Origin of the sequence: Myxococcus sp. CA033 (assembly GCF_013336625.1) — a bacterium.
GTDB lineage: Bacteria > Myxococcota > Myxococcia > Myxococcales > Myxococcaceae > Myxococcus > Myxococcus llanfairpwllgwyngyllgogerychwyrndrobwllllantysiliogogogochensis.
The window spans coordinates 571,529-629,199 of the sequence record NZ_JABUMU010000003.1 but is presented as its reverse complement, the minus strand read 5'-3'; the positions used below and the strand labels follow the sequence as shown (position 1 = coordinate 629,199).

Annotated in this window: 35 protein-coding genes (2 of these 35 running past the window's edge); 23 read left to right on the top strand and 12 right to left on the bottom strand. The window is 69.1% G+C overall.

Annotated elements, in window-relative coordinates:
• Positions 1–2,585, bottom strand: partial view of an RHS repeat-associated core domain-containing protein gene (locus tag HUA78_RS12785; protein ID WP_217442445.1) — the beginning only. The gene continues 3,049 nt to the left of window position 1, outside the view; 2,585 of the gene's 5,634 nt are visible here — the first part of the coding sequence; the start codon lies at positions 2,583–2,585; its stop codon lies beyond the left edge, outside the window.
• A 1,342-nt stretch (positions 2,586–3,927) separates the two neighbouring features.
• Between HUA78_RS12785 and HUA78_RS12780 the strand changes: the two genes are divergently transcribed.
• The 7 genes from HUA78_RS12780 to HUA78_RS12750 all read left to right on the top strand — a co-directional run bounded on the left by HUA78_RS12780 (position 3,928) and on the right by HUA78_RS12750 (position 16,595).
• Positions 3,928–4,074 (top strand): hypothetical protein, encoded by a 147-nt coding sequence (locus tag HUA78_RS12780; RefSeq protein WP_174476376.1) that lies wholly within the window; start codon positions 3,928–3,930, stop codon positions 4,072–4,074.
• Between the two features lie 163 nt (positions 4,075–4,237).
• Entirely contained in the window at positions 4,238–4,708 is a 471-nt protein-coding gene (locus HUA78_RS12775; protein WP_141646727.1) for a response regulator, read from the top strand.
• Positions 4,709–4,827: 119 nt separating this feature from the next.
• Positions 4,828–8,637: an SUMF1/EgtB/PvdO family nonheme iron enzyme gene (locus tag HUA78_RS12770; RefSeq protein ID WP_371745564.1), complete on the top strand. Its 3,810-nt coding sequence runs from the start codon at positions 4,828–4,830 to the stop codon at positions 8,635–8,637.
• 192 nt (positions 8,638–8,829) lie between these two features.
• Complete coding sequence (locus tag HUA78_RS12765) at positions 8,830–9,843, top strand: ADYC domain-containing protein (protein WP_174476374.1); 1,014 nt, start codon at positions 8,830–8,832, stop codon at positions 9,841–9,843.
• Between the two features lie 159 nt (positions 9,844–10,002).
• Positions 10,003–11,277 (top strand): efflux RND transporter periplasmic adaptor subunit, encoded by a 1,275-nt coding sequence (locus tag HUA78_RS12760; RefSeq protein WP_371745562.1) that lies wholly within the window; start codon positions 10,003–10,005, stop codon positions 11,275–11,277.
• A gap of 39 nt (positions 11,278–11,316) precedes the next feature.
• A complete protein-coding gene (locus tag HUA78_RS12755; protein WP_174476372.1) occupies positions 11,317–14,505 on the top strand; it encodes an efflux RND transporter permease subunit in 3,189 nt (1,062 codons plus the stop codon).
• Between the two features lie 125 nt (positions 14,506–14,630).
• Entirely contained in the window at positions 14,631–16,595 is a 1,965-nt protein-coding gene (locus HUA78_RS12750; RefSeq protein ID WP_174476371.1) for a 4-alpha-glucanotransferase, read from the top strand.
• Between the two features lie 329 nt (positions 16,596–16,924).
• Here the strand turns inward: HUA78_RS12750 and HUA78_RS12745 are convergent, their stop codons facing one another.
• Together HUA78_RS12745 and HUA78_RS12740 are read right to left on the bottom strand one after the other, a co-directional pair.
• Positions 16,925–17,728, bottom strand: a complete 804-nt coding sequence (locus tag HUA78_RS12745; RefSeq protein ID WP_174476370.1) for a hypothetical protein — start codon at positions 17,726–17,728, stop codon at positions 16,925–16,927.
• A gap of 155 nt (positions 17,729–17,883) precedes the next feature.
• Positions 17,884–18,891 (bottom strand): DUF1028 domain-containing protein, encoded by a 1,008-nt coding sequence (locus tag HUA78_RS12740; protein WP_174476369.1) that lies wholly within the window; start codon positions 18,889–18,891, stop codon positions 17,884–17,886.
• Positions 18,892–19,300: 409 nt separating this feature from the next.
• Here HUA78_RS12740 and HUA78_RS12735 point away from each other — a divergent pair, with 409 nt between their 5' ends.
• The 3 genes from HUA78_RS12735 (at position 19,301) to HUA78_RS12725 (ending at position 23,269) form a co-directional block, all read left to right on the top strand.
• Positions 19,301–20,599, top strand: coding sequence for a pyridoxal phosphate-dependent aminotransferase (locus tag HUA78_RS12735; RefSeq protein WP_141649003.1), 1,299 nt, complete (start codon positions 19,301–19,303; stop codon positions 20,597–20,599).
• Between the two features lie 96 nt (positions 20,600–20,695).
• Positions 20,696–21,991 (top strand): NTP/NDP exchange transporter, encoded by a 1,296-nt coding sequence (locus HUA78_RS12730; RefSeq protein WP_141649002.1) that lies wholly within the window; start codon positions 20,696–20,698, stop codon positions 21,989–21,991.
• Positions 21,992–22,081: 90 nt separating this feature from the next.
• Entirely contained in the window at positions 22,082–23,269 is a 1,188-nt protein-coding gene (locus tag HUA78_RS12725) for an NAD-dependent epimerase/dehydratase family protein (RefSeq protein WP_141649001.1), read from the top strand.
• Positions 23,270–23,275: 6 nt separating this feature from the next.
• Here HUA78_RS12725 and HUA78_RS12720 read toward each other — a convergent pair whose 3' ends face one another.
• On the bottom strand, positions 23,276–24,826 hold the full coding sequence (locus tag HUA78_RS12720; protein WP_174460045.1) for an ATP-binding protein: 1,551 nt from the start codon (positions 24,824–24,826) through the stop codon (positions 23,276–23,278).
• A gap of 57 nt (positions 24,827–24,883) precedes the next feature.
• Between HUA78_RS12720 and HUA78_RS12715 the strand changes: the two genes are divergently transcribed.
• Entirely contained in the window at positions 24,884–26,350 is a 1,467-nt protein-coding gene (locus HUA78_RS12715; protein WP_174476368.1) for a hypothetical protein, read from the top strand.
• Between the two features lie 292 nt (positions 26,351–26,642).
• Here HUA78_RS12715 and HUA78_RS12710 read toward each other — a convergent pair whose 3' ends face one another.
• The gene (locus tag HUA78_RS12710) at positions 26,643–27,008 is read right to left on the bottom strand and encodes a hypothetical protein (RefSeq protein WP_174456936.1); all 366 of its coding nucleotides are present in this window, start codon (positions 27,006–27,008) and stop codon (positions 26,643–26,645) included.
• A 401-nt stretch (positions 27,009–27,409) separates the two neighbouring features.
• On the opposite strand from HUA78_RS12710, the gene HUA78_RS12705 reads away from it, so the two are divergent.
• Positions 27,410–32,386: a DNA topoisomerase 3 gene (locus tag HUA78_RS12705; RefSeq protein WP_254623679.1), complete on the top strand. Its 4,977-nt coding sequence runs from the start codon at positions 27,410–27,412 to the stop codon at positions 32,384–32,386.
• A gap of 435 nt (positions 32,387–32,821) precedes the next feature.
• Positions 32,822–34,216: an MBL fold metallo-hydrolase gene (locus HUA78_RS12700; RefSeq protein WP_174456935.1), complete on the top strand. Its 1,395-nt coding sequence runs from the start codon at positions 32,822–32,824 to the stop codon at positions 34,214–34,216.
• 13 nt (positions 34,217–34,229) lie between these two features.
• Here HUA78_RS12700 and cls read toward each other — a convergent pair whose 3' ends face one another.
• A complete protein-coding gene (cls, locus tag HUA78_RS12695) occupies positions 34,230–35,684 on the bottom strand; it encodes a cardiolipin synthase (RefSeq protein WP_174476395.1) in 1,455 nt (484 codons plus the stop codon).
• 491 nt (positions 35,685–36,175) lie between these two features.
• Between cls and HUA78_RS12690 the strand changes: the two genes are divergently transcribed.
• Entirely contained in the window at positions 36,176–36,997 is an 822-nt protein-coding gene (locus tag HUA78_RS12690; RefSeq protein WP_174460042.1) for a matrixin family metalloprotease, read from the top strand.
• A gap of 137 nt (positions 36,998–37,134) precedes the next feature.
• Here HUA78_RS12690 and HUA78_RS12685 read toward each other — a convergent pair whose 3' ends face one another.
• Both HUA78_RS12685 and HUA78_RS12680 read right to left on the bottom strand, forming a co-directional pair.
• Positions 37,135–37,518 carry a DUF5335 family protein gene (locus HUA78_RS12685; protein WP_141648847.1) on the bottom strand — a complete coding sequence of 128 codons (384 nt, stop codon included), beginning with the start codon at positions 37,516–37,518 and terminating at the stop codon, positions 37,135–37,137.
• 134 nt (positions 37,519–37,652) lie between these two features.
• Positions 37,653–38,798 (bottom strand): AAA family ATPase, encoded by a 1,146-nt coding sequence (locus tag HUA78_RS12680; protein WP_174476367.1) that lies wholly within the window; start codon positions 38,796–38,798, stop codon positions 37,653–37,655.
• 214 nt (positions 38,799–39,012) lie between these two features.
• Here HUA78_RS12680 and HUA78_RS12675 point away from each other — a divergent pair, with 214 nt between their 5' ends.
• The 7 genes from HUA78_RS12675 (at position 39,013) to HUA78_RS12645 (ending at position 48,633) form a co-directional block, all read left to right on the top strand.
• The gene (locus HUA78_RS12675; RefSeq protein ID WP_174456933.1) at positions 39,013–39,510 is read left to right on the top strand and encodes a hypothetical protein; all 498 of its coding nucleotides are present in this window, start codon (positions 39,013–39,015) and stop codon (positions 39,508–39,510) included.
• Between the two features lie 130 nt (positions 39,511–39,640).
• Positions 39,641–41,503, top strand: a complete 1,863-nt coding sequence (gene treZ, locus HUA78_RS12670) for a malto-oligosyltrehalose trehalohydrolase (RefSeq protein WP_174476366.1) — start codon at positions 39,641–39,643, stop codon at positions 41,501–41,503.
• Positions 41,504–41,815: 312 nt separating this feature from the next.
• Positions 41,816–43,051, top strand: coding sequence for a discoidin domain-containing protein (locus HUA78_RS12665; protein ID WP_174456931.1), 1,236 nt, complete (start codon positions 41,816–41,818; stop codon positions 43,049–43,051).
• A 208-nt stretch (positions 43,052–43,259) separates the two neighbouring features.
• A complete protein-coding gene (locus HUA78_RS12660) occupies positions 43,260–44,690 on the top strand; it encodes a M20 family metallopeptidase (RefSeq protein ID WP_141648488.1) in 1,431 nt (476 codons plus the stop codon).
• 103 nt (positions 44,691–44,793) lie between these two features.
• Positions 44,794–46,128 (top strand): AHH domain-containing protein, encoded by a 1,335-nt coding sequence (locus HUA78_RS12655; RefSeq protein ID WP_174476365.1) that lies wholly within the window; start codon positions 44,794–44,796, stop codon positions 46,126–46,128.
• Positions 46,129–46,147: 19 nt separating this feature from the next.
• Positions 46,148–46,723 carry an imm11 family protein gene (locus HUA78_RS12650; RefSeq protein ID WP_174476364.1) on the top strand — a complete coding sequence of 192 codons (576 nt, stop codon included), beginning with the start codon at positions 46,148–46,150 and terminating at the stop codon, positions 46,721–46,723.
• Positions 46,724–47,049: 326 nt separating this feature from the next.
• Positions 47,050–48,633: a carboxylesterase/lipase family protein gene (locus tag HUA78_RS12645; protein ID WP_174476363.1), complete on the top strand. Its 1,584-nt coding sequence runs from the start codon at positions 47,050–47,052 to the stop codon at positions 48,631–48,633.
• 27 nt (positions 48,634–48,660) lie between these two features.
• Here the strand turns inward: HUA78_RS12645 and HUA78_RS12640 are convergent, their stop codons facing one another.
• The 3 genes from HUA78_RS12640 to HUA78_RS12630 all read right to left on the bottom strand — a co-directional run bounded on the left by HUA78_RS12640 (position 48,661) and on the right by HUA78_RS12630 (position 52,200).
• Entirely contained in the window at positions 48,661–50,310 is a 1,650-nt protein-coding gene (locus HUA78_RS12640) for a serine/threonine-protein kinase (protein ID WP_174456927.1), read from the bottom strand.
• 99 nt (positions 50,311–50,409) lie between these two features.
• Positions 50,410–51,171 (bottom strand): ABC transporter permease, encoded by a 762-nt coding sequence (locus HUA78_RS12635; protein ID WP_141648493.1) that lies wholly within the window; start codon positions 51,169–51,171, stop codon positions 50,410–50,412.
• Positions 51,172–51,258: 87 nt separating this feature from the next.
• Positions 51,259–52,200: an ABC transporter ATP-binding protein gene (locus HUA78_RS12630; protein ID WP_141649503.1), complete on the bottom strand. Its 942-nt coding sequence runs from the start codon at positions 52,198–52,200 to the stop codon at positions 51,259–51,261.
• A gap of 304 nt (positions 52,201–52,504) precedes the next feature.
• On the opposite strand from HUA78_RS12630, the gene HUA78_RS12625 reads away from it, so the two are divergent.
• Entirely contained in the window at positions 52,505–55,501 is a 2,997-nt protein-coding gene (locus tag HUA78_RS12625; RefSeq protein WP_217442444.1) for a carboxypeptidase-like regulatory domain-containing protein, read from the top strand.
• Between the two features lie 73 nt (positions 55,502–55,574).
• Here HUA78_RS12625 and HUA78_RS12620 read toward each other — a convergent pair whose 3' ends face one another.
• On the bottom strand, positions 55,575–56,006 hold the full coding sequence (locus tag HUA78_RS12620) for a hypothetical protein (protein WP_141648595.1): 432 nt from the start codon (positions 56,004–56,006) through the stop codon (positions 55,575–55,577).
• 246 nt (positions 56,007–56,252) lie between these two features.
• Between HUA78_RS12620 and ettA the strand changes: the two genes are divergently transcribed.
• Positions 56,253–57,671 carry the 5' portion of an energy-dependent translational throttle protein EttA gene (ettA, locus tag HUA78_RS12615; protein WP_141648596.1) on the top strand. The gene runs 261 nt beyond the window's last position, so 1,419 of the gene's 1,680 nt are visible here — the first part of the coding sequence; the start codon lies at positions 56,253–56,255; the stop codon falls past the right edge of the window.

The following is a 57,671-nucleotide window of genomic DNA, read 5'->3' as shown; positions in this document are numbered from 1 at the left end:
CAGGTGGGACGACGGTGAGCGTCCGTGCCATGGGAGCGCTGTTTGCGGATGCCCGTCGCGTCCTGGTAGCGCTCCTCGTTCACTGTGCCATCCTGCCAGTAGGTATACGTCACCCACTCGGACGGAGCGGCCCCACTCTGGCTGGCGGACTTCGCCTTCCACTGCAGCTTGTCCGTCAGAAAACCCGTGCTGCAGCCCAGGGACATGTTCGCAACCAGCCGGTAGCAGAAGACCTCGTAGTTGCCCTCGGGCTTCTGCGTCCAGGCAAGGTGGCCCGCCTCGTCATACCCGAAGCGCGTCACCACGTCTGGCTGGCCCGTCACCCGCACGGTCTCCGTCAGCCGCTGGTTGTCGCGCCAGGTGCTGAGCGTGGTGACACCGTTGGCATCCACACTCTCCAGTACGTGCCCGGCGGCGTCATACGTGTTGGAGTGCGTCTCCAGGGGTGTGCCAGAGAAGCCTGTCGGGTAGACGGCCACCTTCTGCAGCCGGTTGCGGCGTGGTGACGTCTCCGTCTCGGGCCAGTAGTAGCTGCGGGTAGTGGGGAAGGCGGTACCCGTGGCGCAGTCTGTGGCCGCCTCGCTGGCCACCCAGCAGGGGCCGTGCGTCTCCAGCGTGCGCCCCAGCGCGTCCGGCGTGCTCTCGCCGCTGCGCGTGGTGAAGTAAAAGGTGCCATTCCAGCGCTGCTGCGTGCTCCAGGTGCCAGTGGCCGCGTCGAATACGCGCGTCCAGCCCGAGCGGAGGGTGGCTGTCAGCCGGCCGGTGGCATCATAACGGTTGTAGGTGCGGGCCTTCTGCCCGGCGGCTCCCAGTACACTGGGCTTCTCGGAGGCGGCCAGCAGTTGCTCCCCATTGGGGCCATAGGTATAGGAGAAGGTCTCCTCCTCTAGTGCGCCGGTGCCAGTCATGTCCTGGGCGCCCCTCTTCACTGACGTCTTCTCCAGCACAGAAGGAGGCTGGCCGGTGCTGGGATCGGGCGAGGCATAGGCATACACTTCCCAGGCGTCGCGCTTGTTCTTGCGTGCCTTCTCGTATGCAGGCGTGGTGCTGGTGGCACACTCCCACTCGAAGCGCTCGGTGCCCGGGCTGCACGCGCCCGACAGGCTGCACGTGTCCGTCACCTGGTAGAGCCGTCCGGCCACAGTCTGGCTGGCGTCACGCAGCGTCTCGTAGGTGCGCGTCAGAGTTGTTCCGCCCTGGCCATCTCCCCGCTGGGCATAGGTGTCCTTCACCTCGCGCTTGACTACCACTCCGCCGCAGCAGTTGCTGCCCGACTGGCACGTGGAGGCCTGGATGGAGCCCACTGAGAGCAGCTCTCCGTCACCGACCACCGAGGCAACACGGCCTCCCGCGTAGTCATGCCTCACCACTGGCACGCTGCCCACGGAGGTCTGGAGCGTGCTGGCCGAATAGCTGTAGTCCCGAATGCCGCTGTCAACCGAGGCCCGGGCCAGCAGGCCGGGACGCTCCACATTGCCGGAGTCCCGCGCGTAGGCGTAGACGATGGCGGAGATGGACTCACCTCGCCTGAGCACATCGCGCACGACGCACTCCGTGCCGCCGGCGGGCGAGGTCAGCGCGACGTACCGGAAGTCCAGCGCGCCGGTGGGGCCACTCACCGAGGCAAGGTAGGGCACGCCCGCGCCAGTGCCTGTGTTGCCCTGGGGACAGGACAGGCCCGGGGGAATCGCGTACGCCAGCTGCGCCTCGGTGACTCCCCGGGCAGACACTATCTGGCTGAGGAAGTAGCGTTCCTGGGGGCTACCGGCCTCCACGTGTCGGGCTTCGAAGCGAAGCTTGCGTCCGCCGGCCTCCATCAACGTGAAGCCGCTGGCGGTGCGCTGCAGCCGCTCGCGCTTGCTGGCCGAGCCACCGACGGGTACGGCCGAGCACGGCGTGCCCGTGCAGGGGGTGAAGTGGGTGAGGGCCCCGCTGCCACGAACCACCGTCCAGCGCTGTTCGGTAGGAAAGACAAAGCTGTAGTGATTGTGAGACCAGTGGAGGGAGCCCGCCTCGGCGGGGGCACCGCCAAAGGGCTTGGGGACGTTGCGCACCACACCAGTGAGGAGCCAGGTATTCACGTCCGAGGTGTAGTGGCGCTTGAGCTCGATTGGTGCGGGGACGCCGGCCAGCATCAGGTCGGGCTCCACCAGGATGCTCTCGCCGGTGATGGCATTTACCGGGTCGCCAAATACCGGCAGCGGCTCCCCGTTGGGGCCACAGGAGCACTCGCCATCCTCGCACGGTTGTGGCGTCTTCGCGCAGTCCTCGGTGCACTCGGGAGGCGGAACCGACTCTGGCGTGCAGGGTTCATCGGAATAGCAGCAGGTGTCGCGCCAATCGTTGCTCTCGTAGACGGGGTCAATAAAGTTGCAGTAGGGGGCGTACTTCCCGTTGCAGCCCCCCCCATTCGAACAAATGAAGCTCCCGTCACAGGAGCACGCCGCCATCACTGGTGTTCCCCCACCCGGTGGGGTGAAGCAGAAGTAGCGCAGGCCATCGCATGTCCCCTGGGCTTCCCCGCGCAGGGGCAACAGCAGCCCCAGGAGTGCAACAAAAACAAGCGTTTGATATGAACGAGACATGGCGGTCCCCTCCGCTCCCGGCGCCGCCTGCGTGGAGGCCCAAGCGAAAGACATGAATTAGGTGAATATCCTGGAAAGTGATTGAAGTGCCGTGTCGGAACAGGTGCCTAGGGCTTGCCGGGCATACCCTGCGGACTCACCGCTGAGGCAGTCCAGCCCGCGGGCGGCACGCACAGCTGTTCCTCCGTGCCGGGCAGAACCTGCTGGCACCGCCAGTCCACGGGGCAGTCTGCGGAAGCCTGGCAGGTACGGCTACAGAAGTAGTCCCTACCGGGGGGGGAGGCCCCGTGGGAGGAGGCGTGGAGGCAGAGGCCCGACGCACAGTCCGAGTGAGAGCCCCGCGTGCAGTCCTCGCCCAGCTGCCGGTTCCCGGCGCCTGCTTCCACCGCCCGATGCTCGGTGATGGGCCTCGGGGCATTGGCTCGCCCGCTCCTGCTCGAGTCACAGCCAAGAACAGCCAGCCAGATACAAAGACTCCAAGAAGCCCTTCCCCCTGCAGCCATTCCTGCCTCCCCTGATTTCGCGAATTATAGCACAGCCTTTTGACTGTTTTCAATCAATCACACCAGGGTGACATCAGAATCCAGGATGTGTTGAGGAAAATTCAGACGGCAGCAGACAATACACCTCTGCCCTATGAGTTCGATGCCCTACCAGCCCGGTTCCGCCTGAATCCCCGTCTGTCGTAGGCCCGTATCAACGTGCCGGATGTCCAGCAGGTATCCGAGGGGGCCGACGTGGGAAGCGAGGACGCGGGGGCCCCTGGTTCGGGGAACATCTCGACCACGGATGCTTCGGATCCTGACTCGGGTGAACCCACGATGGATGTGCGGCTGGTGACTGACGTCGGCGAGCCTTACGAACGGAGAGCTTGATGTCCGCGTCGAGTTGACCGGTTCCTCGCCCGAGTTCGTCGAGTTGCTCGCGGACGGCGAGGCTGTCACGACACGGCTTTCGCCCTATCAGAGGCGCTGGGACACCCAGTCGCTTGACGAGGGGCCGCACGCTCTCCGGTGAGGGCAACGCTCGGCTCTTGGATTTTCTTGAGCGCGCCGGTGCAGCTCACCGTGGATAGGTCTCCTCCGGAATGGAGCTCACGGGTTCCCGTGGCCGGTACTCGGCTTGTTCCCTTGGGGCAGGTGGCCCAAGCCGGGTTCTCAGAACCGTTGACTCTGGCCACCGTCAATGAACGCTCCGTCAAGATTTTCGCTGGAGCCGAGGCCATTCCCGCGGAGGTTTCATTGTCACCCGACGGGTCGTCGCTCACTGCGAATCCGAGAGTTCGGCCACCCTTCTCTATGCGCGACGCCTCCATGCGGGAACGAGGAAGTGCCTGGGCGGCATGCTTTCGCTCCAGCCCGGTTCACTTCCGACGAGGTCCACGGTGGTCGCGATGGGGCCCACCGACAGGCTCTACCTGGCTTGGACGGAATTGCCCGAGAGCCTGCCGCTGGTACGACCTGTTCAGGTCTACATCTCCAACGAGTGAGTAGATCGGTGTGCCTGTACGGCGGTGACGCGTGCGGCTCGTCCCCACCGTTCTCCATTGAACGGTGGGCAGGGGGTGTTCGAGTCGTAGTGGGGTGGGCGCGATGGTGGATGCGTGCATAGATTGTCCACCGCTGTTTCCCCACACGTGAGGCGCCTGTTCCATGAAGCACACGGCCACCCCCACTTCTGAAGACAGGGTCTCCACCGCGACGTCGGATGCGTCAGGCGGGGGACGCAAGCGGGTCCTGGTCGTCGACGACTTCGACGACGCCCGGGAGATGTATGCGGAGTACCTGGAGTTCGTCGGCTTCGAGGTGGATACCGCCCGGGATGGCATGGAGGCGGTGGAGAAGGCCCAGTCGAGCGAGCCGGACATCATCCTCATGGACCTGTCCCTGCCCGTCATGGACGGCTGGGAGGCCACCCGGCGCATCAAACAGGACCTGCGCACGCGCGACATCCCGGTGATGGCCCTGACGGGCCACGTCCTCGCCGGCAACGCGGAACACGCACGCGAAGCGGGTGCCGACGAGTTCGTCGCCAAGCCGTGCCTGCCTCAGGACCTGGAAAACAAGATCCGAAACATGCTCAAGCCGAGCAAGGCTCGTAAGCGGGAAGGGCAGGAGGGCTGAGTCCTTCGCGAAGGGTGAGTGCCCACCACCCGACACTTCCCTGAGCCCCCCACCGTGCCGGCGTCGCAACGAGCCGGGCCAGGGTTGCCGTTCCAACCTGGGATGCATACGCCCTCATGGTGGGAATCCCTGCCGCCTCGCCGCAGCCGGACGCGTGGGCTCCGCCCCAGGAGTTCGACGAGTACCGAATCGTGCGGCCCATCGGTCGTGGGCGGACAGGCCGTGTGTATCTCGCCCAGGACACGCTCCTCGAACGCCCGGTGGCGGTGAAGTTCATCCCCGCGCTCGGCTCCAATGCCCTGGCCCGCTTCCTTGTCGAGGCCCGCGCCGCCGCGCGCATCCAGCACCCCAACGTCGTCACCCTCTACCGGGTGGGACAGCTCGACGAGCAGCCCTACCTCATCTCGGAGTTCATCCGGGGCGTGAGCCTGGACCGGCTCGTGAAACCCCTGCGCTGGGAGCGCGTACTCACCATCGGCCGCGATTTGGCCCGGGGCTTGAGCGCCGCCCACCGTCGGGGTGTCCTCCACCGCGATATCAAACCCGGCAACGCCGTGCTCACCGAGAGCGGCGCCGTGAAGCTGCTCGACTTCGGGCTCGCCAAGCTCCTGGACAGCGCCGCCGGAGCCGATGACGCCCCGCCCCCGCGAAATCCCGCCCCCCCGGAGCTGCCGGCGGACCTGGACCCGGAGGCCAACCCGCACTTCTCCGCGCGCTCCCTGGACGGTGTCTTCCTGCCCTCGCTCCCCCAGGGCGCGCTGGTCGGCACGCCCTACTACATGTCTCCCGAGGCCTGGGCGGGCGAGGACCTGACGGCCCGCAGTGACGTGTACTCGCTGGGCGTCGTCCTCTACGAACTCTGCGTGGGCCGTGGCCCCTTCCGGGACGTCGTCTGGCGCGAACTCCCGCATGTGGTCCGCACCCAGGACGCGCTCCCCCTGGTGGATGTCGCCCCCCACGTCGACGTCGCCTTCGCCGGGGTCATCGACCGCTGCCTGCGCCGCGAGCCCTCCGAACGCTTCGCCTCCGCCGCGCTGCTCCTGGAGGCTCTCGAGGCCCTGTCGCGCGAGGACGCCCCCACCCACGTGCCCGAGGGCAATCCCTACCGGGGCCTGCGCGCCTTCGAGGCCGAGCACCGCGCCCTCTTCTTCGGCCGCCGCCGCGAGTGCCGCGCCGTGCTGGAGCGGCTGCGCGCCGAGTCCTTCCTGCTCATCACCGGCGACTCCGGCGTGGGCAAGTCCTCCCTGTGTCTGGCCGGCATCCTCCCCTCCGTGGCCGAGGGCGGACTCGAGGATGGACGGCGCTGGCACTCCGTCCGACTGGTGCCGGGCCGCAAGCCCGTCGCCGCGTTGGCCGCGGCGCTCGCGCCCCTCCTGGCCGTGGACGAGGAGCCCCTGGCCGAGGCACTCCGCTCCGAGCCCTCGTGTCTGGTGCGCAGGCTCCGGGCTCGCCTGGGCGCCCGCGAGGGACTGCTCGTCTACGTGGACCAGCTCGAGGAACTGGCGACCCTGGCCGAGCCCCTGGAGGCGGCGCTGGCGGGACAGGCCCTGGGCGGGCTCGCGGAGGGCGCCAGTGGCGTGCGCCTGCTGGCCTCCAGTCGCAGCGACTTCCTCACCCGGCTCACGTCCGTGCCGGGCCTGGGCGCGGAAGTCCCTCGCGCGCTGTACCTGCTGCGCGCCCTCACGTCCGAGGAGACACGGGAGGCTGTCACCGGCCCCGCGCGCGTGAAGGGCGTGCGCTTCGAGTCGGAGGCGCTGGTGGACTCGCTCGTCACGGCCGCGGCCGAGGGTGGGCTCCCGCTGCTCCAGTTCGCGCTCGCGGAGCTGTGGGAGGCCCGCGACGCGAAGGCCCAGGTGATTGCCCAGGCCGCGCTGGACTCGCTGGGCGGCGTCGCGGGCGCGCTGGCGAAGCACGCGGACGCGGCGGTGGAACGATTGCTGCCGGACCAGCGCGTGGCGGCGCGGGGTGTGTTGCTGCGCCTGGTCACCGCCGATGGCACGCGGGCGCGCAAGACGGACCGGGAGCTCGCGGGAGAAGACGTGCGCTACCGCGCGGCGCTGGAGGCGCTCGTCCGGGCCCGACTGCTGGTGGCCCGCGAGGCACCGGAGGGGACTTCCTACGAACTGGCCCACGAGGCCCTGCTCTCCGGTTGGAACTCGCTGGCCCGCTGGCTCGCGGAGGCCGCCGAGCGCCGCGAGGTCCAGGCCCTGCTGGAGACCGCCGCGGCGCACTGGGAGAAACACAACCACTCGCGCGAGCTGCTGTGGGGGCCTCGCCAGCTCGCCGAGGCTGCGGTGCTCGACTCGGGTGAGCTGACGCGCCGCGAGCAGGACTTCCTGCGCGCCTCGCGCCGCACCCTTGTGCGCAGCCGCGGCGTCCGCCATGCCCTGGCCGCGGGCTTCATCCTGTCACTCGGCCTGGTGTACGGCGGGCTGAAGCTGCGCGAGCGCTGGAGCCTGGAGCGTCAGGTGCGCGCGGAGCTGGACGAGGCCCGGCACTCCCTGGAGACGGTGGTGGAGACGAAGGACCTGCTCCACTCCGAGCGCGCCGAGGCCTTCCGTCTCTACGGCAGTGGCCAGAAGCTCGACGCGGACCGGCTGTGGAGCAAGAGCGTCGCCCGCGCCGCGCAGTTGCGGCATCGCTTCGATGGTGTCTCGGGACGGCTGGAGCGGGCCCTGGCCCTGGCGCCGGAGCGGCCGGACGTGCGCGACGCGCTCGCGGACTTCCTGTTCGAGCGCGCGCTGTGGGCCGAGCAGGATGGTGAGTCCGCGGCGCTGCCCACGCTCCTGCAACGCCTGCGGCTCTATGACACCCAGGGCGAGCGCTGGAAGCGGTGGACCGCGCCCGCGCGCCTCACCCTGGATGTCGCCGCGCGCGACGTGGAGGTGGAGCTGCGTCCCGTGACGCGGGATGCGCTCGGCAACGAGCAGCCAGGGCCTGCGCTGCCGTTGGAGTCGGAGCCCTGGATGGACGTCTCCGTCCCACCCGGGCCGTACCAGCTCACGCTGCGCGCGTCACACCACGAGCCGGTGACGCAGCCCTTGTTGTTGCGACGCGGAGAGGCTCGGCGGCTGGAGCTGCGGCTGCCGCGCGCGGGCTCGATTCCCGCGGGCTACGTCTTCGTGCCACCGGGTGAGGTGCGCTTTGGCAGCGCCGCCGATGCCAGCGTCCGTGAGTTCTTCAACGCGGTGCCACAGCACGCGGTGCAGGTGCCGGGCTTCCTCATCGCCCGCCACGAGGTGACGTACGCCGACTGGCTCGCCTTCCTGGAGTCGATGTCACCCGAGCTGCGCGCCTCGCGCCTGCCTCACGTGGGCACGGGCGGGTATGCGGGGCACCTCTCGCTCGACCGGGTGGACGACGTCTGGCGACTGCGCTTCCAGCCGGGCAATGTGCCGTACGAAGCGCGTGCGGGAGAGCCGGTGCGCTACGCGAATCGCGCGCGGCGGGGCGAGCAGGACTGGCTGCGCTTCCCGGTGAGCGGCATCTCCTTCGCGGACGCGGAGACGTACGTGTCCTGGCTGTCGTTCAGTGCCCGCGTTCCTGGCGCGCGGCTGTGCTCGGAGCTGGAGTGGGAGCGCGCCGCGCGGGGCGTGGATGGACGCGAGTTCCCGCACGGCGACAGGCTGGGCCCAGACGACGCCAACATCGACGCCACATACGGCAAGCAGCCCGGAGGCTTCGGCCCGGACGAGGTGGGAAGTCATCCCGCGTCGCGCAGTCCCTTCGGCGTGGACGACATGGCTGGCAATGTCTGGGAGTGGACGCGCTCGTGGCTGGAGCCGGGGCGCGCGGTGGCTCGGGGTGGGAGCTTCGCCTTCGCGGCCACCTCCGCGCGCGCGACGAACCGGGAGCTGCCGGAGCCATCGCTGCGCGACGTGACGATGGGCCTGCGCGTGTGCGCGGACCTGCCCCCATCATCGCCTTGAAGGACGCTCGGTCGGTCGCTGGGGGAGCACCCTGGCTACCGGACGATGGAACCGCCTGTCAGTCCTGCCCCTGACTGCTTGCTGCCTCTGTTCGGACGATGCGTGTGTCCTGGAGTCATCAGTCCGGCTTGCAAGCGGACAGGCTCCTGCGAACCTTGTGTCCAGTCGAGCTGGGCCGGGGAGGTTCGGGGCATGGTGGCGAGGCGGATGGTGGGGGCGATGGTCATCGCCTGTGGGTTGGCGGGGTGTGGGAGCGCCGTGGACGACCGGGAGCCCGAGACGCTGGGAACCCAGGTGGCCGAGCTGTCCGCGCCCAACGGGCGCAACCTGAATGGCCGCAATCTCAACGGGCGCAACCTCAATGGCTCCGAGCTGGGGCAGATGCTGGTGGGGGTGCGTTTCATGGGGGCCGCGCGCGCGGACCTGGGCGCGCTGACGCGGACGTGGCTGGACGGCAGCGTGCTCCGCGGCGAGTCCCATGACGGCACGGTGATGTCCGGGATGGACTTCCTCGGCACGCACTTCGTCGGAGAACTCGGGAGCGGCGACACCGTCGCCCTGCGCGTGGACGACATCCAGCCGGGCACGGGCGCGAGCGAGGACGTCTGGGTCTATCGCGTCTCGTACTACTCCCTGGCGGAGAACACGTGGAAGCCCGCGTGTCAGGCCGAGGATGGCTCCGCGCTCGGGGCCATCCCCGTGGAAGGGCGCTGGGACTATCGCCAGGGTGTCGCTGGCGGCGGCGCGAAAATCGAGGACACGCAGGCCTTCACCTTCGCGTGTGAGGGCGCGGCCATCGCCAAGTGCGTCCGCTTTGGCTACCGCCCCTGGGCCTCCACCGTGATGGGGCGAAGCCTGGCTCCCTTGCACCAGGCCTGCACGCGCATGGTTCGCGCGGACTTCTGCGGCGACGGCACTTCGTACACGGTGGATGGGAGCTGGGTGAACCTGTACGACGCCTCGGGCGTGCAGCAGGACTCCGAGGGTTGGAGCGTGGAGGCGGAGTGGGACGCCTCGGGCGCGCGCTGTCGCACGCCGACGACGCGGGCCCGCGAGCGCCAGGTGACGTGCTCCACGGGGACGATTCTGCCGACGTGTGGCCTGCCGACGAACTTCCTGCTCGGCACGCTGCTGATGAGCGAAATCCCGGCCGCGGCGACGCAGGGACCCGTCCTCCTGGCGACTCCGGAGCCGAGCGCCTGGTGAGCCCGGCTGCTGGCCATGTGCATGAGCGGGCGTCCTGCCTGCCTCTGTCTCCTGGGGCGAGGAGCGGAGGCGGGCGACTTCCGGCGGCAAGGGGCCGACACCACGTTTAGCCGGCCCGCCGGGGGCAGGGGAGGGACCGGCGGAGGACGGAGACGCGCGGTGAGACGAGCCCAACGGACGAGACGGATGGCGGCTGGCGGGACGTGGTGCCTGCTGCTGGCGGCGGCTTGTGTGGTGGCCGGCTGCAAGAAGAGCTCGGGCGAGCCAGCGCAGCCCGAGGAGCCCACGGTGACATTGGGCCAGGAGAACGTGGCGCTCGCGCAGCCGAGCGAGCTGCGCTCCGGCCCTGGAATCTCGGGCACGCTCCAGGCCCGCACCGCGGCGGCGGTCCGCGCGCAGGTGGCGGGCACGGTCCTCGATATCGAGGCCCAACAGGGGCAGGTGGTGAAGAAGGGCCAGGCGCTCGCGCGCATCGACGATGCGACGTTGAGGGACCAGGTCATCGCCACGCGCACGGCGGTGTCGACGGCGCGCAATGCCTTGCAGGTGGCCGAGGCCGAGGTGGAGCGCAGCGCGAAGCTGGCCAAGGCCGGAGTCATCACCCAGCGCGACTTCGAGCGGGCGCAGTTGTCGGTGGCGCAGGCGAAGGGACAGCTCGCGGAGGCGCGCTCCCGTCAAGCGCTGGCGCAGGAGCAACTGGGGCGCACGCGGGTGGTGGCGCCCTTCGTGGGCGTGGTGAGCGAGCGGCAGGTGAGCGTGGGTGACGTCGTGCAGCTGGGCTCGCCGCTGTTCACCGTGGTGGACCCGCGCACGTTGCGCCTGGAGGCGTCGGTGCCTGCCGCGAATCTGGACCAGGTGAAGGTGCGCACGCCGGTGGAGTTCAAGGTCACCGGGTACGCGGACCGCTCGTTCACGGGACAGGTGGAGCGCATCAACCCGGTGGTGGACCCGAACACGGGGCAGGTGCGCATCTACGTGGCGATTCCCAATACGGACCTCCAGCTCCTCGCGGGGCTGTTCGCCGAAGGGCGCGTGGCCGCGCGGGCCGCGCGAGCGCTGTCGGTGCCGCTGGGCGCGGTGGATGACTCCGAGGGAAAGCCCACGGTGCTGCGCGTGCGAGACACGCGTGTGGAGCGCGTGCCCATCACGCTGGGGCTGCGCGATGAAGTCGAGAAGCGGGTGGAGGTGCGCCAGGGGTTGCAGGAGGGAGACGTGGTGCTGCTCGGCTCCGCGCGCGACGAGGTGAGCGAGGGCGCGCGCGTGAAGGTGGACGCGCCACGTCCGGGAGAGCCGGTAGCAGGAGACGAAGGCCCTGGTGTCGGTGGTGGCGGCGCCGAGTCCGACACTCGCCAGGGCGGAAATGAAACCGCGCCCGCACGTCCTTCCCCGTCACCGAGCGAGTCCTCGGAGGGCGCGACGCCACGCGCGCCCTGAGTTCGCTGCGTCCCTTCGACTCCTTCCGGGAGAAACCCCGTGTTCATCTCCGACTTCGCCATCAAGCGTCCCATCGTGACCATCACCGCGATGGTGACGCTGGTCATCTTCGGCATCGTCGCCTTGTGGCAACTGGAGACGGATGAGTTCCCGGACGTCCAGGCGCCGGTCATCGCCGTCAGCATCGTCTACCCAGGTGCCGCACCCGACACGGTGGAGCGCGAAATCGTCGAGCCCATCGAGGACGCCATCTTCGCCATCAGTGGCGTGGACCCGAAGGAGACGACCGCCACCGCCACGGACGGCCTGGCCACCTTCACGGTGTTCTTCGAGTTCGAGAAGGACATCCAGGAGGCCTCGCAAGACATCCGCGATGCCATCTCCAGCAAACGCGCCGACCTGCCTCGGGAGATGGAGGAGCCCGTCCTTACGCGGTTCGACCCGGCGGACGCGCCCATCGTCTCGCTGACCCTCACGTCGGAGCGACTCGATGTCGCCGGGCTGTCCCGCGTGGCGGACCCGCTGGTGGTGGGCGAGCTGCGCTCGGTGCCCGGCGTGGCGCAGGCCGACGTCGTCGGCGGCGTGGAGCGGGAGATGACCGTGCAGCTCAAGCCCGAGGCGCTCCAGGCCGCGCGCATCTCCCTGGCGGAAGTCGTGACCGCGCTCCAGGCGCAGAATCTGGCCGCGCCGGTGGGCCGCATCAACTCGAAGCTCGAAGAGGAGTCCATCCGTCTCAAGGGACGCCTGGAGAGCCCCGAGGCCTTTCGCGACATGGTGGTCACCACGCGCAACGGTCAGGTCATCCGACTGGGGCAGTTGGCGGACGTCTTCGTGGGCTCGGAGGAGCCTCGCACGCTGGCGCTCTATGACGGCGCGCAAGCGGTGGGCATCGAAGTGCTGAAGACGAAGGGCTACAGCACCACCGAGGTGGCGGACGCGGTGCGCGAGCGCGTGGCGGCGTTGCAGAAGAAGCTCCCGGCGGACGTGAAGCTGGCCATCGTCCGCGACGCGGGTGTGCGGGTGGAGAGCGCGGTGGAGAACGTGCAGTCGGCGCTGGTGGAAGGCGCGCTGCTCACCGTGCTCGTGGTGTTCATCTTCCTCAACTCGTGGCGCTCCACCGTCATCACGGGGCTGGCGCTGCCGGTGAGCGCGCTGGCGGCGTTCATCAGCGTCTGGGCCTTCGGCTTCACGCTCAACACGATGTCGCTGCTCGGCCTGACGCTGGCCATCGGCATCCTCATCGATGACGCCATCGTGGTGCGCGAGAACATCGTCCGCCACATCGAGATGGGGAAGGACCACTACACCGCGTCGAAGGAGGGCACTTCGGAAATCGGGCTCGCGGTGTCGGCGACCACGTTCTCCATCGTCGCCGTCTTCGTGCCCGTGGCCTTCATGTACGGCGTGGCCGGACAGTGGTTCAAACCCTTCGCACTCACCATCGCCTGCGCGGTGCTGGTGTCGCTGTTCGTGTCCTTCTCCCTGGACCCGATGCTGAGCGCGTACTGGGCGGACCCGCAGGTGGAGAAGGGCGCGCGGCGCGGCTTCATCTCCCGCGTCCTCGCCCGCTTCAACACGTGGTTCGACCGGCAGGCGGACCGTTACAAGGGCGTCATCGCCTGGGCGCTGGACCATCGGCTCGCCATGGTGCTGGTGGCGGTGGGCTCGCTCGTGGGCGCGCTGGTGCTCCAGGGAACGGTGGGTGGCGCGGGCTTCGTGCCGGTGAGTGACCGCTCGGAAGTGGAGCTGCTGGTGGAGACGCCGTCGGGCTCCAGCCTGGAGTACACGCGCCGCAAGGTGGAGGAGGTGGCGCGCGTCGCCCGAGCCCATCCGGAGGTCGCCTATACCTACAGCACCATCGGCGTGCCGCTCCCACTGAGCGCGCCCGGTGTGGACCAGGCGCTTGTGTACGTGCGGCTCACGCCCAAGGCGGACCGCGACGTGAGCCAGGATGCGCTGGGCAGCACGCTGCGCAAGGAGCTGGCGAGCGTGGGCGGCGCGAAGGTGTCTGTCTTCACGTCGGGCTTTGGCGGCGCCTTCAAGCAGATTCAGCTGGAGCTGAGCGGGCCCGACCAGAAGAAGCTCACTGAACTCGCGCAGCAGGTGCAGCGCGAGGTGGAGAAGGTGCCCGGCGCGGTGGACGTGGGGCTCTCCACGCGAGGGCAGAAGCCGGAGCTGGAGGTGGACCTGAACCGGGGCCTCGCGGGGCAGCTCGGGGTGACGGTGGGGCAGGTGGCCCAGGTGCTGCGGCCGGCCTTCGCGGGCCTGGACGTGGGGGACTGGGTGGACCCGATTGGTGAGACTCGCGATGTCATGGTGCGGCTGGCGCCCGAGGCGCGTGACAACCCGGATGACCTGGCGCGAATCCCCATCCGGGTGGGCGCGGCGCCGGGTGGCGCACCCCAGCTCGTGCCGCTGGGACAGGTGGCGGACATCCGGCAGGCGCTCGGTCCCGCGCAAATCACGCACCTCAACCGGGAGCGGGTCATCAACGTGCAGGCGAACGTGCAGGACCGCTCGTTGACGGAGGTGATGCGAGACATCCAGGAGCGGGTGGGTGCGGTGCAGCTCCCCGCGGGCTACACGCTGACGACGGGCGGTGAGTCCGCCGACCAGGAAGAGGTCTTCTCGCGGGTGTTCCTCGCGTTGGGCGTCGCGGTGCTGTTGATGTACCTCATCCTGGTCATCCAGTTCGGCTCGTTCCTGGACCCGCTGGCCATCCTCATCTCGCTCCCGCTGTCCCTCATCGGAGTGGTGCTGGCGCTGCTCATCACGGGGGACACGCTCAACATCATGAGCCTCATCGGCGTCATCCTGCTGATGGGCATCGTCGCGAAGAACGCCATCCTGCTCATCGACTTCGCGAAGTGGTCCCACGAGAAAGGGATGCCCTTGCGCGAGGCGCTCATCGAGGCGGGCCGCATCCGCTTGCGCCCCATCATCATGACGACCTTCGCGCTGGTGGCGGGCATGATTCCCGTGGCCATCGGCGCGGGCGAGGGCGGTGACTTCCGCGCTCCGCTGGGCCGCGCGGTGATTGGCGGCACGATTACGTCCACGTTGCTGACGCTGCTGGTGATTCCGACGGTGTACGAAATCCTGGTGGATGGGCGGACGTGGATGGGCCGCAAGCTGCGCAAGGTCTTCCACTTCCGAGCACCCGGAACCGGGCACCCCACGGGCGGAGGCGGAGAGCCCCGTCCGGCGCCGCAGTCCCGACAGAAGTGACACCGGGCTGCTGGGAGTGTCCGAGAAGCTTCGCGGAGTGTCCGCCTCGGACGGATGTTGAACGTCGGCCCGAGAAGCGGGTTGGCGTGTCCCTCGGAGGAACCTAGGGTCGGTCGCCATCCACCATGTCCCGAGCCTTGCTGCCTGAAGACCATCGTCGACTCGTCACCCAAGCCCTGGCCGCACTCGATGTCCGCAACCTGGTCCTGAGCATCCACGACCCCAGCTTCCCCAGTCTTCCTCACGAGGACACGGGCCGAGGCTCGCCCTATTCGGAGGGCGCGGCCCGATTCCTGGACACCGCGCACACGCTGGGCTTCACGGGCATCCAGTTGGGTCCCCAGGGGCAGACGTCGGAGTCGAACGCCTCGCCGTATGACGGCACGCTCTTCTCTCGCAACGTGCTCAACGTGGCGCTCGCTCAGCTGGAGGATGCGTCCTGGGGCGCGTTGCTCCCGCGAGGACGTGTGGCCGCGCTCGCGGAGGCCCGCTCCCGTTCCTCGAGTCCCGGAGAGCGCTACCGGTGGGCCTTCCGTGCGCAGCTCGAGGCGCTCGATGAGGCGTGGACGTCGTTTCGTCACCAGCGCGCCAGCCCCGATGCTTCCGCCGCCGTGCGCGAAGTGTCCGCGCGCTTCAACACCTTCCGTCAGCGACACCGCGCGTGGCTGCTGCGTGACGCGCTCTTCGACGTGCTGTGCGCGGAGAAGGGTGTCCTGGACTGGAGGCCGTGGGCGGACTCGTTGGATGGACGGTTGTGGAGTCCTCGACCGGGCGCCGAGGGTGTCGCGGCCGCGCGGGTGCAGGCGCTGGAGGCACAGTACGCGGAGACCCTGGAGCGCTATGCCTTCTTCCAGTTCCTGGTGCATGCACAGCATGAAGTGCTGCGCGAGCGCACGGCGTCGTTGAGGCTGAAGCTCTACGGCGACCTGCAGATTGGTTTCTCACCGCGCGATGCGTGGGCGTGGCAGGGCTTGTTCCTGCGGTCCTATCTGATGGGCGCTCCGCCGAGCCGCACCAATCCGGAGGGCCAGCCGTGGAACTATCCGGTGTTGGACCCGGAGCAGTACTTCGCGGAGGGCGGTGAAGGTCCCTTGCTGGGCTTCCGGCCCGGAGCCGTGCTGCGCTTCATGGACGCGCGCATGGACAAGATGCTCGCGGAGTACGACGGTCTGCGGCTGGACCATCCCCATGGGCTGGTGTGTCCGTGGGTCTACCGCGCGGGGGAGTGGGACGCGTTGGGGGCGGTGCAGCACGGCGCGCGCCTCTTCTCCTCGCCGGACCTCACGGACCACCTGGAGCTGGCGCGCTACGCGCTGGTGAGCCCCCAGCAGTTGGACCGTTCGCTGCCGAGGTACGCGGATGGCGAGGTGAAGTCGCTCACGCCCGAGCAGGTGCAGCGCTTCAGCGTCCTCTTCGACACGGTGGTCGCGGCGGCGCGGCGCAACGGCCGGGATTTGGGCGACCTGCTGGGCGAGGTGCTGAGCACGTTGCCGTATCCGTTGGGGCGGGTGATGGCGCGTTATGGGCTGGGCCGCTTCCGCGTCACCCAGAAAGCGGACCTGCGCAATCCCGCGGACGTGTATCGCAGCGAGAACGTGGCGCCCGAGGACTGGATGATGGTGGGCAACCACGACACGAAGTCGCTGTGGCGTCTGGTGGGGGACTGGCAGTGGCGCGGCACGCTGCGGGCGCAGGCGGATTATCTGGCGACCCGACTGTGTCCCGAGCCCGAGCGGCGAGAGGACTTCGCGCGAGCGCTGGCTGCGGACCCGGGGAAGCTCGCGCAGGCGAAGCTGGCGGACCTGTTCGCCAGTCGCGCGCGCAACGTCATGGTGTTCTTCACGGACCTGCTGGGGATACCGGAGACGTACAACGAGCCGGGCACGGTGGATGAGCGCAACTGGTCGCTGCGCGCGCCGACGGACTGGATGCGGGAGTATCGCGAGCGCCTGCGAGGCGACGCCGCGATGAACCTCCCCGGCGTGCTGGCCCTGGCGCTGCGAGCAGGAGGGGAGCCCGCGCGGGAGAAACACCGTGAGCTGCTCGCGGGGCTCGACCGGCTCGCGGAGGAGCTGAGGGAAGGCCGGTAGCGCGTGTGCCCCGACTGCGCCCGCGCGGCATGAAGTGACGCCTCCGCGAGCGCCCCGACGGCGCCCGCGCGGCATGACGTGACGCCTCCACGAGCGCCCCGACGGCGCCCGCGCGGCATGACGTGACGCCTCCGCGAGCGCCCGGGGCTGGCATTGCGCACGTGCGACTGACGGGCCGCGAACCGCGACGTGCCCCCATCATGTGGAGGGCGCCAGCATCGCGCACGTGCGACCGACGGGCCGCGAATTGAGGTGTGTCCCACGCTCGCTTCACGTCCGCCCTCAAGTGCTAGTGAAGCGGGACTCCCTGCCCCGCTTCACATCCCCGCTCAGTGCTGCACGTCCACCACGAGGCGCGTGGGCTCGCGCAGCTCCAGGACGCGGAACGCCTGGACGCTCTTGTTGCCCAGCACCCACGTCACCTCGCCCTCGAAGTCACAGGTGCGCTCCAGTTCCAGGAGCACGGGCAGCGCCGGCTTCATCTCGCGCGTGGCCACCGTCGGCTGGCCCGCATCGGTATGTGCTCGCGCGGGAGTGAAGGTCACCTGGAGCTGGCCCTTACCCGCGAGCGACGCCGGGTCTCCCGAACCACACTGCACCACCGGCTCCTTCGCGTACCCCACGCGGTAGCCGGGCAGCTGCGTCCCCTCGAACTCGAACACCACGCGGTCGAAGTCTGGATGCGCGCCCGCGCGCACCGAGCGCAGTGTGGCCTGGGGTGCATCCTGCCGCTTCATGTCCACGACCCCGGAGGTCCACTCGCGATTCTTCGGGTCCTCGGGCGTGTACCCACCACCACTCGGCGGCGTCTTGCCGGGTGCTTCCTTTCCAGGAGGCTCCGTCGGTTCGGTGGGCTCTCCGGAGGGAACGGGAAGCTCCTCGTCCTGAGCGCCACCGCGGACAGGCACCCCCGTGCTTCCCGTCGTCACGACATGCACGGGAGGCTTCGCGGCGGCCTCGCCCTCGCGAGGAAGCGTCCCCTCGGGCGGGCTCGAGGGCAGGGCGGGGGTGTCATCGGGAGGAGGCAGCTCGGCCGCGGGATGGGGCGGCGCTTCCTCTTTCTTCGAGCAACCGGTGGCCACGAGGCACCCGGCGAGCCACAGCGACGACAGCCATCGTCCGGCACGCTTCATCGTTCCTCCCCTGTCGGCCCACAGTGGCCGTGAGGAACTCCCTCTCTCACGACAGGAGGCGCGGTGCCAGCCTCCCGCCAGGGACTCGATGACGAGAAGACGACAGACCCTCCGCCCGCGCACTCGGGGCGAAGGGTCCTTGGACGCCCGGGACTTCAGTCTGCCGAGGGCGTCGCGCGCACGAAGGCGCCCAGGTCCGCGTCGCGCAGGAAGTGGACCAGCACGCCGTCAATCTTCCGCGTGCCGTTCTCCACCACGGTGGGCTTGAGGAAGAAGAGGTTGTTCCAGTTGAAGTCATACAGCGCCTGCTCGGCGGCGTCGGACCAGCTCCCATCCATGCGGCCGTGGTAGTAGCCGAGCTTGCGCAGCACGCGCTTCACGTCGCGCGCCGTATCGGCATCCAGCGTCACCCGGTCCGCGGGAAACACATCCGCGAGCGTGCCCTGGTAGCGATTCAGCTCCACGCCCAGCTCCTGCAAGGCCCGGGTGCTGCCGTGGACGACCGCCTCCGCGAGCACGTGGGTATAGAACGCGGTCTCGATGGTGGAGTTCCAGACGCGGATGACGCCCGAGCGCTCTCCATTGCGGTCCCCACCCACGCGCGCCCCGGCCTTGAGCGAGGCATACAGTCGCTGCGGCAGGCTGCCCCGCGCCTGACGAAAGCCGTCCGCCATGGCCCGGCACATGTCGGGGGTGCTCATGTTGTTGGCCTGCACCACGAACGTGTCGCCCTTGACGGAGCAGGTGTGCTCGCTGTTCTCCGAGCCCGAGCGCTGGCCCACCGTCACGCTGCCATCCGGGTGGAGCTTCACCGCGGCGAGCTGGCGGATGGTGGCATACGGGTCCGAGGCCAGCACCGTGTCGATGGCCTCCTGGGGCGCGGTGCCCGAGTCGATGCGCGCGATGACCGCCTGCGCGTCATCCACCGAGGGCAGCGCCATGGTGGCCACCGCCACGTCCGAGCGACCATAGGGCACCAGTCCGCTGACGCCGCTCGGGAAGGAGATGACGGCCATGCCGCACGACTTCTCCACCGGGTCACACGCCACGACGGCGCGCGTGCCGAAGATGCTCGGATTGAAGGGGCGGTCCGCCGCGGACGCCTGGGTGGAGCCAAGCAACACGGACGCAGCGACGAGCAGGCCACGCTTGAACGGCTTCATGCACGTACCTCGGGGCAGGGCTCCGCCGGGGCCGAGCAACCATCTCTCGACGCGGATGAGACCCTTCATGTCTGGGGTTTGGTGTGCGCGATGAGACACCGAGGCGCGGGTCCGGCCCGCTCCTCGGAACTTCTGGCTCCATGAACGCCACGTCGCTTCAAGGCATATCGGGAAGACTCGGAGACCCGTGCCGGCCGTCAAGCTCCGGATTCAGGGTGAGGACCGACGGCCCGAGGAGGGCCCGCTGGCCCGGGTGCCCCGCGTATCTCGCTTCCGGGAAAATTGTAGCTGTGGCACTCCCCCCAGAAGTTTCAGACGCGCCCCACAAGGGCCCGGGTGGCGGGTATGGTCCGCGCCCGGCCGCAGCCCGCGTCCCCCCTTACGCGCACGAACCGGAGACAGATTCCCCATGGCTCTCGACCTCACCTCCCTCCCACGTCCCTCGCGGGACGACGCCTCCATTGGCACGATGGCGCGGGGCCTCGTTGGCAGCGAGATTCTCCGCATCGCCGCGGAAGTCCGTGAGCTCGTCGCCAAGGGCCGCAAGGTGTGCAACCTCACCGTGGGCGACTTCAGCCCGCGCGAGTTCCCCATCCCCGACGGCCTGCGCCAGGGCATCGCCACCGCGCTCCAGGCGGGCGAGACGAACTATCCGCCCTCCGACGGCGTGCTGGACCTACGCCAGGCGGTGCAGCGCTTCTACGAGCGCGCCCTGGGCCTGAAGTATCCGCTGGAGGGCATCGTCATCGCGGGCGGCGCCCGGCCCATCATCTACGGCACCTACCGCGCCGTGCTCGATGACGGGGAGACCGTGGTCTACCCGGTGCCGTCGTGGAACAACAACCACTACGTCCACATGATGAACGCCAAGGGCGTCGTCGTGACGACGGACCCGTCGCACGGCTTCATGCCCACGCTGGAGCAGCTCGCGCCGCACCTGGGCACCGCGCGCCTGTTGTGCCTGTGCAGCCCGCTCAACCCCACGGGCACCATGATTTCGTCCGACGTGCTGGGCGCCATCTGCGAGCGCGTCGTCGCGGAGAACCGCCAGCGCGAGAAGCAGGGCAGGAAGCCGCTCATCCTGATGTACGACCAGATTTATTGGGTGCTGAGCTTCGGCGCGGTGAAGCACGTGACGCCGGTGGAGCTGGTGCCGGAAGTCGCCCCGTACACCGTGTTCGTGGACGGCATCTCCAAGGCGTTCGCCGCCACGGGCGTGCGCGTGGGCTGGGGCGTGGGCCCGCCGGCCATCATCGCTCGCATGCGCGACGTGCTCGGCCACGTCGGGGCGTGGGCGCCCAAGGCGGAGCAGGTCGCGGTGGCCCGCTACCTGGATGACGTGCCCGCCACCGAGTCCTTCCTGACGGAGATGCGCCAGCGCGTGGACGCGCGCCTGGAGGCGCTGCACACGGGCCTGACGCGCATGCGCGACGCGGGGCTGCCGGTGCGGCACATCGCCCCCCAGGGCGCCATCTACCTGTCCGTCCAGTTCGACCTGGTGGGCAAGGGCGGCCTGAAGACGAATGACGACATCCGCAAGCTGCTCCTGGAGAAGGCCAGCTTCGCGGTGGTGCCCTTCCAGGCGTTCGGCCTGAGCGAGGACACCGGCTGGTTCCGCCTGTCCGTGGGCGCGACGTCGGTGGCGGAAATCCAGGAGGCCCTGCCCCGCGTGGAGGCTGCCCTGCGCGAGGTGCTCGCCGCGAAGTAGTCGCCGTCGGTGCCGGGCCCCGCGCGGCGTCCTGGATGGGCGCGGGGTTCGGGAATACACGGAAAGGGCTGGAGTTCAGCCGGGTACTTCGTGCCAATGCTCAAGCGATTCGTGGATGTACGTGACGAGGAAGTTCGCGCGGTCCTCGGGTCCTTCGTCTATTTCTTCACGCTGATGTGCGGCTACGCCATCCTCCGTCCCATCCGCAACGAGATGGGGACGGCGGGCAGCGTCAAGGGCCTGCCGTGGCTCTTCACCGCCACGTTCATCGTCATGCTGCTGGCGGTGCCGGCCTTCTCCGCGCTGGTGGCGCGCTGGCCCCGGCGGGTGGTGCTGCCGCGCATCTACCGCTTCTTCCTCGTCAGCCTCCTGGCCTTCTTCGTGCTGCTGAAGCTGGACGTGGCGAGGGAGCCGGTGGCGCGGGTCTTCTACATCTGGCTGAGCGTCTACAACCTGTTCGTGGTCTCCATCTTCTGGAGCTTCATGGCGGACGTGTTCGCCGGCGAGCAGGGCAAGCGGCTGTTCGGCTTCATCGCCGCGGGTGGCACCACGGGCATGCTGGTGGGGCCCTTCCTGGTGGGGCGACTGGCGGAGCCGGTGGGGCCGGTGAACCTCATCCTCGTGTCCGCGGTGCTGCTGGAGGTGAGCGCGCAGTGCGTGCGCTGGCTGAGCCGCTGGGCCCGGGACGTCCAGCATCAGCCCCTGTCGGCGGAAGCGCCCGTGGGTGGCGGGGTGCTGGCCGGGCTGCGGCTCCTGGTGGCGTCGCCCCTCCTGCTCGCGCTCGGGCTCCAGGTGTTGCTCTACGCGGCCACGTCCACCTTCCTGTACTTCCAGGAGGTGAAGCTGGTGGCGGAGGTGGGCAAGGACGCGGCCTCGCGCACCGCGCTGTTCGGCGACATCGACTTCTATGTGCAGCTGTTGACGCTGGCGCTCCAGACGCTTGTCACCGGGCGCATCATCTCCAGACTGGGATTGGGCGCGGCGCTGGCGGTGGCGCCGGTGCTCACGGGGCTGGGCTTCCTGGGGCTGGCGGCGGTGCCGGTGCTCGGGGTGCTGGTGGCGTTCAAGGCGCTGCGGGGTGCCAGCCACTACGCGCTGGAGCGGCCCTCGCGCGAAATCCTCTTCACCACGGTGGACCGGGAGGCGCGCTACAAGTCCAAGAGCTTCATCGACACGGTGGTGTACCGGGGCAGCGACACGGTGAGCGCGTGGTTGCAGGGTGGGCTCACGGCGCTGGGCCTGGGCATGACGGGGTTGTCATTGGCGGCGGTGCCCCTGGCGGGGCTGTGGCTCGGTGTGTCGCTGTACCTGGGGCGGGAGCAGCGGCGACTGTCCCGGGAGGCCGGGGGTGCGCTCGCGCCCGTCGCCGCCGATAATGCCGCCGCCCGCTGAAGTGTGCCTCGCAGTGCTTCCTCGTCGCTCCTCGGGATGGTCGCGGGGAGCGGGGATTGAGACGAACCTCGCAGCAGGAGACGACACGACATGAAGCTGTCTCGCAGAGACCTGATTCAAGGCGCTGTGACGGTGGGCTCGCTGTGGGCCCTGGGGTGTGCGACGTCGGGATCGTCGGGTGGCGCGTCCGGTGAGTCGGACTCCCAGGAGAAAGGGGCCTCGGGCGCGAAGGCGAGCAAGCCCTTGAGCATCCTCATCCTGGGCGGCACGAAGTTCCTGGGTCCGGCGCTGGTGGAGTCCGCGCAGGCGCGAGGCCACACCGTCACGCTGTTCAACCGGGGCAAGACGAATCCGGGCCTCTTCCCGAACGTGGAGAAGCTGCAGGGGGACCGGGACCCGACGAAGGCGGAGGGTCTCAAGGCGCTGGAGGGCCGCAAGTGGGACGCGGTGGTGGACACGTCGGGTTACGTGCCGCGCATCGTGAAGGCCTCGGCGGAGTTGCTCGCGCCCAACGTGGGGCACTACACCTTCGTGTCCACCATCTCCGTCTACAAGGACGCGTCGAAGCCCGGCCTCACGGAGACGGCGCCCGTCGCCACGGTGGCGGACGTGACGACGGAGGACGTGGACACGCACTACGGCGCCCTGAAGGCGCTGTGCGAGCAGGCCGCGGAGAAGGCGATGCCCGGCCGCACGTTCAACGTCCGCCCTGGCCTCATCGTCGGGCCGGATGACCCGACGGACCGCTTCACGTACTGGCCGGTGCGCGTGGCGCGAGGGGGCGAGGTGCTCGCTCCCGGCACGGGGCATGACACCACCCAGTTCATCGACGCGAGGGATTTGGCCGCGTTCATCATCCTGGGGGTGGAGCAGAAGCTGTCGGGGCCCTACACCGCGACGGGGCCCTCGAAGCCCCTGGTGATGCGCGACTTCCTGGAGCGCAGCAAGAAGGCGCTGAACAGCGACGCGCGCTTCGTCTGGGCGCATCCGTCCTTCCTGGAGAAGCACAAGGTGGAGCCCTTCGGTGACATGCCGGTCTGGGTGTCGCCCACGGGTGAGGACGCGGGCCTGTTGCGGGTGAACATCGACAAGGCGCTGGCGGCGGGGCTCACCTTCCGCCCGCTGGAGGAGACGGTTCGCGACACGGTGGCCTGGTTCAACGCGGAGCCGCCCGAGCGTCAGGCGAAGCTGCGGTCGGGCATCAAGCCGGAGCGGGAGAAGGAAGTGCTCGCCGCGTGGCACCAGGAGCACGACAAGGGCAACGCCCACGCGGGTTGAGGTGTGTCAGGCGCGGATGACGGTGACGCGCCGACCCGAGGGCGTCCGGGCCTGTTCGGCCCGGGTGCGCTCGGCGATGGAGGGCTGGTTCGAGCGGCGGTCGAAGAGCATCAGCCAGCCGTCATCCAGTCCCAGGCCCTGGAGATAGCCGTCGAGCTGCTCCAGGCCCTCGGTCAGCGGGTCGGACTCGCGGTCCCTCCAAACCTTGATTTCAATGGCGAGGGTGTCCGGCCCATGGCGCACGCACAGGTCCATGCGCCCGCGGCCGATGGCGTACTCGCGCTCAATCGTGCCGCCCCCATTCACCACCCGGTGGAGGAAGGCCATGAGCACCAGATGTGGGGCGACCTCGTGGTAGGGCGCGGTGGCCAGCAACGGCTCGCCATGTTGGCGCCAGAATGCGAGGAAGGCGTCTCGCAGCTGTTCGACGTCCAGTCGCCCATCGGGCTTCAACCAGGAGGGCTGGATGGAGGGGAGCGTGTCGCGCGTGCCTGACGCCAGCGAGCGGACGAGAATCTCGCGGTAGATGGGATTGGCCACCTCGAGCGTGCCGGACTCATTCCGGCGCAGCAGCCCCAGGTCGACGGCGAAGCGGCGGTCATCCTCGGGGACGTCGCCCAGGAGCTGCCCCGCGAGCATCGGCTCGAGGATGGCTCGGATGCGAGGCTCGCGCAGCCGCGCCGCGAGGCTGTCCAGGTGGGTCTCCTGGCGGTAGATGAGGATGGCCTTGGCTCGCTCCATGTCCTCGCGGCGGATGGGCTGGGACAGCTCGGGCACCAGCTCCTCGACCGCGACCTTGGCCAGGGCGTTGACGAGCCACGGCTGGCCTTGCGTGAGTTCGAAGGCGAGCGCGAGGGCTTCGGGCTCGAAGCGCTGACCCGTGTCCGTGGTGTGCTGGGAGTAGAGCTCCGTGACTTCATCCTCGGTGAAGTCGCGCAGGGTGAGCGAGCGCACCTTGATGTTGAACGGGCTGGAGGTCGCCAACCTGTCTCCGTCGTCGGAGGACACCTTGTAGTCGCGCACGTCCCGCAGCCCGATGAGTGCCATGGCGGAGGGGAAGTGCCCGGGACGGTTGCGGTGGCCGTCCCGGAGTTGTCGGAGTACGGAGACCAGCACGCCATCACGGAGTGCATCGACTTCATCCAGGAACGTGACGAGTGGCTTGTCGGTGGCCTCGGACCAGGCCGCGAGCGCGGTGGCGACGCGGTTGCCGGGCGGTGCCTCGGGAAACTCTGGAGGCTGGGACGCGGGAGGAAGCTGGGCGCGCGTGGCGAGTCGCCAGCTGGAGAGGATGGCGGCCTCCGCCGCGCCGGTGTCCTGTGGGAAACCCGCCCCGGCCTCCATGCTGACGAGGGCCGCCACGTAGCGGCCCTCCGACGTGAGCTCCCGGGCGAACGACAGGAGCGCCGTGGTCTTGCCCACCTGTCGTGGCGCGTGGACGACGAAGTAGCCCTGCTGCTCGACGAGCCGCCGCACTTCGGGCAGCCTCCGCATGGCTGGCAGCATGTAATGGTGGTCCGGATTGCACGGACCGGCGGTGTTGAACCAGCGGGGCATGTCCGGAAGGTACTACGCCTCCTTCGCTGGGGGAGGCATGGACTTGGAGGGGCCTCGATGACGTCCACGTTCCACGGGCACGGCGTCGCCGTGCTGCTCTCGTTGTCGCTCGTGGCCTGTGGCGGCAAGGACATCCGTCCCGAGGGTCCCAGCGAGCCCTCCGCCTGTGCTCCGCTGAACCTGGAGCGGAACGTGGACCTGGAGGGATTCCACACGGACCGCTACACGTGGCGCGACGGAGGCTGCGCGCCGCGCTCGGCCTTCCTGGTGCGCAACGACTCCGCGGACCCCGCGGGTTGGCATGGTGGCTACGTCCGTCGCTACGTCTACGAAGCGGACGGCGCCGCGCGCACCTGTGACGGCGCCAATGACGGTGTCCCCGGCTGGGGCATGGTGACGTGTCACCTCCGCGCAGGGACCACCTGGGGCAACTGGACGGAGGGAGTGACGGGCACCGGCCGCACCCTCTTCGCGGGACGTCACCACGCGCTGCACGAGTTCCGCTGGCCCTTGCCGCTCGGTGGCCACGTCGTCCAGGTGACGGTGCACTATCTCTTCGCCACCGGCAGGGACCATCCGCTCTACGCCATCACCCACGACGTCTCGAGCGTCCCGCCGGATGCGCTGGAGGCCGACGTGCGCTCGCCCTATGGCGACCTGCTCTTCGACGGCAACGCGAACGCCGAAATCGCCGGCCTTGGCTGGGGAGACCGTCACCGCTTCGTGACGCTGTCCTCCCCCGTGACGAGGGCCAGCGGCTGGGACTACCGCGAGCCCAACGTCGTCCCCTACACCCGCATGTGGACCACCGCGCCGGACGCGGAGATGGGCGTGGTGCAGACGCAGCCCTGGCTCCAGAAGCCCGCCGGTGGCTACTGGCTCTACCAACAGGGCTGGGGACAGCGCGACGCGGACGGACCCCTGCCCGACGACTGGAACTGGACCTACCAGCTCAACCAGTACCAGTTGCCCACGACGACTCGCTCCCATCGCATGGCCTGGGGCAGCAACTATGGTGCGCTCGGCTGGCGCCAGTACGCGCGCTACGGCGATGACGGCATGCTCTCCGGCCACCCCTACCAGAGCTACTCCGTCTTCATGGTGCTGGGGCCGCACTCGGAGGACCCGGTGCGGCGGCGCGCCTCGGAGGTCGAGTCCTGGCAGGCCGTGCGCCTGTCCGCCACCGAGGGCACCGTGGCCACGCACGGCCCTGGCGGCGTCGGTCGCTCGGACGCCGTGCCCTATGACGTGCCTGGCTACAACCCCGTCTACGCGACGTGGGAAGCCCGCGTGACGGGCAACCGCGCGCGCCTGCGCTTCGACGCGGGCCGTGGTTCCCTGGTGCACCCCGTGGTGGTGCTGCGCGGCTACACCGCCTCCACCCCGCCCGCGCGCGTGCTGCTGGACGACCAGGTCCTCGCCGCCGACGTGGACTGCTTTGCCTCCGTGGACGACGCGGGCGATGCGCTGTGGCTCACCCTGAACCGCACCCTCACCGGCACCGCGTCGCTGCGCGTGGAGTGATTCGGGGCCCTGAAAAAGCAACGGGGGATGCCCCGATGAACTCGGAGCACCCCCCGGTATGACCCTTGCTCAGGTTCGCTCTCCCCCTCTGAAGAGCGTCACCCCCGGGTCCCCCTGCCACAGATGGCGCCGCCCCCGCGACGCCATCCTCCTACCCGCCATGCATCTTTTCCGGAGGGCCTTGGACCCCTCCAGCGAAGCGAAAGTGCGCTCCCCCCGGTGCGCATGCTGACTGCACTGCTTTCGGGATGTCTCGAGTGCCCCCAAGCACCCACACCCCTTTGAATCGGGCTTAGGGCCAGTACTCCGCGGGACGCGAGACTGCTCGCAATCGCGCCAGGGTCTGCGCCCAGCCAAACGTCTGCGGGCGCATGGACGCCACCCGCGTGACTGTTTCCATCTCCCCCCGTAGCAACCCCAGCGCGCTCGACTTCGTCAGCACCGCCAACTGCTTGCGCTTCGCCCCCGCGAAGACGGCAAGCTCTGGTACCGCGATGTCCCCCTCTGGTGCTTCAAGCGCGCCCGGACGCTCCCCTCTGATGCGAGCCCCTGTCTTCCGGGCCGTGGCTCCCCGTCCCCTGACCCCTCGCTTCACACCGTCCGGCCGCGCGTTTCCCCCCGGAACCCGCTGGCCCGACTCCTGCGCGACGTGCGACATTCGCCTCTCCCTTCGCACCATCGTTGACTGCCTTCCCCCCGTGACTCGCGCCGTGGCGCGTGTCGACCAGGGCATACTGGCCCAGCCGGTAGAATGAGTTTTCCTCGTTAGCGCCAAACGCTTGCGCGAAAGCGCCAGCTTGTCGGGCGACCTGGCGGCGGGCGGAACGTGCCGGATTCCACCCTCGGTGGTGGCGACCCGGGAGGTCGTCGGGCCGTTGAGGCGCGAGGGGTGGTGGAGTGGCGCGGTTTTCCTCGGCTGGACGGGCGGCGGACGGGCGTGACGGGTAGGGACAGCGAGGGGCTGGGCATGTCAGCCTGACGCGGTAGGGAAGAGGGTTGCGACGTGGGCTCGGGGCTGGCTCCCGGGTGGTGGCGGGTGGGCGGGAGGGGACTGGTTTCATGAGGTGGGAAGCGATGGGCGAGTCGCCCGGCGAGGACAGGCGAGGCGGTACGGAGGGCGCGGCGGGCCGGGCCTCGGGGCGTGCGTCCCTGCTGGCGGTGCTGGCGGAGAAGCCGTCCGTGGCGCGCGACATCGCCCGGGTGCTGGGCGCGCAGGAGCGCGGCGACGGCTTCCTGCGTGGCAACGGCTATGTGGTGACGTGGGCGATTGGCCACCTGGTGGGCCTGGCGCAGCCGCACGAGATTCGGCCGGACTGGAAGAAGTGGAGCCGGTCGCTCCTGCCCATGCTGCCGGGTGACTGGCCGCTGGTGGTCTCCGAGCAGACGCGTTCGCAGTTCGACGTGGTGCGCCGGGTGCTGACCTCGCCGGACGTGGGCGGGGTGGTGTGCGCCACGGATGCGGGCCGCGAGGGCGAGCTCATCTTCCGCTACATCTATGAGGCGGCGGGGTGTCGCAAGCCGGTGCGGCGGCTGTGGGTGTCGTCGCTGACGGAGCGCGCCATCCGGGACGGCTTCCGGCAGCTCAAGGAGGGGCGGGAGTATGACTCGCTCGCCTCGGCGGCCATGGGACGCAGCCGCGCGGACTGGCTGGTGGGGATGAACCTGTCGCGCCTGTACACGCTGGCGCACGGAGGGCAGGGGGAGATGTTGAGCGTGGGGCGGGTGCAGACGCCCACGCTGGCGATGGTGGTGGAGCGGGAGCTGGCCATCCGGAGCTTCGTTCCCCGGGACTATCTGGAGGTGGTGGCCACCTTCGCGCCGCAGGGGAAGGGCGTGGCGGCGGGGGCTCGGTACGACGGGACGTGGTTCCGCTCCGGGCCGGATGGCAAGCCCGTGGTGCCACCGGGCATGGAGGGCGTGCGCGAGTCCCGGCGGCTGGACGCGGATGGGGTGGATGCGCAGGCCGTCATCGACCGCGTGAAGCGTGGACGGGCGGCGATTGAGTCGCTGGACGCGGAGGAGAAGAAGATGGCTCCTCCGCTGCTCTACGATTTGACGGAGCTGCAGCGTCACGCCAACCGGCTGTATGGCTTCAGCGCGCAGCGCACGCTGGAGGTGGCGCAGGCGCTCTACGAGAAGCACAAGCTCCTGAGCTATCCGCGCACGGCGAGCCGGCACCTGTCCGAGACGGTGGCGGACACGCTGCCGGAAGTGGTGGGTACCGTGCGCGGGCCGTACGAGGAGGACCTGGCGCCGGGGACGGGCGCGCGGCCCCTGGGTCGGCGCTACGTGGATGACGCGAAGGTGACGGACCACCACGCCATCATTCCGACGCCCACGTCACCGCAAGGACTGCGGCTGTCTCCGGACGAGCAGCGCATCTACGACCTCGTGTGCCGGCGGTTGCTCCAGGCATGGCACGAGGACCACGTGTGGCGGGTCACCACGGTGGTGACGGCGGTGATGTCGCCCGGGCCGCGGAGCGCGGTGCCCGTGGTGGACCGCTTCCAGAGCACGGGCACCCAGGTGGAGCGGGTGGGTTGGAAGGTGCTGGATATCGGCGGAGGCAAGAAGGCGCCGAAGCCGAAGGCCGAGTCGCGCAAGGGTGACGAGGACGCGGAGCCGGACGACGAGCCGCAGTCGTTGCCTTCGGGGTTGGAGCGAGGGCAACCGCAGAAGGTGGAGGACGTGAAGGCGGTGAAGAAGCGCACGCGTCCGCCTCCGCGCTTCACGGACGCGTCGCTGCTGACGGCGATGGAGACGGCGGGAAGGGCGCTGGACGAGAAGGAGCTGGCGGATGCGATGCGCGAGACGGGGCTGGGGACGCCCGCCACGCGTGCGTCCATCATCGAGGTGCTGCTGGACCGCGAGTACCTGGTCCGCTCGGGGAAGGTGCTGGAGGCCACGGAGAAGGGGCTGCACCTCATCCAGGTGGTGCACCCGGACGTGAAGACGCCGGCGATGACGGGCCAGTGGGAAGCGTGGCTTCAGCGCATCGAGCGAGGGGAAGGACGGCTCGACGAGTTCATCCGGGGCATCGAGAAGTATGTCACCGAGGTGGTGGGCCATGGGCCCACGGGGCCGGCTCAGGCGATGCCGTACGGGGCCTCGACTTCGCGTGTCGTGGGGGCAGGGCGAGGGATGGATGGGGGCGGGGAGGGGACAGTGGCGTTTCGTGAGCGGTCGGGGGCCGGGGGTGGCGGATCCGCCGAGGCGAGCATGGGTGCCTCGCGTCGTACGGGCGAGGCCGCTGGTGTGGATGTGAATGGGGGGCGCGGTGCCCAGCATGTGGCGGGGTCCATCGCTTCGGACTCGCTCGGAGGAGCGAACCCACGCGGTGCTCGGAGTGCCGCCTTCTCGGACTCGGGCATGGGCGGTGGTGCAAGGCGCGCGGAGTCCTTGTCGTTCTCCGATTCGAGCGCGAGCGGTGGGGGGCGGCGCGCGGAGTCGCTGTCGTTCTCGGACTCGATTGCGAGCGGTGGTGCAAGGCGTACGGAATCGCTGTCGTTCTCGGAGTCGAGCGCGCCGCCGGTTTCTCGCCGTGCGCAGAGCACGGCCTTCTCGGACTCGGCCGTGGTGACGACTCCGCGACGTACGGGGACGCAGGGCTCGTTGAGCGCGGGCGTGTCTCGAGGAGCGTCGGCCTCGCGGGGCGGGTTCGCTCCACCCCCAGGCCAGCGGCCCGAGCGGGTGAATCGCGCGCCCACTCCGCCGGACAAGCTTCGCCCGCTGCTGAAAGAGGCCTTCGGCTTCTCCGAGTTCCGCCCCTACCAAGAGGCCGTCTGTCGCGCGGCCACCGCGGGCGAGGACCTGCTGCTCGTCATGCCCACGGGCGCGGGCAAGTCGCTCTGCTATCAGCTCCCCGGGCTGGCTCGCGCCGGGACGACCATTGTCGTCAGCCCTCTCATCGCGCTGATGGAGGACCAGGTGTTGCGGCTCCAGTCGCTCGGCTTCGCGGCGGACCGCATCCACTCAGGACGCGACAGGGCCAACTCGCGGCAGGTGTGCTTCGACTACCTGGAGGGGAAGCTCGACTTCCTGTTCATTGCTCCAGAGCGACTCGGTGTGCCGGGCTTCGTGGAGTTGCTGGCGCGCCGCCCTCCCACGCTCATCGCCATCGACGAGGCGCACTGCATCTCCCAGTGGGGCCACGACTTCCGGCCCGACTACCGGTTGCTCGGCGCGCGGCTCCCGCTGCTTCGCCCCGCGCCCGTGGTGGCACTCACCGCCACCGCCACGCCCGACGTGCAGCGGGACATCGTGCAGCAGCTCGGACTGCTGGGTGCGGGAGGCCGCGCGCGCACCTTCATCCACGGCTTCCGCCGCACCAACATCGCCATCGAGGTGCGTGAGCTGAACCCTGGTGCTCGCGGTGATGCCATCCACGGGTTGCTCCAGGACGAGGAGAACCGCCCCGCCATCGTCTACGCGGCCACGCGCAAGCACGCCGAACAGCTCGCGGAGACCCTGGCGGGGGACTTCCCCTCGGCCGCGTACCACGCGGGGCTCCCCCCGGAGAACCGAGACAGGGTCCAGGCCGAGTTCCTCCGAGGCTCGCTGGAGGTCATCGTCGCCACCACGGCGTTCGGCATGGGCATCGACAAGGCGGATGTCCGCACCGTCATCCACGCCGCGTTGCCCGCGAGCCTGGAGGGGTACTACCAGGAGCTGGGGCGCGCGGGCCGCGATGGGAAGCCGTCTCGCGCCGTGCTGCTGCACTCGTACATCGACCGGCGCACGCACGAGTTCTTCCACAAGCGCGACTATCCCGAGGCCTACGTCCTGGAGCGACTGTTCCAGTCCACGGCGCTGGAGCCGGAGCCGAAGCAGGCACTCCAGGGCCGCGTGCGAGGAGATCCGGAGGTCTTCGACAAGGCGCTGGAGCAGTTGTGGATTCACGGCGGCGTGGTGATGACGCCCGACGAGACGGTGCGGCGTGGACGGCCCACCTGGTCGGCCGCGTATACGGCGCAGCGCGACCGCAAGCTGCTGCACCTGGAGCAGATGGGGCGCTATGCGGAGGCCCATGGCTGCCGCATGAAGCAACTGGTGGGGCACTTCGGTGACACCCAGGACTCCGGTGAGGCGTGCGGCCTGTGTGACGTGTGCGCGCCGGAGTCGTGCGCCACGCTGCGCTTCGCGGAGCCCTCGGCGTCGGAGCGACACTGGCTGGAGCGCATCCTGGAGTCGCTCCAGGAGCGGGATGGGCAGGCCACCGGACGCCTCCACCGGGAGCTGTTCGGTGATGCACTGCCCCGACGCGACTTCGAGCGGCTCGTCGGAGGCCTCGTGCGCGCCGGGCTGGCGCGGCTGGAGGTCGACTCGTTCGACAAGGACGGACAGGTCATCTCCTTCCAGCGGCTCTCGCTGACAGACGAGGGACGGCGCACTCGCGCGGTGGACCCTCGGCACGTCGTCCTTCCGCTCGCGCTGGAGAAGGCGGCCAAGCGCAAGCGCGGGAAGACCCAGGCAGGCAGCGGGAAGGCGACGAAGCGCTCGACCCGGAGTGGCACGCGGAGCACCAGTGGCCGGGCGCGTGGCGGGGGTGAAGAGGCCGGTGCGCGCCAGTGGCGTGCGTCTCCGCCAGCGGAGGACTACGACCAGCGCTCCTCGTGGAATGCCTCCCGGGGGGGCGCCGACGAGCGGGCCGACTCCGGTGCTTCTCCGGCAGGGCGGGCCGTGTCGTCCGCGAGCGAGGCGCCCTGGGGCGCGACTCGAAGCCGCCGCGTGGAGCTGGACGACTCCGCTCCCGAGGAGGTCGCGACGCGGGGCAGGGGGCGTCGTGGGGCGAGCGCGGTGGAGCAGGTGGAGGCGCCGCCTCCCGGGCTGGTGGATGCGCTGAAGGCGTGGCGACTGGCGGAGGCGCGCAAGCGCAAGGTGCCCGCGTTCCGAATCCTCACGGACCGGGTGCTGGGCGCCATCGCCGCGGCGCGGCCGGAGAACGGCGCGGCGCTCATGGCCATCCACGGCGTGGGGCCTGCCCTCACCGAGCGCTACGGCTCCCAGATTCTCTCGCTCGTCGCTCGCAAGCGCTGACGACCTGGCGGGCTCTCGCGAGAGGCTCCGCGGCCTCTCGTGGGGCTGGCACGGCACACGCCCAGGGCGGCTTTCGCTCCTCGCAAGGGAGGACGTGCCGCGGGCTCACTCGCCCGCCTCCCCTCACGCGAGGGCGGCCGAGCAGACCCGCGGCTTCGCGCCATTGACGGGTAACGCGGAGCACTTCCTCGCCTTCACCCCGCCCTCGAAAGAGGGCTGCTTGCGTCCTCGAGGCCGCGCAATCGCCGCGCACGGACATCCGTGACGGCGTGCCCATGGAAAAAGTCTTCTCTCGCTTCCTGCTCGGAGCAACCTGCCGGGCGCGAAGTCCTTTTCCCTGCCCGCGAGGGCACTGTGTCGCCCTCCGTCCCTGCGTCACCTTTCGGCCCAGCTACCACGATGGCGAGCAACCGCAGCACGAGGGGGGAGCGGAAGATGGAACTCGGATTCGAGACGATCGGAAACGCCACACTCATCTGCCACGACAACGGACCGGTGCTGGTCACCGACCCATGGACTCATGGAGCCGCATACTTCGGGAGCTGGACGCTGTCCCACGAGATTCCCGAGGAGATGCGTGAGACCATCCAGCGCTGTCAGTACGTCTGGCTGTCCCATGGACACCCGGACCACCTGAGCGCGGAGTCCCTGGAGAAGCTGCGCGAGCAGACCATCCTGGTGCCCAACCACTTCGGCGGGCGCGTCCGCGACGACCTGCGCGAGCAGGGCTTCAACGTGCACGTGCTGGTGGACCGCGTGTGGACGCAGCTGTCCCCGCGCATCCGCGTCCTGTGCATCCCCGACATGAATCAGGACGCCGTGCTCCTGGTCGACGTGGACGGACGGCTGCTCGTCAACCTCAACGACGCGGGAGACCGGGGCTGGGGCCGCTTCGTGCGAAGCATGGTGCGCCGGTATGACGAGTCGTACCTGCTGGCCCTGTCCGGTTACGGCGACGCGGACATGATCAACTACTTCACCGAGGACGGGCAGCGCATCATCCCCTACGCCGCGGCGAAGACGCCGGTGGGGCGCACCATCGCCCGGCAGGCGGAGTTCTACGGCGCGCGCTACTTCGTGCCCTTCAGCTCCATGCACAAGTACCAGCGCGCGGACTCCATCTGGGCCTCCGAGTACACGACGACGCTGGAGGACTACAGCCGCGGCTTCGAGTCGGAGTCATGCACGCTCTTGCCCGCCTTCGTCCGCTGCGACTTCGCCAAGGACGACAAGCAGCTCATCCGCCCCAAGGAGCGCGCGCTCCTGCCGGTGGACCCGAAGGAGTTCGGCGACGACTGGGGGGAGATGTTGGAGGCGGACGAGGCCCGGACGCTGCGCGAGTACTTCGGGGCCATCGAGCACCTGGGCTCGGTGCTCGACTTCCTCCGCTTCCGCGTGGGCGGCCAGGACCACGTCATCGAGTTCCACCACCGTCGCTTCCGCCGGGGCATCACCTTCGAGGCCCCGCGCAACTCGCTGATGACGGCCGTGCGCTACCGCGTCTTCGATGACCTGCTCATCGGCAACTTCATGAAGACGACGCTGCACGGCGACTTCGGCGAGGGACGGCTGTACCCGGACTTCAGCCCCTACGTGGCCAAGTACGCGGACAACGGCAAGGCCCGCACGCGCAACGAGCTGAAGACGTACTTCTCCGAATACCGCCGCAGAGACCCGGTGGGCTTCCTGCGCGGACAGGTGGAGGCGCACTGCGTGAGGCCGCTCCAGACGCAGTCGGCGGAGCTGTTGCGCACGCTGCTGCCGTCGGACTCCACGGCGTTCCGCACCGCCAAGGAGACCTTCTGGAAGGTGCGGCGCGCGCTCCTGTGAGCCGCCGCGTCCGCTAGAGATACGGAGACAGGAGCCGGGCCAGCCCATCCCTCAACCGGATGGGCAGGGGCCGGGCATCCACCTGCTCCCGGGTGAGAGGACGCGAGCGCGACAGCCGCTCCTCCACCACCGCCTCCAGCCTCCCGGCCAGCTCCGCGTCGTAGCACTCCACGTTCAGCTCGAAGTTGAGGCGCAGCGAGCGCGGGTCCCAGTTCGCGGAGCCGATGAGCCCCCACTCGCCGTCCACCACCATCAGCTTGGTGTGGTCGAACGGGGGCTCGGTGAGGAACACCCGGCACCCCGCCGCCAGCACCTGCCAGAGCTGCGCGGTGCTGGCCCACTGCACCACGGGCAGGTTGCCCTTCCTGGGCAGCACCACGTCCACGCGCACCCCACGCAGCGCCGCCACGTTGAGCGCGGTGATGAGCGCCGCGTCCGGCAGGAAGTACGGCGTGACGATGCGCACCGACGTCCGCGCCGTGGACAGCGCCCCGAGCAACACCGTGCGCAGCTTCTCGAAGTCCTCGTCCGGCCCGTCCGGAATCCCCCGCGCCAGCACCGCGCCCGCCGGGGCCTGCTCGGGAAACCACGCGTCCCCGCTCAGCTTCTCTCGCGTGGTGAAGACCCAGTCCTCGGCGAAGGTCTCCTGCAACTGCGCCACCACCGGGCCCTCCAGGTGGAAGTGCAAGTCGCGCGCGGCGCGCTCGCCCGGCCAGAACTGCTCGCGGATGTTCATCCCTCCCGTGAAGCCCACGCGCCCATCCACCACCAGCACCTTGCGGTGGTTGCGCAGGTTCATGAAGGGCAGCCGGTAGGGCATCAACGAGGGCAGGAAGCGTGCGGCCGTCACCCCCTCGCGCTTGAGCCGGCCCAGAATCGTGGGCCACGTGTAGCGCGCGCCCACCGCGTCCACCAACACCCGCGTCTCCACCCCGCGCCGCACCGCCGCGCCCAGCCTCCCCGCGAAGTGCCGGCCCGCCACGTCGTTGTCGAAGATGTAGCTGCACAGGGAGATGGACGTGCGCGCGCCCTCAATCGCCTCCAGCATGGCCGGGTACGCGTCCGTCCGGGACTCCAGCACCGTGATGCGATTGCCGGGCAACAGCGGCCGGTGCAGCACCGCGTCCCCCAGCCGCGCCAGCGGCGCCAGGTGCGCGACCTCCGGCTTCACCCGCGACACGCCCTCCGCCACCACGGCCTCCACGCCGCGGATGGGCGGAAACAACCCGTGCTCACGCCGGGGCGACAGCGAGCGAGCGCGACGACGGATGCGGTTGATGCCCAACAACAGATAGAGCACCGCGCCCAGCACCGGCACCAGCCACACCAGCCCCACCCAGCCCACCGCCGCGCGCACGTCCCGCTTGCGCAGCACCACGTGCGTGCTGGCCAGCACGCTCACCAGCACCGTCAGCACCGCCGCCACATGCGGCCACGCCGCTTCCAGCCAGGTGAGCACCGCGGACATGTCGAACGGGAGAGGGGACACGGACCGCTCCGGCTATACACGGGACGCCCGCCACGGCGCAGCGCGGTGCGGACTCCCCTCGCGGGGCGCGCTGCGTTGGGCCCGCTTGACGCAGCCTGACGGCGGGTGCATCCTCGCTGACCCTTTCCGCTCCCGATGCGAGTGCGAGGCGACCTGTCCAGGTTTGATACGACCCCAGGGCAGCTGACTGATTCGCGGACAGCACTGTCCGATTCCTGAACAGTCCCCGTCGCGAGCGGAAAACCCAATCCAGACAGCAGGTTCCACGGCTGCGTGTCAGGTCCGTTTACGTTCGGGTTTCACGACCTGGAGTGCGGATACTCCAGATTAAACCTTGAGAGCAGCTTTTGCCACTATGGGCCGTTCTTGGCCCGACAGTTGCTCAAGGCCGGGTCGCGTCGGGCCGCGGCTGGTGGAGGAACCAGGCGGACGGCGCATCCCCCGCAGTTGCTCGTTCCGAGGAAATACCGATGCTCAAGTTCCGCTCCATGGCGTTGCTGGCTGGTGTCGCTCTTCTGGGTACCGCGTGTGGTGGCCCCGAGGCCTCCGAGACGCAGGCGCCGAAGATGACGTGGGAGGAGTTCCGCGCGAGTGCCGTGCAGGATCCGGAAGGCAAGTGGATCTTCGACATGGACCAGTCCGTGGACAACGAGGAGGAGCTGCGCGCCTACTTCGACAACAACGTCACCCCGGACCAGGGCAAGAGCCACGAGGGTCTGGCCGTGTACAACGTCGGTGGTGGCGCGGCGAATGACCGCAAGTGGAACGCCACGCAGAAGGGCAACCTGACCTACTGCATCAGCAACACCTTCGGCACGACCAACAAGGCGAAGCTGGTCACCGCGATGAACAGCGCGACGGCGGCCTGGGAGGCCACCGCCAGCGTGAACTTCATCCACAGCACCAGCTACGACGCCAGCTGCACGGCGTCGCAGGCGGGCGTGCTGTTCGACGTGCGTCCGGTGAACTCCGGTGGCCAGTACCTGGCGCGCGCGTTCTTCCCCGGCTCGGCTCGCTCGGGCCGCAACGTCCTCGTCGACAACACGGCCTTCGGCAGCATCGCGCCGTGGACGCTGGCGGGCATCCTGCGCCACGAGCTGGGCCACGTGCTCGGCTTCCGTCACGAGCACACCCGCCAGTCCACTCCCTGCTTCGAGGACAACAACTGGCGCGCGCTGACGGCGTATGACCGTTCGTCGGTCATGCACTACCCCCAGTGCAACGGCACGCAGACGGGCGACCTCATCTTGACCAGCCTGGACAAGACGGGCGCTCGCGCGCTGTACCCGTGATTTGACTTCGACTCACCCGGCCAAGGCTCCCCTCGTCACGTGAGTGGCGGTGGGGGCCGAGGCCCCAGGCCGGAAGGTTCCTTCTCCCGCGGAGGGGGGTGCCTTCCGGCCTTTCTGTGTGGTGTGTAGGACGGGGCTCAGTCCATGTTTCGCGCGCCGGCCGTGAGGGCCTCGCCGAAGTAGATGAGCGTCTTGGTGTTGTCCTCGCTGCTCTCGATGTCGAGGCACTCCAGCTCGCCGCTCTCGCTCTCGTCCGCGTAGATGCGTTCTGGCTTCTGGATGCGGTGGGTGATTTCGCCGCCCGGGCCGCCCACGATGATTTCGACGACGCCCTTGTCGCTGCCCTTCTCCTCGAGGCTGATTTCCACGAGCGGAAGCCCCTCGGCGAGCGGCTGGTCCCCCAGCTCCATGCCCTCCACCTCGATGCGAACCGGGTGCTCCTTCTCCATGGTGGAGAGCAGGGCCAGATAGTCCGCCCAGCCCTCCCGGGGAATCTCTCGCGTGTGGTCCGTGTGCGCCATGTGTGTGGCCCTCCGGTGTTGGCGTTCCCGGTAGACCGTAAGGCGCGTGCGGGCTGGATGAGAGACAGGCCCGCCTTCCTGCTCGCCACACGAGCCGCCGTCGGGCTCCCGGTGGCCCGCTGGCCCCAAGCGCGCTACTCGGTGAGGGAGCGCACCGCGTCGCCTTCCAGCACCAGTCGCACGGTGGAGGCGGTGCCCTGTCGGCCGAAGTGCTCGTAGGCGGTCTGCTCCAGCAGCGGGCCCAGCGTGGTGCGCAGGCCGCGCGCGCCCGTCTCGCGCTTGAGCGCGCGCGCCACGATGTGCTCGCGCACGGAGGGCTCCACCAGCAGGCGCAGGCCCTCCTGCTCGAACTCGCGCTCGTAGGAGCGCAGCACGTGGTTCTGGAGGATGTCTCCCAGCGTGGCCGCGTCCAGCGGCGTGAAGGAGACCAGCCGGTTGAAGCGGCCGATGAGCTCCGGGATGAAGCCATAGCGCGCGAAGGCCGTCGTCTGCTCCAGTTGCTCCTGGGTGACGGCCACGGCGATGGACTCCTCGCGCGCATGTTGGGGCTCACGGCCGAAGCCCAGGTGTTCGGTGCGCGTCATGCCCTCCGCCGTGGCGCGCAGCCCGCTGAAGGCGCCGCAGGCGATGAACGTGAGACAGGACAGCTCCAGGGTGTCCGGCTGGAGCCGGCTGGTGAAGCCGAAGTCCGGGGGGAAGTCCGCGCTGGCGGCGGACAGCAGATGCAGGAGGCTGCGCTGCACACCGAAGCCGCTGACGTCCTTGGTCGTCTGCTGTCCCGCGAAGCGACTGTCGGAGCGACTGGTGGCGAGCTTGTCGAACTCGTCCATGCAGATGACGCCGCACGCGGCCCAGTCCGAGTCCTTGTCCGCGACTTCATACAGGCGCGACAGGAGCGTGTTGACGTCGTCGCCCACATAGCCCGTCTCGGAGAACTGGGTGGCGTCCGCCAGCACCGTGGGCACGGCGAGGATTTCGCGGAACAACAGCTCCACGAGGAACGTCTTGCCGGAGCCGGTGGGCCCCAGGAACATGCAGTTCTCCCGCATGCCCGGCTCGGGCGCGAGCCCCTCCAGGTGCAGCCTGCGGATGCGGCGCAGGTGGCGGTAGGCCAGCACGGAGGCCGCGCGCCGCGCCTCCTCCTGCCCCCGGTAGCCCAGGTCCGTGAGTCGCGCGTCGATTTCGCGGGGGGACAGGACCTCGATGGCCGCGACCCGCTCGCGGACATCGTCACCGCGAGGGACGGGCCGTGACTCCAGGCCATGGCGGGCGACAGTCATTCCAGACGGCTCCAAGGGAGGGTGGACCGGAAGGCTTCCGGGCCGGGCCGCATCATCCTGGCGGCCCGCGGTGTCCACAAGCAGGCCGACGACCTCGTGTCTCACGCGCTCGCGACACCGGCCCGTGGAGCGACTCACGGAGGGCCCCCTCGCGGGACGGGCGAGCGGGCACGGACGACTGCGCGCGCCGGGACAGGCTGCATAGCGTCCGGGGATGAGCCTTTCGACGCCAGTCACCACCCCCCTCGCGCTCGTGACGGAGCGCCGCAAGCTGCGCGAGTGGCGCTTGCTGTTCACCCGCCTCCCCACCCCCACCCGGGACTCGCTGCCGGGCCGCTACCGGGCGGAGCTGTTGGGGCCCGCCTGGTTCCAGGGCTTCGCGCACCGGCTGCTCGGCGTCCTGGGGATGCGCGGCTGGTGGGGCAAGGACATCGCCCCCGGGGGACGCGAGGGGGCCAATCTGGTGAACCGCGTGGGCGGCGTGTGGCGGGCCGTGCCGCTGGTGCTGCGCGAGGGGACGTCGCGGGTGGACGGGCGCACCTCGCTCCAGGTGGAGTACACGCCGGAGGTGGGGTGGCAGTGGCGTCCCTTCGTGGACGAGCTGCGCTGGCTGGAGGGACGCACGCTGCTGGCGATGACCCATCTGGAGTTGCCGGTGCTGCGCCGCCTCACGTTCCCCTTCCTGTTGCACCGCGAGCCCTCGCCCGCTTGAGCGGGCGGCCGACGTGAGGGGCCCCTCATCGCGTGAACGCCCACCCGTGAACATCTCTCATGGGAGAGTGGGCCTCGTCCGCGCACAAGTGCTCCCCTGATGCGTGCGGGCACATTACAGGAACACGAACATGGGTGCTCTGGCGGAGAAGGCGGACGCGAAGCAGGCGAAGGTTCCCTCGCTGGGTGCGTGGGTGGAAGCGGGCCCGAAGGTGCGGTGGCGGGTCTGGGCTCCCGGACACCAACGCGTGGAGGTGGTGCTGCACGACGCGCGCGGCGAGCCGGGGCGCGTGCTGCCGATGACTCCGGAGCGCGACGGCTACTTCGTCGCGGTGCTGGAGGGGCAGGGCGCGGGCGTGCTCTACAAGCTGCGCGTGGACGGCGCGGGTCCGTTCCCGGACCCGTGGTCCCGCTCGCAGCCAATGGGCGTGCACGGCCCTTCGGAAGTCGTGGTGCCGGACTTCGCGTGGACGGACTCGGGCTGGAAGGGCGTGGAGCCCCAGGCGCTCGTCCTCTACGAGGTGCACGTGGGCACCGCCACGCCCGAGGGGACCTTCGAGGCGCTCATCCCCAAGCTGCCCGGTCTCAAGGAGCTGGGCATCACCGCGCTGGAGCTGCTGCCGGTGGCCAGCTTCCCCGGTACGCGCAACTGGGGCTACGACGGCGTGGACCTCTTCGCGCCCTCGCACGTGTACGGCGGGCCGAGGGGACTGCGCGCGCTGGTGGACGCCGCGCACGCGCAGGGCCTGGGCGTGGTGCTGGACGCCGTCTACAACCACTTCGGTCCGGACGGGAACTACCTGCGCGCGTACTCGCCGCACTACTTCACCGGACGCCACCACACGCCGTGGGGCGACGCGGTGAACTACGACGGCAAGGACAGCCGGCCCGTGCGGGAGATGGTGCTCTCCAACGTGGAGATGTGGATTCGCGACTACCACCTGGACGGCCTGCGGCTGGACGCGGCGCACGCCATCCTCGATGAGACACAGCCCCACCTGCTCACCGAAATCGCCGAGCGCGCCCGGGCCAGCGCGCCGGGGCGGCGAGTCGTCCTCATCGCCGAGGACGAGCGCAACGAGCGCCGCCTCATGCTGCCCGCTTCCGACGGAGGCCACGGGCTGGACGGCGTCTGGGCGGATGACTTCCATCACCAGATGCGGCGCGCCTTCGCGGGTGACAGCGAGAGCTACTTCCAGGACTACACGGGCAGCGCGGAGGACCTGGCGCGCACGCTGCGCCAGGGGTGGTTCTACGAGGGCCAGGTGTCGAAGAACCAGGGACATGCGCGGGGCACGCGCGCGGAGGGCCTGGAGCCGTGGCGCTTCGTGCACTGCCTCCAGAATCATGACCAGGTGGGCAACCGCGCGCTGGGCGAGCGCCTGGGCCACGACGTGTCCCCCGCGGCCTTCCGCGCGATGAGCACGCTGCTGCTGTCGTCGCCCTACACGCCGCTGCTCTTCATGGGGCAGGAGTGGAACGCGAGCACGCCGTTCCTCTACTTCACGGACCACCACGAGGAGCTGGGTCGGCTCGTCACCGAAGGGCGGCGCAAGGAGTTCGCGGCCTTCGCTCGCTTCGCGGGTGAGCAGGTGCCGGACCCGCAGGCCGAGGACACCTTCGCGCGCTCCCGGCTCGACTGGAGCGAGGCCCAGAAGCCGGAGCACGCGGGCATCCGTGTGCTCTACCGCGAGCTGCTCCGCCTGCGCGCGATGGACTCCGTGATGCGGGAGGCCCGGCGGGGCGCATATGACGCGCGGGCCGTGGGGCCTCGGGCGCTGGTGCTGGAGCGGCGAGGGGGCGGGCAGGTGCTCCAGGTGCTGCTCGGCCTGGGCGGGACGGTGGAGCACCGCGTCCCTCCCGACGCCGAAGTGGTGTTGTGGAGCGAGGAGCCGCGCTTTGGCGGCGACACGCGGACGCCGCCGCTTCAGGACGGAGTCGTGCGCCTGGAAGGGCCGTCCGCCGTCGTGTTGCGCTTCAAGAGCCAGCAGTAGCTGCCCTGGCGTGCGGACGACCGCGGGCCCGCCCGAGGGCGTCGATGATGGGAATGACCTGTCGACCCCTCGGGTATTGGCGCCCGCAGGTTCCGAACGTTGAGTCATCAACACCGTGGGCGACGTGCCGCGAGGAGACCCTGAGCTCCCAGGCGCGAGTCGACGGAGGAAAGCCAACGCGCCGCGGGGGGAACGCGGCGTGCCGGGGCGGCGCTGTCCGTCCGGTGGGTCGTGGCCCTCGGTGGCCTCACTCGAGGTAGCAACTTGAATCCACACCACAGGACCTCATCCCGGCTGGGATTTCGCTGGCGCATGCCGTGCCGTGCGCTCGCGCTGACGGCCTTCGCGCTCTCCACGCCCGTGCTGGCCGCCGGTGGCTTCGTCGCCGTCACCGCCAGTGGGCATGACGGCAACGTGCCCGCCAACGCCATCGACGGAAACACCGCCACGCGCTGGTCCAGCGATGGCGTGGGACAGTGGCTTCGTGGCGACCTGGGCGCCGCGAAGTCGGTGAGCGCGGTGGACATCGCCTGGTTCCGAGGCAACGAGCGCGTCAGCCACTACGTCATCTCCACCTCCACGGATGGCGCTGCCTGGACGCAGGTGTCCTCGGGCAGTTCGTCTGGAAAGAGCACGGCGTTCGAGCGCGTCTCCTTCTCGCCGGTGAACGCGCGCTACGTGCGCATCACCGTCAATGGCAGCACGATGAACACCTGGGCGAGCATCTCCGAGCTTTCGGCCATCACCACCGACACCGGGACGCCGCAGCCCACGGGCAAGGACAAGTTCGGTGTGACGATGCTCTACCCCTCGAAGAGCGGGGGCGAGGCGTGGGCGCTGGCGGACAACGCGACGTCCGATGCGCGCTTCAATCCGCAGAAGACCATCACCCGTAACTCGGACGGCTCCTGGAAGATGAAGAACAGCGCGGTGCGGCTGCTCGTCTACACCTCCACGGGCTACGACGACCGGAAGATTCCCACGTATGACCGGGACGTGCTGGCGAGCCGGGGCTACATGCAGGCGGCCAATGACTGGCGCAACGTGGAGATGACGGGCTTCGTGAAGCTCAACGCCACGTCGGATGCGAAGGACAACTTCGACTGGTACGCGCGCGGCGGCAAGCACAACGACGACCACTCCGGCTGCGAGGGCAGCAGCTACAAGGCGGGCCTGCACTATGACGGCCGCGCCCGTTGGCAGAAGGAGACGTGGCATGTCTCCTACGAGCAGGCCTCCTACAAGACGGCGACGTCGGCGCTGAAGGGCCGCTGGGTGGGCTTCAAGGCGGTGATGCGCAACACCACCGTGAGCGGCAAGGAGGCGGTGCGGCTGGAGATGTATGTCAACGAGAACGCCGACAAGGTGACGTGGAAGAAGGTCTACGACATGGTCGACTCGGGCAGTTGGGGCGGTGATGCGCAGCACTGCGGCGGCGCCACCGGGGCCATGCCGATTACGTGGGGAGGTCCCATCGCCACGTTCCGCTGGGACAACGCCACCGACGTGGATTTCAAGTGGTTGACGGTCCGCGAAATCCAGCCGTGACGCCCAGGCGCTGACGCGGTGCTTCCAGGAGGGCGCGAGGCGCGGTGACTCCTCGCGCCCTTGGTTCGTGGGCGGGCTTTTCGACAGGCGCACAGATGGAGGCCATCAGGCCAGGCGCGGGCGGGGCCGGTGGGGCGAGGCGCTACCGGCTTCACCTGGGGTTTGTCGGTGTCGACAGGGGCGGCGTCCCGTGCTCAGCATCGCGGCCATGAATGTCCAGACCGCCACCGAGTCCTCCGACCGCATCTGGGAGAAGGAAATCCTCCCGGCGCTCGAGCGCTACATCCGCATCCCCAACAAGTCGCCTGCCTTCGACCCGGACTGGGTGAAGGCCGGGCACATGGAAGCCGCCGTGCAGCTCGTCGCGGAGTGGTGCCGCGCGCAGGCGCCGCACCTGCCCGGCCTCACGCTGGAGGTCATCCGCCTCAAGGACGAGCAGGGGAAGGACCGCACGCCGGTCATCTACATGGAAGTGCCCGGCACGCGCGGCGACGACACCGTGCTGATGTACGGCCACCTGGACAAGCAGCCGGAGATGACGGGCTGGCGTGAGGGCCTGACGCCGTGGGCCCCCGTGCGCGAGGGCGACAAGCTCTACGGCCGTGGTGGCGCGGATGACGGTTACTCCGCCTTCGCGTCGCTGACGGCGCTGCGCCTCTTGCGTGAGCAGGGCGTGCCGCACGCGCGCTGCGTGGTGCTCATCGAGGCGTGTGAGGAGAGCGGCAGCTACGACTTGCCGGCGTACATCGAGGCGCTGGCGCCGCGCATCGGCAAGCCGTCGTTGGTGGTGTGTCTGGATTCAGGCTGCGCGAACTACGACCAGCTCTGGATGACGACGTCGCTGCGCGGAATGGTGGCGGGCAACCTGCGCGTGGACGTGCTCACGGAGGGCGTGCACTCCGGAGACGCGAGCGGAATCGTGGCCTCGTCCTTCCGCGTGCTGCGCCAGGTGCTGTCGAGGGTGGAGGAGGAGGGCACGGGCCGTGTGACGGTGCAGGGCCTGCACGTGGAGATTCCGAAGGAGCGGCGCGAGCAGGCGAGCGCGGCGGCGAAGGTGCTGGGCGAGGAGGTCTTCGGCAAGTTCCCGTGGATGCCGGGCATGCGGCCCATGTCGGACGACGGTGGGGAGCTGGTGCTCAACCGCACGTGGCGCCCGGCGCTGTCGGTGACGGGCGTGGACGGCATGCCTCCGCTGCAGAGCGCGGGCAACGTGTTGCGGCCCTTCACCACGGTGAAGCTGTCCATGCGCATCCCTCCGAGGCTGGAGCCGAAGTCGGCGCAGAAGGCGCTCAAGGACGCGCTGGAGAAGGATCCGCCGTACGGCGCGAAGGTGAGCTTCGAGGGTGACAAGGCCAGCGTTGGCTGGGATGCGCCGCCGCTCGCGAGCTGGCTGTCGCGCGCGGTGGAGTCCGCGTCCGGCACGTACTTCGGCCGGCCGGCCATGGCGATGGGCGAGGGTGGCACCATCCCTTTCATGGGCATGCTGGGTGAGCGCTTCCCTGAGGCGCAATTCCTTATCACCGGTCTGTTGGGCCCGGGCAGCAACGCGCACGGCCCCAACGAGTTCCTGCATGTCCCCACCGGCAAGAAGCTGACGTGCTGCGTGGCCAGCGTCATCGCGGACCACTTCAAGCGCTGACGTGGACCCAGGTGGCCCGAGGTACGCCTCGGGTCGCCTGTCAGTGTCGTCTGGTATTGCCGGGTGTGCCCGCCTCGCCGCGGGCCTCTCGCCAGGGCCTACCATGACGCTTCGTTGGGTGGTGTCGCTGCTCCTGTTGATGGCTGTCACTGGATGCGCGACGGGCCGAGTTGTGCGGTTGGAGACCGGGGAGGACTCCTTCCTCGTCACTCCTCGCGAGGAGCCTGACGCGGAAGTGAGTGCGGCGGTACTCGAAGACGACGAATTCGAGGAGGCCCTCACCGAGCTGGCACGGGATGTTCCTCCCTCTCGTAATCCCATGCAGGTCGCGCGGGAGCGCTTCGGCGTTCCGTCCCGGAGTGGGGTGTATGGGTATGAGCGTGGTTCCTCGCGACTCATCCCTGAGCGTAGAGAGGACGCGGACGGGCCTCGTCTGTTGGAGGACTACGCGGATGAAGCGCTGACTCGCGCGTATGGCCAGTGGTGCAAGCGGAAGGACCGACCCGGGGACTGCTTGCGCCTGCTGGACGAGGGCCCCCTGCTGGCCAGCGATGGCAAGTACACGTGGGCCCTGGCCATCGCCATGGACTCGGTGTGGGAGGAGACCTCCGAAGCACTGGAGGGCATGACGGACCCCCAGGCAGTCGTGGCTGGCATCGCCGCCTCCGCGACGATGTACCTGCTCTTGTGGTCGCTGCCCGAGCCGGTGAGTAAAGGCGTGGCGGCCACCTTGACGGCCTGCCTCATCGCCTACCTGGGCGTGGACACGGTGTGGAGCATGCTGGACGGATGGCTGACGCTGGTGCGCCAGGTGGATACGGCGACGAGTTTCGAGCAACTCCATGCGGCGGGTGAGGCGTACGGCGAGGTGCTCGGGGAGAACGCGGCGCGCGTCTTCGTCATGCTGGCCACGGTGGCCATTGGGAGCACAGCGGGGCTGGCGGCGAAGTCAGTGGGACTGCCGGGCTCTGCCCAGGCGGCCCTGGCCGTGGAGTCCCAGGCGGGATTTCAGTACGCGGTCGTGGGCAGCGTGAGTTCGGTCGCCTTGACGGCGGAGGGGTTCACCATCGCGCTCGCTCCGAACGCCGTAGCCATGGCGAGCCGGAGAGGGCGTAGCGAAAATCATCACATCGCCACGAACAAGAACGATGTCTCCGCCGCGCGCGGCGGGCCCTGGACGCCGAGATTCAGGAAGCTCTTCGCAAGAGCCGGGATGCAGTTGAAGGACCCCGAGAATGTTGTTGAAGTCGTGGGTCACAAGGGGCCACATCAGCAGCGGTATCACGAGTACGTCTATCGACGACTGAGGTCGGCCTTGGGAGAGTGCAGCAAGGTGGAAGAGTGCCGGAAGGCCCTCACGAGTGAGCTACGCAAGCTCGCAAGTGAAGCGCAGACCCCAGGTACCAAAATCCACGGCTTTTTGACTCGGGACCCGTGAGGACTCTAGGAAGTCCACCATGCCGAATCCGTCGCGATACTACATGCTCAGAGAAGACGTGCGGGGTGGGTATTGGTACCTGGGAGACCCGCTCGATGAGACGGGCACCGAGGTTGAAGACATCTGGCAGTTCGCCCGGGGGCGGCCCATCCAGCATGCGGGTCGCCTGAAGTTTCCCATCAGTGAGCCTGGAAAGTGGTTGGATTTCTGTACGGCGGGAGTTGGCATGGCTCCAATTGTCCATGTCCGAGTGGCCAACCTCTTCGCGGAGCTGGCGCCCGATGATGTGCAATTGATTCCCGTCGATGTCGAAGGACGCCCGGAACAGCATGTCATGCTCGTCGCCACGAAGCTGATCCGCTGCATCGATGACGAAGCCTCGGAAGAGATACTGTATTGGAAGCCCGAGGACGAGCGGCCGGACAAGCTGGGCCAGTACCGCAGCGTCTACGGGATGCGGATCGACCGCACGAAGCTGGGCGGCGCGAAGGTCTTCCGCACCTGGGGGTGGGAGATTGCCCTCATCGTCTCCGAGGACCTCAAGGTGGCCCTGGAACGCGCCAAGGTCACAGGGGCGAAGTTCGAGGAGGTCTGAGCGGCGGGTCGGGCCTCACCGGAAGTGTCACATTCAGACGACACACGCGCCCCACGGGGCACCCTCTCCGCGCTTCGGCCGACAGTCGCCAGGGCCCCCAGGGAGGTGCGTCACACCGGCTCTGTTTCATAACCCGCGCTTGGGCTGAACCTCTCGCCACGCGGGTTGCTAGACATTGCGGCGAAATCCTATGTCACGCACCCCACCCGGACGGTGGTCAGGCGATTCGCTCGCGTAGCTCCTCGACAGGTAGTCCCTCTCCCGGCTCCGACCGTGTGCCCCCCGCACGTGGACACGTCCCCATTCACCCCCAACGGAGCCAGACAATGAATGTCATCAAGACACCCCCGGTCACCACCAAGGAAGGCCAGCTGCTAGGCAAGGTGGAAGGGAAGGTTTCCGTCTTCAAGGGCATCCCCTACGCGAAGCCGCCCGTGGGCGACCTCCGCTGGCGCGAGCCCCAGCGCATCCCCGCGTGGTCCGGCACCCGCGAGGCGCTCGACTTCGGTCCCTCCGCGCTCCAGTCGCGCGAGGCCTGCATCGCGGGCGGCGGCGGTGACCCCGGGAAGATGGCCGAGGACTGCCTCTACCTCAACGTCTGGACACCCAAGACGGACCCGGGCGCGAAGCTGCCCGTGCTGTTCTGGATTCACGGCGGCGCCTTCATCATCGGCACGGGCCGCGTGCCCCCCTATGACGGCACTCAGATTGCCGCCCGCGACGTGGTGCTCGTCACCTTCAACTACCGCCTGGGACACCTGGGCTTCTTCATGCATCCGGAGCTGGAGAAGGAGAACCCGGGCGGCCCGGCCAACTTCGGCATCCTGGACCAGATGCTCGCGCTGGAGTGGGTGAGGAACAACATCGCCCAGTTCGGAGGAGACCCCAGCAACATCACCATCATGGGCCAGTCCGCCGGCGCCAAGAGCGTGCTGGCGTTCTTCACCTCGCCGCTCATCCGGGAGAAGAACCCCTTCCGCCGTGGCGTGGCCATGAGCTCCTACGTGCTCCAGGAGAAGTCCGTGGCCGACGCGAAGCTCGCGGGCGTGGCCTTCGCCCACCATCAGGGCGTCCCCTGGCAGCAGGCCACCATGGAGAAGCTGCGCAAGCTGGACCCGGAGAAGTTCTGGGCGCTCCCCTCGGACAGCGGCAACGCGCCCAGCCCCATCTACGGGGACTCGGTGCTCCCCCAGACGATTCGCGCCAGCTTCGAGGCGGGCTCGCAGCTCAAGTTGCCGCTCATCCTCGGCAGCACGAGCGATGACTCGAGCGTGGTGTCCTCGTTCGGCATCGACCCGGCCACCATCATCGAGAAGCTGGGTCCCCTGGGCGAGATGATTCGCCAGCTCTACCCCGACGTGAATGACGACCGGGAGATTGGCCGGCGGATGTGCCGCGACTTCGTCTTCTCCGTCACGCCGCGCCACCTGGCGTCCTTCCACTCCCACCATGGGGCCCACGCCTGGCGCTACTACTTCGAGTACCGCGCGAAGATGCTCGCGCCCCGGCAGCCCCTGGGCGTGCCCCACGGCGGGGATGTCTCCTACTTCCTGGAGACGGCCGACCACGTCCCGCCGACAGGAGACCTCTTCGGGGACGAGGACCGGAAGTTCACCAGCAACCTGGTGGACTCCCTGGTCCAGTTCCTGCGCACCGGCACGCCAGGGCCCGTGGGCGGCGTCGCCTGGAACGAGCACACGGCGGAGAGCGACAAGCTCTTGAGGTTGGATACCACCGTCAGGATGGTGGACAACTTCGAGGGGCCCATCCTGGACGTGGCCCAGATGGTCATGCCGCTCATCGACTCCTTCGCCAAGCCGCCTCCGCCCGCGCTGCCGAAGGCGTCTTCGACTTCGTCGACGTCGTCGACGGCCGCGAAGGGCAAGTCGCGTCCGCAGGCCACCCCATAAGAGGGCCCGCGGACCCGGGCCGCCGCCTCAGCGGCCCGTCTTGATGCCCAGGTTCCCACCCTGCTGGGAATTCCCGGGGCGCTTGGTGCTCGTGGTGCCAGGGGACTTGCCACCCTGGCGCCGCAGCTCCAGCCGCAGCTCGTCGTCGGCGGCGGAGACCTCGCGCGTCACCGGCTCGTAGCCGTTGAGCGCCAGCGTCACCGCCACCATGGGCGCGCCCTGCTCCAGCTCCAGCTTCATGGGTGTCACGCCGCGCTCCTCGCCGGCGATGCTCACCGTGGCGCCGGGCGGCTCGGTGATGACGGGCAGCTCCACCATCTTCACCGGCTCCGGCGTGGGCTTGGGTGGAGTCGGGGGCAGCTCGCGCTCCACGTGCACCTGCTGCGTCTGCGTCGGCGGTTTCTCCGGCAGCGTCGCCGCTCCCGCCGGTCCGCGCAGGAAGATGACGGCCGCGGCCGCCACCAGCAACCCCGCGCCCGCCGCGACGACGGGCACCCACGGAATGCGACGCACCTCCGCGCTGGGCGCGCGCTCCATGGGCGCGGTGCCGCGCGTGCGGTCCTGCACCACGGGGCCTCCGACGGCGGCCGCCAGCTGCTGCCGCGAGCGCGTCCCCGGCGTGACGTTGCGAGGCTGCTGCCGCGACGCGGACGTGCGCCCTCCCGGGCCCCCCACGCCGCTGAGCGACGAGTTGGAGCGCGAGTCCAGGTCCGCGTCCTCCGCGAGCTGGTCCAGCTTCGCCGGGTCCGTCTCCGTGGAGATGCGGTCCGCGTACAGCTCCCGCAGGTACGCCGACAGGTGCGCGCTGCTGGAGGGCAGCCGCAGGTTGAGCGTGTAGTCCTCCAGCGCCAGCCGGAAGGCGCCGCAGTCCGGGTAGCGCTCGTCCGGCGTGGGCGCCAGCGCCTTGAGCACCACTTCGTCCAGGCCCGGCGGCAACTTGGGGTTGAGCTGCGAGGGGCGCGGAACCTGGCAGTCCTTCACCAGCCGCAGCGTCATCAAGTCCGAGTCACCCTTGAAGAGCCGCTTGCCCGTCAGCATCTCCCACATGACGACGCCCAGCGCGAACAAGTCACTGCGCGCGTCGATGGCCAGGCCGCTCGCCTGCTCGGGGGACATGTAGGGGTATTTGCCCTTGAGGACGCCCGTCGCCGTGTTGGCGCTGCTGGTGGCAGCCTTGGCCACACCGAAGTCGATGACCTTCACGCCTCCGTCGAAGCCGACCAGGATGTTCTGCGGTGACACGTCGCGGTGTACCAGCCGCATGGGCCGGCCCTGGACGTCCCGCGCCTGGTGCGCGTAGTGGAGACCCGCCGCGGCATCCGCGATGACGCGCAGAATCAATCCCACCGACATCGGCTTGTTCTGCGCCCGGGAGAACTTCTCCAGACGACGCACATCGTCACCCTGGACGTACTCCATGGCCAGGCAGTGCCGACCCTCAATCTGGGACAGGTCGAGGATGGTGATGAGGTTGGGGTGGGTGAGGCGGGCTACCAGCCCGGCCTCATCCAGGAACATGGAGAGGAACTCATCATCCTCCGCGAGGTGCGGGAGGATGAGTTTGAGGACCACCAGCCGCTCGAAGCCCGTTCCGTGCTCACGGGCCAGAAACACCTGTCCCATGCCTCCCGAGGCAATCTTCCGCAGCAACTCGTACTTACCGAATGGCACCGCCATGATGTGCTCGGGAGAATATCTCCCTTTCTCACCGTGCGGGAAATGACCGGTCGGCTGTCACCCCACATTGACACGGGACAGTGAAGGTCTGGGTGGGACTCACGCCTTCATCCTGTAACCCGAGCGGAGCACGAAGTACACGACGACGGTGGCCACCACGGCGACGCCGGCGAGGATGCCGCCGCCGAACAGGGGCGAGTACATGCTGCGGCCGAGCATCCCGTAGCGCAGCCCCTCCACCATGTAGACCATGGGGTTGAAGAGGCTGATGGTGTTCCAGGGCGCGGGCAGCTCGCGCACGGAATAGAAGACGCCGCCGAGGAACGTGAGCGGCAGCATGACGAAGGTGGGGAAGAAGTTGATCTGCTCGAACTTCTCCGCCCACACGGCGGCGAGCATGCCCAGCACGCTGAAGACGTAGGAGGCGATGAGCAGGAAGTACACGGCCACCCACGCGTGCTCCAGGCTGAAGCCGGTGAAGGCGCCCGCCACGGCCCACGTCAGGCCGCCGACGACGAGGCCGCGCACCATGGCGCCGCCGATGAAGCCCGCCATCAGCTCCCCGGGCCCCAGGGGCGCCACCAGCAGGTCCACCACCGTGCCCTGAATCTTGGTGATGAACAGGGACGAGGAGCTGTTGAGGAATGCGTTGTTGGCGATGCCCAGGAAGACGAGGCCCGGCACGATGAAGTGCAGGTAGGGCGAGCCCTCCACCTCGTGGACGCGGCCGGAGATGCTGTAGCCGAAGACGATGAAGTACAGCGTGGTGCTGATGAGCGGTGAGAGGACGGTCTGCCCCGGCACTCGCATGAAGCGCCGGACCTCCTTCACGAACAGCGTCTGCATCCCGAGGACGTTCATGGTGGTGTCTTTGCGTGGCGCACGCCGCCTTCGCGCGCCCGTGACGGGCCTCGCGGTGGGGCGGGGGCGCGGAAGAAGGGAAGGGGGTCAGGCGGCCTGGGGCGAGGGACGTCCCCGGAGGACCTCCAGCAGCACGTCCTCCAGGCGGGAGCGACGCGTCTCCACGTCGGCGATGGGCAGCCCTTCCGCGTACAGCACGCGCAGCAGGTCTCCGGCGGGGGCCACGCCCTCGCGCTCCACGTAGGTGAGCGAGCGGCCGTCCTCGGACAGGCGCGGCGTGAAGCGGCGCGTGGCCTCCGACAGCGTGGTCTGCGGCTCCTGGAAGGTGACGACCACGCGCTTCTCGCCGAAGCGGCGCAAGAGCGTGGCCTTGTTCTCCACCATCAGCAGGCGGCCCTCGTTGATGATGCCCACCCGGTCCGCCAGCTCCTCGGCCTCTTCCAGGTAGTGGGTGGTGAGAAGGATGGTGGTGCCCTCCGAGGCGAGCTTGCGCACGTACGTCCAGAGGTCGCGGCGCAGCTCCACGTCCACACCCGCGGTGGGCTCGTCCAGGAAGACGAGCTTGGGCTTGTGCACCAGCGCCTTGGCGATGAGCAGCCGGCGCTTCATGCCGCCGGAGAGCGCGCGCGTGAGCGAGTCCTTCTTGGTGTGCAGGTTGAGGGCGGTGAGCACCTCGTCCACCCGGGCCTCGTCCTGGCGCTGCCCGTAGAAGCCCAGTTGGATGCGCAAGGACTCCGCGACGGTGAAGAACGGGTCGAAGTTGATCTCCTGCGGCACCAGGCCCAACTGGTAGCGGGGGCCCACCGGGTCCTGGTCCAAATCCTTCCCGAAGACGCGGATGGTGCCGGCCGTCTTGCGGACCAGGCCGCACACACTGCCAATCATCGTCGTCTTGCCCGCGCCGTTGGGCCCCAGCAACGCGAAGATTTCTCCGGGCTGGATGGTGAGGTCCATCTGCTGCAACGCGGTGAAGTCACCGTAGCGCTTGGTGAGCCCCGTGAGCTCGAGGGCGGGAGTGGGCGTCGACATGGCGCGCTTCTCCTAACACCTCGGACCTTCGCCGTCAGAACTCCCTGCCCCGCCGTGAGACGCGTCCGCCGCGGGTCGCGCCGGGTCACACTCCGCGTGGCGGCTCGCGTCATGAAATAGTGGCTTTCCACAATGTTCTTGTTTTGACACGGTTGAGCCTCCACGCCGGCCCGGAGGTGGGGAGGCGCGGGAGTCCCCCGAGGGACGCGGCGCCCGAAACCGGGAGTCTTCCAACGGAAGCTGGGGGTACCTCATGCCAGGTCTGCAACGCGCGAGTGCGCGGGCGTTCTTCACTTTGAGTGTGATGGTGGTCGCGGTGGCGTGCAGTCGGGAGCCGGCCGCGCCTGTTCGCGCGGACACGACACGCGGTGTGGCGCAGGCGGCGCAGAACGATGGAGCGGAGGTGCACAACCACGTCTACACGCAGGCCTTCGGGTCGGGCTGGGCGGGGCGGGTGTACCTGCCCAACGTGGAGCTGTGGGTGCGCAATGTCGCGACCAGCGTGGACAGCGTGCATGTGTTCTCGGACGTGCATGGCTTCTTCGGGGTGCCGCGTCAGCCGGCGGGGACGTACCGGCTGTGCTGGAGCGCGCCGGGCTTCGTGAGCGGATGCCAGACGACGAACTTCAGCCTGGCGGACGAGACGTTCGTCATGCCCATCCACCTGCCGCTGGTGCCGGTGCGTCCGCTGGTGTGGGGACGGGCGCTCCTGCGCGATGGCTCGGTGCCCCTGTCTCGCAACAACTTCCTGGGCGTGAATGTCGCGGCGCGGGTGCGGCTGGTGAATCCGGCCACCAACGCCACGGTGTCCTCGGAGGTGCAGGTCAACGCCCTGGGCCAGTACGCGGTGGGTGATGCGCCGGCGGGAAGCTGGAACGTGGTGGCGCGGGTGGAGGCGGAGCTTGCGGCGGCGTCCGTGCAGGTGGGCAGCGTCGTGGTGCGGCGGGACCTGGGTTTCCGCAACGCGCGGCCGGTGCTGCGCGCGCCGGTGGCGTGGCGGGGCTCGCAGGCTGTGCGCAACGCGCTGCCGGGCGACACGCTGCGACTGACAGCGCTGGCGAGCGATTCGGATGGTGACGCGCTCACGTGGCGCTGGGTGGCGTCCGCGGGCTCGGGCGCGGTGTCGGCGCAGCCCAACGCGGACGTGCTGTGGACACTGCCCTCGGCGCAGGGGCGCTTCAGCGTCTGGGCGGTGGCCTCCGACGGACGCGGTGGCGTGGCGACGAGCGAGGTGCGCGTGAGCACGCAGGGGCCGGTGGCGTACTTCGGCGGGCAGGTGCTCAACGCGCTGAACCAGCCGGTGGCCGGTGCGCGGGTGACGGTGGGAAACAAGGAGGCCATCACCAACGCTCGGGGCGGCTTCCAGCTCATGGTGGAGGAGTCGGCGCGGTACGTGCTCAACGTGCGCGCCACCGGCTTCCAGCTCCTGTCTCGCGTGCTGCTGGACCAGGCGCCGGACGGGCAGTACCGGTTGGTGCCCGCGCAGCGCTTCACGCTGATTCCCCAGGAGGAGATGACGCTGGAGGCGAGCGTGTCGGGCGACCAGCGCCCCGTGGTGCTCAGGCTCCAGGCCAACTCGCTGGTGGATGCGGAAGGCAATCCGGCGAACCAGCCGCTCACGGCGTGGCTCGCGCCGGTGGACCTGAGGGACCCGGAGGGCCGCATGCCCGGAGACCTGTCGGCGGTGACCAGCGAAGGCAACGTGGTGACGCTGACGAGCTTCGGCGCGCTGGACGTCAACATCTTCGATGACGAGGGCCGTCGCTTCAACCTGCGCAAGGAGACGCCCGCGCAGGTGTTCTTCCCCGTCGACCCGAGGCAGGCGGAGCTGCCCGCGGGCCTGCCCGAGTCCATGCCGCTGTGGTTCTACGACGAGAGCAAGGGCGTATGGGGCGAGGAGGGCACGCTGTTCCTGCAGGGGGACTCGTACGTGGGCGCGGTGCCGCACTTCTCCGTGTTCAACGCGGACATCGTCTCCACGGGCGCGGACTGCATGCGCGTGCACATCGACACCGGGCGTCTGCCGGTGCCGCTGACGGTGCGCCTCACCATCCCCAACGGGACCATCACCCCCACCGTGTACACCACCACCCTGGATGCGGCGCTCAACGCCGTCACCCGACTGCCGGCCAGCACCGTCATCAAAATCGAGGTGCTCGACTCCAACGGGCTGGTCATCAGCACCGCGACGGTGAACCCGACCACGGGGCCGGGCAACGCGGGCACCAACGACTTGACGGTGCCCTATCCGTACTCCGTCTGCACGTCGGACGTGACGCTGACCTTGGGCGTGCCCACCGGCACGGACTTCCTCAACAACTACGGCGATGGCTCCGCGGTGACGGCGGCGGCCTACTACGCGGCCATCGACCCGGGCAGCGCGAAGCTGACGCTGGCCACGTGGAAGACGCTCAACGGCTTCGGCGCGGACGACGCCACGGCCTACTACTTCAACAACGGGGACCTGGGCTTCGGGCGCAGCATGCACATGAAGCGCGCGGGAGCGAACCGGGCCTTCTATGTGACGAACCACGCCAGCGTGGACTTCGCCACCGCCAACGTGGCGCCCATCGCCACGGTGGCCATGGAGTACAGCCCTCATCCGACGCTGCCGGGCGCGCAGTACACGAAGTTCTACGTCTTCGACGCCGTGGGCAACCGCGTGGACCGCGCGGACCTGGACGGCAACGGCGACAAGTACGTGCCCCATCTGTGCAACGTCTGCCATGGCGGAGACCCGTTCTCCGCGGACCCGCGCGGGGACCTCAACGCCCGCTTCATCCCGTTCGACTTGGAGAGCTATCGCTACTCCACCATCGAATCGCCGCCCGTCAGCGGCATCTTCCCGTTCTCCCGCGCGAGCCAGGAGGCGCAGTTCCGGGAGCTGAACAAGGCGGTGCTGGAGACCAACGTGACGACGACCATCCAGGAGCTGGTGCAGGGCTGGTACGGCGGGGCCACGCTGCCCTCCGCGACGCAGAACTCCACCTACGTGCAGCCCAACTGGGCGCTGGCTGGCAAGACGAACGAGTACCTCCAGGTGCAGGGGCCGTCATGCCGCGCCTGCCACAGCACGCGTGAGAACCAGTTGAGCTGGCGGTACTGGAGCCTGGCGGGCACGAACAACGACTTCCAGGAGCGGGGCAGCATCTACTTCGCGGTGTGCTCGCCGTTCCGGCGCATGCCCCACGCCAAGCGCACGTACCAGAACTTCTGGCTGAGCACGACGCCGCACCAGCCCAACGTCCTGGGCAACGCGGGCATCTCCGGGTGGACGCCCGCCGACCCGTGCCCGTTCTGAGTCTCGGGTGAGGTGAAGCGGACCGACACCGCCTCCGGGGGTTACACCTCGGGGGCGGTGCTCGGTGTGCGCGTCAGGGCACGACGACGAAGCAGAAGAAGGACCGGGTGGCGGAGGCCGTGGCGCCCAGCGAGTCGGTGACGGTGAACTCCACCCGGGCCGTCACGTCCGGGTCGCAGAGCCCGCTGACCCGCGAGCTCGCCGTGTTGGTGGTCCACGAGGTGACGAGGCTGTGCGTGAGGCCCGTCCACGAATAGCTGTACGGGGGCGTGCCGCCGCTGGCGTTTCCAAGACACCGGAACGACGGGAAGGCGGTGGGGCTGGTGGCGCCCTGCGGGGTGCACAACGAGATGCTCGAGGCCAGCGGCGCCAGGGCCTGCTCACCCTGGGCAATGGCCGTCTCCTCCACCTCGTCGGGCCCCTCTTCCAGCGCGCCTCCACAGGCCACCGACAGCAGGGCCGCGGCCAGGACCAGGGGGAGATGGACGCTCGGCGAAACCTTCATGACTGCCTCCAGGGCAACGGGATGAAGGCGGGAGGCTAAGTGTGTAATTCAAACAATTCAATGAAGACTGGATATTAATGGAATCGTTCAGTGCGGACCGAAGGCGCGGTTGACGAGGGCCCGGGTGCTTCGCGGCGGACGTCCGGTGCAGAGAGGGTGGGTGACCGCGGGACTCTCTCGCCTTGAGTGCGCTGTTCCACCCTGGTATCCGCGAGCCCCCACCCGCTCCAGAGCAGGAAGCCCCAGATGGCCCAGAATTTCATCTTCACGATGCAGGACCTGCGCAAGGTCAAGAATGGCAAGGAGATCCTCAAGGGCATCTACCTGTCGTTCTTCCCGGGCGCGAAGATTGGCGTCATCGGCCCGAACGGCTCCGGCAAGTCGACGCTGCTGCGCATCATGGCTGGCGTGGACACGGAGTTCTTCGGCGTGGCGAAGCCGGACCCGACCGCGAAGGTCGGCTATCTGGCGCAGGAGCCGCAGCTCGACACCTCGCTGGACGTGAAGGGCAACGTGGAGCTGGGGCTGAAGGAGATTCGCGCCTCGCTGGACCGCTTCAACGAGGTGAGCGCGAAGTTCGCCGAGCCCATGAGCGACGCGGAGATGGAGAAGCTGCTCGCCGAGCAGGGCCGGCTCCAGGACGCCATCGACGCGGCGAACGGGTGGGAGCTGGACCGCACGATTGAGATGGCCATGGACGCGCTGCGCCTGCCCCCGGGCGACGCGGACGTGACGAAGCTGTCCGGCGGTGAGAAGCGCCGCGTGGCGCTGTGCCGAATCCTGCTGGAGAAGCCGGACCTGCTCCTCCTCGACGAGCCCACCAACCACCTGGACGCGGAGAGCGTCGCGTGGCTGGAGGTCGCGCTCAAGGAATACAAGGGCACCATCGTCTGCATCACCCACGACCGGTACTTCCTGGACAACGCGGCCGAGTGGATTCTGGAGCTGGACCGCGGCGAGGGCGTGCCCTGGAAGGGCAACTACTCCAGCTGGCTGGAGCAGAAGCAGAAGCGGTTGGAGCTGGAGGAGAAGTCGGAGAGCCAGCGGCAGAAGACGCTCAAGCGCGAGCTGGAGTGGGTGCGCCAGTCGCCCAAGGCCCGGCAGGCCAAGAGCAAGGCGCGCATCTCCGCGTACGAGGAGATGCTCAACCAGACGCAGGACAAGCGCGAGGCCACCGGCGAGGTCATCATCCCTCCCGGCCCCCGGCTCGGAGGCCTGGTGGTGGAGGCCAAGGGGCTGCGCAAGGCGTACGGTGACCGGCTGCTCATCGACGATTTGAACTTCAAGCTGCCGCCGGGCGGAATCGTGGGCGTCATTGGCCCCAACGGCGCGGGCAAGACGACGCTGTTCCGGATGATGACGGGCACGGAGAAGCCGGACGCGGGCGAGCTGAAGATTGGCGAGACGGTGGTGATGGCCTACGTGGACCAGAGCCGCGACGCGCTCAACGGCGACAACAGCGTGTTCCAGGAGGTCAGCGGCGGACTGGACCACCTGGACCTGGGCCGCGCGGGGCAGGTGCCCAGCCGCGCGTACCTGGCGGGCTTCGCCTTCAAGGGTCAGGACCAGCAGAAGCGCGTGAAGGACTTGTCCGGCGGCGAGCGCAACCGCGTGCACCTGGCGAAGATGCTCAAGAGCGGCGGCAACCTGCTCCTGCTCGACGAG

Excerpts from the sequence above, each read along its gene's own strand:
- HUA78_RS12715 (WP_174476368.1), top strand. The coding sequence starts at position 24,884 with ATGACGTCCACGTTCCACGGGCACGGCGTCGCCGTGCTGCTCTCGTTG.
- HUA78_RS12740 (WP_174476369.1), bottom strand. The coding sequence starts at position 18,891 with ATGAAGCCGTTCAAGCGTGGCCTGCTCGTCGCTGCGTCCGTGTTGCTT.
- HUA78_RS12700 (WP_174456935.1), top strand. The coding sequence starts at position 32,822 with ATGGAACTCGGATTCGAGACGATCGGAAACGCCACACTCATCTGCCAC.
- HUA78_RS12680 (WP_174476367.1), bottom strand. The coding sequence starts at position 38,798 with ATGACTGTCGCCCGCCATGGCCTGGAGTCACGGCCCGTCCCTCGCGGT.
- HUA78_RS12735 (WP_141649003.1), top strand. The coding sequence starts at position 19,301 with ATGGCTCTCGACCTCACCTCCCTCCCACGTCCCTCGCGGGACGACGCC.
- HUA78_RS12710 (WP_174456936.1), bottom strand. The coding sequence starts at position 27,008 with ATGTCGCACGTCGCGCAGGAGTCGGGCCAGCGGGTTCCGGGGGGAAAC.
- HUA78_RS12685 (WP_141648847.1), bottom strand. The coding sequence starts at position 37,518 with ATGGCGCACACGGACCACACGCGAGAGATTCCCCGGGAGGGCTGGGCG.
- HUA78_RS12675 (WP_174456933.1), top strand. The coding sequence starts at position 39,013 with ATGAGCCTTTCGACGCCAGTCACCACCCCCCTCGCGCTCGTGACGGAG.
- HUA78_RS12665 (WP_174456931.1), top strand. The coding sequence starts at position 41,816 with ATGCCGTGCCGTGCGCTCGCGCTGACGGCCTTCGCGCTCTCCACGCCC.
- HUA78_RS12745 (WP_174476370.1), bottom strand. The coding sequence starts at position 17,728 with ATGAAGCGTGCCGGACGATGGCTGTCGTCGCTGTGGCTCGCCGGGTGC.
- HUA78_RS12730 (WP_141649002.1), top strand. The coding sequence starts at position 20,696 with ATGCTCAAGCGATTCGTGGATGTACGTGACGAGGAAGTTCGCGCGGTC.
- HUA78_RS12625 (WP_217442444.1), top strand. The coding sequence starts at position 52,505 with ATGGTGGTCGCGGTGGCGTGCAGTCGGGAGCCGGCCGCGCCTGTTCGC.
- HUA78_RS12720 (WP_174460045.1), bottom strand. The coding sequence starts at position 24,826 with ATGCCCCGCTGGTTCAACACCGCCGGTCCGTGCAATCCGGACCACCAT.
- HUA78_RS12660 (WP_141648488.1), top strand. The coding sequence starts at position 43,260 with ATGAATGTCCAGACCGCCACCGAGTCCTCCGACCGCATCTGGGAGAAG.
- HUA78_RS12635 (WP_141648493.1), bottom strand. The coding sequence starts at position 51,171 with ATGAACGTCCTCGGGATGCAGACGCTGTTCGTGAAGGAGGTCCGGCGC.
- HUA78_RS12750 (WP_174476371.1), top strand. The coding sequence starts at position 14,631 with ATGTCCCGAGCCTTGCTGCCTGAAGACCATCGTCGACTCGTCACCCAA.
- HUA78_RS12780 (WP_174476376.1), top strand. The coding sequence starts at position 3,928 with ATGCTTTCGCTCCAGCCCGGTTCACTTCCGACGAGGTCCACGGTGGTC.
- treZ (WP_174476366.1), top strand. The coding sequence starts at position 39,641 with ATGGGTGCTCTGGCGGAGAAGGCGGACGCGAAGCAGGCGAAGGTTCCC.
- HUA78_RS12775 (WP_141646727.1), top strand. The coding sequence starts at position 4,238 with ATGAAGCACACGGCCACCCCCACTTCTGAAGACAGGGTCTCCACCGCG.
- HUA78_RS12650 (WP_174476364.1), top strand. The coding sequence starts at position 46,148 with ATGCCGAATCCGTCGCGATACTACATGCTCAGAGAAGACGTGCGGGGT.
- HUA78_RS12690 (WP_174460042.1), top strand. The coding sequence starts at position 36,176 with ATGCTCAAGTTCCGCTCCATGGCGTTGCTGGCTGGTGTCGCTCTTCTG.
- cls (WP_174476395.1), bottom strand. The coding sequence starts at position 35,684 with ATGTCCGCGGTGCTCACCTGGCTGGAAGCGGCGTGGCCGCATGTGGCG.
- HUA78_RS12655 (WP_174476365.1), top strand. The coding sequence starts at position 44,794 with ATGACGCTTCGTTGGGTGGTGTCGCTGCTCCTGTTGATGGCTGTCACT.
- HUA78_RS12705 (WP_254623679.1), top strand. The coding sequence starts at position 27,410 with ATGAGGTGGGAAGCGATGGGCGAGTCGCCCGGCGAGGACAGGCGAGGC.
- HUA78_RS12765 (WP_174476374.1), top strand. The coding sequence starts at position 8,830 with ATGGTGGCGAGGCGGATGGTGGGGGCGATGGTCATCGCCTGTGGGTTG.
- HUA78_RS12620 (WP_141648595.1), bottom strand. The coding sequence starts at position 56,006 with ATGAAGGTTTCGCCGAGCGTCCATCTCCCCCTGGTCCTGGCCGCGGCC.
- HUA78_RS12725 (WP_141649001.1), top strand. The coding sequence starts at position 22,082 with ATGAAGCTGTCTCGCAGAGACCTGATTCAAGGCGCTGTGACGGTGGGC.
- HUA78_RS12640 (WP_174456927.1), bottom strand. The coding sequence starts at position 50,310 with ATGGCGGTGCCATTCGGTAAGTACGAGTTGCTGCGGAAGATTGCCTCG.
- HUA78_RS12645 (WP_174476363.1), top strand. The coding sequence starts at position 47,050 with ATGAATGTCATCAAGACACCCCCGGTCACCACCAAGGAAGGCCAGCTG.
- HUA78_RS12630 (WP_141649503.1), bottom strand. The coding sequence starts at position 52,200 with ATGTCGACGCCCACTCCCGCCCTCGAGCTCACGGGGCTCACCAAGCGC.